Genomic DNA, 57,671 nt, shown 5'->3' with positions numbered 1-57,671 from the left:
AGCAGGCCGCGCTGACCGCCGCGCAGGCCACCTTCGAAGAAACCGATCAGTTGTATCGGCGCCAGTTGAGTCTGGTTGGCCAGCAGTTGGTGGCCAAGTCCACCGTCGATACGCAACGCGCCTTGCGCGATGCGGCGCAGGCGCGCGTGCAGCAGATGCGCGCGGAGATCACCGACCGCGAGGTGCGCGCGCCGTTTTCCGGCGTGCTGGGCATCCGCCAGATCAGTCCGGGGTCGTTGATCACCTCCAGCACCGTGATCGCCACGCTGGACGATGTGGCGCGCATGTACGTGGACTTCCAGGTGCCGGAATCGCAGTTCGGCCTGGTGCAGCTCGGCAATACCGTCAATGGCACCGCTGCGGCGTATCCGGGTGCGCGCTTCGATGGCGTGGTTGCCGCGATCGACTCGCGCATCGACGAGACCACCCGCTCGGTGACGGTGCGTGCGGACTTCCCCAATGACGACCGTCGCCTGCGCCCGGGCATGCTGCTGGATGTGCGGCTGTTGCAGCCGGCGCGGCAGGCGCTGGTGATCCCGGAGATTGCGGTGGTGCAGGTGGGGCGCGAGTCGTACGTGTTCCGGGTCAAATCCGACAGCAGCGTGGAGCGCGCCGATGTGCGCCTGGGCGAGCGGCGCGACGGCAAGGTGGAGGTGCTGGAGGGTGTCAAGGCCGGTGAGCGCATCGTGGTGGACGGCACCGGCAAACTGCGTCCGGGCCTGAAGGTGGTGGACCAGGCCGCGCCCGCGTCGACGCGCCCGCAGGCAGCGGCACAATGAAGCTCTCCGACCTGTCCATTACCCGCCCGGTGATGGCGGTGGTGATGAGCCTGTTGCTGATCGTGCTGGGGGTGATGTCGTTCACCCGCCTTACCCTGCGCGAACTGCCGGCGATCGACCCGCCCATCGTCTCGGTGGACGTGGAGTACACCGGCGCGTCGGCCGCGGTGGTGGAAAGCCGCATCACCCAGGTGCTGGAAGATGCGCTGGCCGGCATCGAGGGCATCGAGACCATCGAGGCGCGCAGCCGTAACGGTTCGTCGGATATCAGCATCGAGTTCGTGCAGTCGCGCGATGTGGAAGCGGCCGCCAACGACGTGCGTGACGCGGTCAGCCGCGTCTCCGACCGCATGCCGGACCAGGCGCGCCCGCCGGAGATTTCCAAGGTCGAAGCCGACGCCGACCCCATCCTGTGGCTCAACATGAGCTCCAGCACGATGGACACGCTGCAGCTGTCCGACTACGCCGAGCGCTACGTGGTGGATCGCTTCTCCAGCCTGGACGGCGTGGCGCAGGTGCGTATCGGCGGGCGCCAGCGCTATGCGATGCGCATCTGGCTGGACCGCGATCAACTGGCCGCGCGCGAGCTCACCGTGGCTGATGTGGAAGCGGCGCTGCAGAACGAGAACGTGGAGTTGCCGGCCGGCAGCATCGAATCGGCGCAGCGCGATTTCACCCTGCGCGTGGAGCGCAGTTATCTCAAGCCCGAGGACTTTGCCAAGCTGCCGTTGAGCAAGGGCGAGGGCGGCTATGTGGTGCGGTTGGGCGATGTGGCCAAGGTGGAGCTGACCTCGGCCGAGCGGCGCGCGTATTTCCAGAGCAACGGCGTGCCCAACGTGGGTCTGGGCATCGTGCGCAACTCCACCGCCAATGCGCTGGACGTCGCACGCGAGGCGCGCGCGCAGGCCGAGGAAGTGCAGAAGTCGCTGCCGCAGGGCACCAACATCTTCGTCGCCTTCGACACCACCACCTTCATCGATGCGGCGGTGGAGCGCGTGTACCACACGCTGGTCGAAGCGGTGGTGCTGGTGCTGGTGGTGATCTGGGTGTTTCTGGGCAGCGCACGCGCGGCCCTGATTCCTGCAGTGACGGTGCCGGTGTGTCTGATTGCCGCATTCATCGCGCTGTACGCGTTCGATTTTTCGATCAATCTGCTCACCTTGCTGGCGCTGGTGCTGTGTATCGGCCTGGTGGTGGACGATGCCATCGTGGTGGTGGAAAACATCCAGCGCCGCATCGATCTGGGCGAGCCGCCGCTGGTGGCTGCCAAGCGCGGTACCGGCCAGGTGGCCTTCGCGGTGATCGCGACCACGGCCGTCTTGGTGGCGGTGTTTTTGCCGGTGGGGTTTCTGGAAGGCAATACCGGGCGTTTGTTCCGCGAGTTGGCGGTGGCACTGGCCGCGGCGGTGGCGATCTCGGCATTCGTGGCGCTGACGCTGACGCCGATGATGTCGTCCAAGCTGCTGCGCTCGCACAGCCAGGCCAAACCCAATCGCTTCCATCGGTGGTTTGACGGGCGCATGCAGGCGGTGTCCGGCGCGTACGGGCGCTCGCTGGAGCGTCACGTGCACCGCACCTGGATCTTCGCGCTGCTCATGCTGCTGGCCTTGGGCGCCAGCGCCTGGTTGATGGGCCGCATTCCCTCCGAACTGGCGCCGGCGGAAGATCGTGGCAATTTCCAGATCATGATCGACGGGCCCGAAGGCGCCGGCTTCGATTACACCGTCGGGCAGATGCATCAGGTCGAAGACATCCTGCGCCCGTACGTGGGGCAGGACAAACCGATCGTGCGTGCCAATCCGCGCGTGCCCGGTGGCTTTGGCAGCAGCGAGGAAATGCACACCGGCCGGGTCAGCGTGTTTTTGCAGGATTGGGAAAAGCGCTCCCGACCGACCACCGAAGTGGCCGACGAACTGCAGCAGAAACTCAACGTGCTCAGCGGCGTGCGTGCGCGCACGCAGGTGAGCGGCGGGCTGGTGCGTAGCCGCGGCCAACCGTTCCAGCTGGTGCTCGGTGGCCCGGACTATGCCGAAATCGCGCAGTGGCGCGACCGCATCCTGCAGCGCATGGAAGCCAATCCCGGCCTGGTCGGCCCGGATTCGGATTACAAGGAAACCCGGCCGCAGATGCGCGTCAACATCGACCGCCTGCGCGCGGCCGATCTGGGGGTGCCGGTGACCGCCATCGGTGGCGCGCTGGAAGCGATGATGGGCTCGCGCCGCGTCACCACGTTCGTGGACAACGGCGAGGAATACGACGTGATGCTGCAGGCCGGGCGCGAAGGCCGCATGGCGCCGGAAGACCTCACTGCCATCCGCGTGCGCTCCACGCGTGGCGAGCTGATTCCGCTGTCCAATCTGGTGAGCTTGAGCGAAGTGGCCGAAGCCGGCACCTTGAACCGCTTCAATCGCCTGCGCGCGATCACCATCACCGCCGGCCTGGCGCCGGGCTACCCATTGGGCGATGCCATCGCCTGGGCGCAGCAGACCGCGCAGGAAGAATTGCCCGAATACGCGCAGCTGGACTGGAAGGGCGAATCGCGCGAATACCAGCAATCCGGCAGCGCGGTGCTGCTGACCTTCGGCATGGCCTTGCTGGTGGTGTACCTGGTGCTGGCCGCGCAGTTCGAAAGCTTCGCCCATCCGCTGGTGATCATGCTCACCGTGCCGCTGGCGGTGCTGGGTGCGCTGGTCGGCTTGTGGGTCACCGGCGGCACGCTCAACCTGTTCAGTCAGATCGGCATCGTGATGCTGGTGGGGCTGGCGGCCAAGAACGGCATCCTGATCGTGGAGTTCGCCAATCAGTTGCGCGACGAAGGCCGCAGCGTGCACCAGGCCATCGTCGAATCGGCATCGGTGCGTTTGCGCCCGATCCTGATGACCTCGATCGCCACGGTGGTCGGTGCCATTCCGCTGGTGGTGGCCGGCGGGCCCGGCTCGGCCAGTCGCGCCACCATCGGTGTGGTGGTGATCTTCGGCGTGTCGCTGTCCACGCTGTTGTCGCTGTACGTGGTGCCGGCGTTCTACAGCCTGATCGCGCCTTTCACCAAGTCGCCCGAAGCGGTGGCGCGCGAGCTGGAAACCCTGGAGGCGCAGACGCCTTCGGTAGGTGGTCACGCCTGAGTGAGACCGGCAGCGGTGCGCTGCTGCCGGTAGTCGACGACGCGAGGATGCTGCGGCACCGGCGTTGATCGCTGCGTTTGCATTTGGCTGCACCGCAAACAAAACCCAAACCTCCGGGCGCAGGCTGTGCCCATCGAGCGCGTCAGTTCCAGGCCAGCGTCATCGATGCGATGACGCGGCGCAGCCCGGTATCGCCTTGCCGGGAGCGTCTTGGCCACTGCCTGCAACGCTGCCGCGTGATCGAGTCAGATGCCGCAATCCAGCCCAGGAGTGCATGTGATGCAGACGCTGCCTTTCATCGATGCCGATCCGTCCACGCTGCGCATGCGGTGTCCGCATTGCGCTGCATCGCGCGCTGGCGATGTCGCTGCACGCTCGGCAGGCGCTACGACGCCGGGCACAGCGCAACCGCCTGATGCCGCTGCGGCACCGCCTGCGCAAACGGGCATGCACCGGCAGCGCTCGATCGAACCAGCACGCGGCGCAGCGCCGCTGCGGTGTCCGATCCTGCGTGCAGCCCTGCTCGGGAGCATTGCGCTGGTGCTGCTGGTGGTGGACATGGTCGTGCTGTGGCCGCTGCCGTAGCGCGCGCTGGCGGGCGGCTGCGCGCCCATCGCTTCGGCCGCGCAATGACTAAGGTCACATGACAGGCATGCCCGGCTATGGTGGACTTCGGCGGTTACCTGACCGGAATTGCCCATGCGTCGTCTTGCCTGCCTGCTTGCTCCTTCTCTCCTTGCGCTGTGCTGCGGTAGCGCACTCGCGCAGACGTCCGGCGAGCCGGTACCCAATGGACGCCTGCCGGGTTGGGCGGTGCCCGAGCGCTACAGCCTGGCGATCAAGGTCGACCCGGAGCAGGCGCAGTTCAGTGGCCGCACCACCATCCGCGTCCAGCTCAAGCAGGCGTCCGACCATCTGTGGCTGCACGGCAAGGAGCTCAAGGTCAGCAAGGCCACGGTCAAGCCGGCCAAGGGCAAGGCGCTCAGCGCACGCTATGTCGATGCCGATGCGCAGACCGGTGTGGTGCGGCTGGATTTCGGCCGCACGCTGCAGCCGCAGACGCTCACCGTGGACATCGTCTACAGCGCGCCGCTCAATCAGCAGCTGCAGGGCCTGTATCAGGTGAAGTACCAGGGCAAGGCGTATGCGATGACGCAGATGGAGCCGATCAGTGCGCGCTACGCGTTCCCGGGTTTCGACGAGCCGGCGTTCAAGACCCCGTTCGACCTCAGCCTGACCGTGCCCGCCGACGACCAGGCGCTGGCCAACACCATCGCCACCTCGACCAAGCCGGCCGGCAAGGGCTGGAAGACGGTGAGCTTCGCCCCGACCGTGCCGCTGCCGACCTATCTGGTCGCCTACGCCGCCGGCCCGTGGGACGTGGTGGACGTGCCGGCCATGCCGGCCACCCCGCAGCGCCCCACCCCGACCCCGCTGCGCGGGATCGCCGCCCAGGGCCAGGGCCCGCGCATTACCCCGGCGCTGGACCAGACCCCGGCGATCATCGCCGCACTGGAGGACTACTACGCCTTCGGTTATCCGTTCGACAAGCTCGATCTGGTCGCTGCCCCGGATTTCAGCGCCGGTGCGATGGAAAACCCCGGTTTTGTGACCTTCCGCGACTGGCTGCTGTTGCTGGACAAGGATTCGCCGGCCGAGAACGTGCAGCGCTCCTTCAACGTCAATGCGCATGAGCTGGCGCACCAGTGGACCGGCGACACCGTCACCATGGAGTGGTGGGACGACCTGTGGCTCAACGAGGCCTTCGCCACCTGGATGCAGCAGAAGATCACCATGCAGCTGCACCCGGAATACCGCGCCAACCTGGACCGCATCGGCGGCGCCCAGCATGCGATGGACAACGACAGCCTGGTCAGCGCGCGCAAGATCCGTCAGCCCATCACCGGCAATGGCGATATCGAAACCGCCTTCGACGGCATCACCTACCAGAAGGGTGCGGCGGTGCTGGCGATGTTCGAAGCCTTCGTCGGCGAAGACGTGTTCCGCGAAGGCATGCGCGCCTATATCGCCAAGCACAAGTTCGGCAGCGCCACCGCCGACGACTTGGTCGATGCGATCGCCGATGCCGCCGGCAAGGGCGAAGACTTCAAGGCGGCATTCCGCAGCTTCCTGAATCAGCCGGGCGTGCCCTACCTGCAGACCCAGGTGGCACGCGAAGGCGGCAAGACCGTGGTCAAGCTGCAGCAGCAGCGGTATTTGCCGCTGGGTTCGACCGGCTCCACTGCACAACAGTGGGGCGTGCCGGTGTGCGTGAAGTACGGCAAGGGCAAGAACCAGGTCGGTACCGCCTGTCAGCTGCTGGAAGACGGCAGCGGCAGCATCGTGCTGGACGGCGCCGGCAAGAACACCTGGGTGTTTCCGAATGCGCGTGGCGCCGGCTATTACCGTTTCAGCCTGCCCAAGAAGCAGCTGGCCGCACTCGGCAAGCAGGTCGCCCAGCTCGACGACAACGAGCAGCTGGCCTATGCCGATGCCATCGATGCGGCCTACCGCCACGGCGATGCCGACAGCGACGCGGTGTTGATGGCGATCGAGCAGCTGGCACCGTCTGCATCGTCCGACGTCTCCACCGCGCTGGTGGATCGCTTCGTGTGGATCTGGCGTTACCAGGCCACTACCGAGGCGCAGCGCGGCGGGTTGCGCAAGGCCGCCGAACAGGCCTATCTGCCGCGTCTGCGCCAGCTGGGTTACACGCGGCGTAGCGGTGAGTCGATCGACGACACCACGCTGCGTTCGTCGCTGGCCGGCCTGTTCGCGCTGCGCCTGCAGAACGCGGAAGTGCGCAAGGCGCTGCTCGCCCAGGGCGATGCGGTGCTGGCCGGTGGCAACGGGGCGCTGGATTTCTCTGCGGCCAACCCGGATCTGCTCGGCACTGTGCTGGCGGTCACCGCGCAGGAACGCGGCGCCCCCGCGGTGCAGACCTTGATCGAGGCCTTGCGCACCCACGCAGACCCTGCGCAGCGCAACGCCATGATCGCCGCACTGGGTGCGGTGCAGGACCCTGGGCTGCTCACCCAGGTGCGCGATTTTGCGTTGACCGACGCGATCAAGGTCGGCGAGATGAAGAGCATGCTGATGCGTGGGAACAGCTACGAGAATTCGCACGCATCGATGTGGCCGTGGTTCACCGCCAACTTCGACCGCATCGTGCAGCGTAGCGGGTCGTTCGACGGCGGCGGTCTGCCGGCGCTCGGCGCATCCGGCGGCTGCAGCGCAGAAGACGCCGACCGCCTGGATGCCTTCTTCCAGCCGCGCTTGGCCAAGCTCAGCGGTGCCGACCGCGGCCTGGCGCAGACCGGCGAAACCATCCGCCTGTGCGCCGCGCTCAAGCAGGCACAGGCCGCCAAGCGCTAAGCGGCCAGCAACGCGACCGCGCCGCCGCGCGGTCGCGAGCGCTGCACGGACTCGGCCTGTGCCACGTGTACAGGTCGGTTTCGGGTGCACCGCCCGCATTCATCGACGATCCCTCGCGACGTGAAGCCGGTCGCGGCCAAGCTTCCGCACGACGCTGGCGTCGCTGCACAGAGCATGCGGCGCGCCCCCCCGATGCCGCATCACGGCGCACACGAGTTGCATATGGACAGCCGGCACATTGGCGCGCGTTGATGGCGCGGCGTGCCCGCACGTCGCATCGTGCGGCGCTTTCGGCCAGAATCGATCCACTCCCCACTAATGCTGGGGTTCACGATCCAGCACTCGGGGAGATTGCGTGGAAGCACTCATCAATGGCATCAACGGCATCGTCTGGAGCAAGGCACTGATCTTCATGTGCCTGGGAGCAGGCGTCTACTTCACCGTCCGCACCCGTTTCATGCAGGTACGCGGGTTCGTGGAAATGATCCGCCTCACCGTGGGCGGGCAGAAGTCCGATGCCGGGGTGTCCTCGTTCCAGGCGCTGGCGATGTCGATGGCCGGGCGTATCGGCATCGGCAACATCGCCGGCGTCGCCACCGCCATCGCTTTCGGTGGGCCGGGCGCAATCTTCTGGATGTGGGTGATGGGGTTTCTCGGTGCGTCCACGTCGTACGTGGAATCGACGCTGGCGCAGATCTACAAGATCAAGGATGCCGACGGCCGCTATCGCGGCGGCCCGGCGTACTACATCGAAAAGGCGATGGGGCTGAAGTGGTACGCGCTCACCTTCGCGGTGGCCACCATCATCGCCACCGGCTTCCTGATGCCGGGCGTACAGGCCAACGCAATCGCCGACAGCGTCATCAACGCCTGCCGGGGCACCAGCCTGTGCGGTGCGATGGACGGGCAGTGGATGGGCCTGCCGATGCGCGATGCGGCCAAGCTGGGTATCGGCATCCTGGTGGCGAGCATGCTGGCGGTGATCATCTTCGGCGGCGTCAAGCGCATCGCCAACTTCGCCGAAATCGTGGTGCCGTTCATGGCGATGGGCTACATCCTGATGGCGCTGGTCATCATGGTGCTCAACGCCGAGCGCGTGCCGGGCATGTTCGCCACCATCTTCAGCAGCGCCTTCGGCAGCCACGCCGCGTTCGGTGCCTTGCTGGGGCTGGCGGTGGAATGGGGCGTCAAACGCGGCATCTACGCCAACGAAGCCGGGCAGGGCACCGGGCCGCATGCCGCTGCAGCGGCAGAGGTGTCGCATCCGGCCAAGCAGGGCTACGTGCAGGCGTTTGCGATCTACTTCGACACCATGATGGTGTGCACCGCCACCGCATTCCTGATCCTCACCACCGGCAAGTACAACGTGTACGCGCCCGACGGCGCCAAGCCCGGCCTGTACGCCGGCCTGAGCGGGGTGGAAGAAGGCCCCGGTTATGCGCAGGCGGCGGTGGAATCGGTGCTGCCGGGCTGGGGCGCGGGCTTCGTTGCGGTGGCGTTGTTCTTCTTCGCCTTCACCACCATCATGGCCTATTACTACATGGCCGAAACCAACCTGAGCTACATCAATGGCAACCGGCGCCGGCCGCTCACCGTGCTGCTGCTGCGCCTGGGCATCCTGGGCATGGTGATCTTCGGCGCGTTCCACAATGCGCAGCTGGCCTGGGCGCTGGGCGATATCGGCGTCGGCGTCATGGCCTGGCTCAACATCATCGCCATCCTGATCCTGCACAAGCCCGCCATGCTGGCCTTGAAGGATTACGAACGGCAAAAGCGCCAGGGGCTGGATCCGGTCTTCGATCCGGTCCGGCTTGGCATCAAGAACGCGGATTTCTGGACACAACGATGAAACAACATGATGGACGTGGCGCCCGGCCGCCACGCGACACCACCGGCAGCGGCGCTGCGCCGCTCAACCCGTGGGGCCGTGCGGCACCACGCGCACCCGCGCCGGCTGCGCCTGCGGCACGCACCGCCGCTGCCGCACCGGCCGCTGCCAACGCCAACACCGCGCGCGAGCTGCGCCTGTACGGTATCAATGCGATCCAGGCGGTGTTCAAGGCGCGCCCGCAGGCGCTGCGCAAGATCTACCTGAGCGAAGCGCGCATCCCGCAGTTCAAGGCCTTGCTGGCCTGGTGCGTGGCGCAGCGTCTGGGTTACCGCGTGGTGGAAGACGCCGACCTCACCAAGCTGGCGTCCAGCACGCATCACGAAGGCATCGTGGCAGAAGTGTTGCGGGTGCCGCCGCAGCCGCTGCAGGAGTGGCTCGCGGCATTGCCGCAAGGCCCGGTGCTGGCGCTGTGGCTGGATGGCGTGGGCAACCCGCATAACTTCGGCGCGATCTTGCGCTCGTCGGCCCACTTCGGTGTGGCGGGCCTGCTGCTGCCGGCTGGCTCCACGCTGGGCTTGTCCGGTGCTGCGGCACGTGTGGCCGAAGGCGGTGCCGAAGCCGTGCCGCTGGTGCAACTGCCGGAGACGGCACTGGCGATGACGCAATTGCGTCAGGCCGGGTTTGCGGTGGCCGCCACGCTGGTCGAGGGTGGGAAGGATGTGTTTGCCGCCGCGTTGCCGCAGCGTCTGGTGTACGTGATGGGCGCCGAAAGCGAAGGCATGGACCGCCAGTTCGCCCGCGATTGCGATCTGCAGCTCTCCATCCACGGCAGCGGCAAGGTCGAAAGCCTCAACGTGGCCTCGGCCACCGCCGTGTTCCAGGCCGCCTGGCGCGCCCGCGTCAACCCCGGAGAACTGTGATGCGCCTGTCTGCCTGTTTGCTTGCCGCCAGCTGCATGCTGAGTGGCAGCGCGTCTGCTGCCGCGGCCACCGTTGCTGCAGCGCCGCCGGAAGTGCGTACCGATCATGGCGTGGTCCGCGGGCAATGGCAGGACGACGGCAGCGCGGTATTCCGTGCCATCCCCTTCGCCGCGCCGCCGCTGGGTGCGTTGCGCTGGCGCCCACCGCAGCCGGCGACCGCATGGACGCAGGTACGCGACGCCACGCAGGCGGCCACGCCGTGCGTGCAGCCCGCGCTGGGCTGGAACGACGCGATGGCCAGGCGCGGCAGCGAAGACTGCCTCTACGTCGAAGTGCAGACACCCACGCTGCAGCCGGCAGCCCCGTTGCCGGTATTTGTGTGGATCCATGGCGGCGCCAATGTGGCTGGCGGTGCCGACGGGCATCTGCCCACCAATCTTGTCGCGCAGAACATGCTGGTGGTGACGCTGCAGTACCGACTGGGCGCGCTGGGCTTCCTGTCGCTGCCGGAACTGCGCGATGGCGACAACGAAGCGGCCGGCAACTACGCATTGCTCGACCAGATCGCCGCATTGCGCTGGGTGCGCGACAACATCGCGCAGTTCGGCGGCGACCCTGCACGGGTCACCATCGCCGGGCAGTCGGCCGGCGGCCAGGATGTGGGCTTGCTGATGCTCAGCCCGCTTGCGCGTGGCCTGTTTTCTGCGGCGATCGAACAAAGCGGTACCGCTGGTTTCGGGCTGCCGGCGCGCAGCCTGGAAGACAATCGCGCCTTGGGCGCTGCCATCGCCAAACGCGCCGGCATAGACGATGCGGCCACCCGTCTGAGCCAGTTGCGCGCGTTGCCGGTGGAGCAGTTGCTCAAGGCCGGGCAGGGTGTGGACGTGCCGGCCCTGGACGACGACGGCTATGTCTGGTTGCAAGCCGTCGTCGATGGGCGCGTGCTGCCGCGCGCACCGGCCCAATTGCTGGCCAGTGGCGCACAGGCCAAGGTGCCGCTGTTGATCGGTTACGTGGTGCAGGAGCTCACCTACGGTGGCGAGAAGGGCGCACAGGCGCGTCTGCGTCGCGACTATCCCGATCGCGCCGAGGCCGTGTTGCAGGCGCAACGCACGCATGCGGCGCAACGGGCCGAGCGCCAGGGCGATGCAGCGATGCAGCTGTCCACCGACCTCACCTTCCGCTGCCCGGCGGTGACTGTCGCGCAGCACCAGGCCGCACTGGGCGTGCCGGTGTGGCATTACGTGTTCGACACCGCCGCGCCGGGTGGGCAAGTGACCCACAGCGCCGAGCTGCCGTTCCTGTTCAAGAACCTGCCTATCGGGCAGCCACCGGTGAGCCTGCAACGGTATTGGGCGGCCTTCGTGCAGCGTGGCAATCCCAATGCCAAGGGCTTGCCCGCGTGGCCGGCATTCGCGCCGAAACATGCCGCGCTACAGTTCGATGCGCGCGGCGTGCAGCAGATCAAGGATGCGCGCCCGGCAGTGTGCGCAGGCGTGGACTTGCCGTAAGCCGGCGCCCATTGCCACGGCTGGCAAGCGGCGTGGTGCGTCCTTGCCGGCTGTGTGAAGCCGGCAAGGACAACCAGAAGACGTGGATGCGCGTGCCGTGGTGAGGCTTTCCATTGGGCATGCCAACAAACCACTGCCTCGCTGGCTGCATGCTGACGGGGTGACTGCAGTGCCGACGTTTCAGCATCTACCGCATAACCGCATGCCGGCCCATGTCGTGGCCGCCAGGCGAATGCGCGCGCTGCAGCGGTGCGCGCGTTCGCAACGACTCAGCGACTCAGCGGGCGCAGCCCGGCCCGCCGAAGTAGATGCCGCCGCTCTGCATCTCCGGCGACAGGCTGGTGCGGGAAACGCCGGCGCCCAGTGCATACGGATAGCCGTAACCGGCGATCGCCAAGGTGTAGCACGACGGCTGCTCCACATTCAGCGATGACAACCGCTGTGCAGGCCGGGTGACCATGGTCGCATCGCGATAAAAGTGATTGGCCTGGAACGCGGCCTGCCGGTAGCCGGCCGATGCGAACCGCCCGCTGCCCATCGGTGCGCTGGGGCGACCATCCCAGGTGGAAATTTCGCCACCGGCCGAGATGAAGATGCTGGCGCTGCCATCGGCGATGTCGCCCGTATAGAGCTCGGCCTTGTAATAGCCGATCCATTCGCCATTCAAGCCGAACCACCAATAGCCGTCGGTATTGCGCTGGAATTCCACATGCAGCATGGCCTGCTTGCCGCCCGCGGTGCTGAAGCCGTCGGCTGGCGCGGCGCCGAGCACATTCGCCGTGCTGGTCTGCACGAAGTCGGCACAATCCAGGTTATGGCAACCGGTGCTGATGTAGCCATCCTGCGTGGAATAGATGAACAGGATCGGCGTGGTGCCCCAGCCTGCGCCAGGTTGGGTTTGCCAACCGGCTTCCAGGGTCTGGATCTGCCCTTGCGGGGTGTATCCCCCCAGCCAGATCTGGCTGATCGACTGCGCATCGTTGGCGCGCACGGACGGTACCCAGGTATTGAGGTCGGCACCGGCGCCGGTCACCGGCGAGCCGGCAGTGTCCAGGTAGATGGTGGAGTAGTAGTGCACCACCGACGCGGCATCCTGTGCGGCCGGTGCCAGTGCGGGGCGGTCAGGTGCGCTCGCACGCGGTGTGGTGCCGCGCAAGAACGCCTGCAGCGTTGCGTGTTGGCTCATCTCGGCCAGGCCGATGCGCTGCAACGGCACGCTGCCCGCGTCGCAGCGCTGCGCTGCGTCGAGTGAAGCGCCAGTGCTGACCCCGGCCGCAATAGTCGGTGGCAGGACAGGCACGCTGCCATCGCGCAACGCAGGCTGCTGCGCAAGCGGGATGCAGTCGAACACCTTGCCGCGCTGATGCACGCTGCGCAGCACGGTCAGGCCGTTGTAGCGATTGAACAGATACCGCTGCATCTGCGCGAAGTCCGCCGGGCCGCCGACCTTGGCGGTCACCGCGCGCGTGGCGTAGCTGAGCTGTGCCTGCGCGTCCAGGAATTGCTTGAACTCCTGCGTGACCGACGGAAATGCGCGCGATACCGCAGCCGCAGTACTGCGCGGCATGCCTGCACGCGGCTCGGGCGCAACACGTGCGGAGGCGGGCGTGTGCAGCAGCGGCGGCATCAGCGCATCGATACGTTGATCATCTGCAGCCGAGGTGGAGGGCGATAGCAGCGTGCCTGCGAAACTGGCGGGTGCTGCGGTGCAAATGGCAAGCGCAGCAACGACGCGGCCGATCGACATCGGTCGCTTTGAACGTAACGTCATGGGAGTGTTTCCTGGCGCCGGAATGAAACGGCCCCGCATGCGGCGAACCATGCAGGCCGCGCCATCACGTCGCAGGTCGAGCCGGAGGACAGCCGGCTCGACCTGCGGTGAAGGTGCGCGCATCCTAAAACGTATGCTTTGCAAAAATATCCGTATGCGTTGATTGCGTGACGCCAGGCACACGGCAAGCGCAATGCGCTAAGCGGATGTCCGCTGCACACGCGCGCCAGGCGATGTGCGGCGCGGTGCCGCTGCGCAACAGTGCGCACGATCACGCCCATGCAGCTGTAGTGTTGCTGAGATGCCGGGCTGCTATCGACCTGCCATTCGACAGGTCAAGCGCGATAGCGGGAGTGATCCTTGCACATCGCCGTCGTATCCCCATCCCCCTCTGCAGATGGCAAAGGGGGCGTCGCGGGCCCAGATCGCCGCGCTTATTTCTTCTGCAGCCGTACCGCCGCGCCGCCGTTTGCAGCCAGTTCCAGTTGCAGGCTGCTCTCACGGGTGAGCTTGCGGGTCTCGATGTGGACCTCGGTGGGCGCCTGGCCGTCGGCGTAGATCGTTGCGGTCCAGCTGCCCTTGCCCAGGAACGATAGCGGCAAGGTCAAGGTGCGTGGCTGCTCGTTGGTCATCGCGCCCACATACCAGTCCTTGCCGCTGCGCCGCGCCAGCGCGATGTGCTCGCCGATGGCGCCTTGCAGTGCACGGGTTTCGTCCCAGCTTGCCGGGACATCGCGCAGGAACTGCGCTGCCGGCACGTTTGCGTATTGTTCGGGGCTGTCGGCCACCACTGCGAACGGGCTCTCGTACACCACGTACATTGCCAGCTGCTGCGCGCGTGTGGTCATCACCTGCGGTGCGATGTGCTGCATCTTGAACTCGGCCGGGCGCACATTGCGGAAGCCGCCCGGTGTGTAGTCCATCGGCCCGAGCAACATCCGCGTGAACGGCAACGTGAGGTTATGCGTGGCGGTGATGCGCGTGGTCCATTTGTTGTATTCGGCGCCGAGCACGCCTTCCTGGGTCAGATAATTGGGATAGGTGCGGGTCAGGCCGGTGGGGTGATACGCACCGTGCAGATCGACCAACAGCTTGTGTTCGGCGGCCTTGCTCAGCAGGCGATGGTAGAAGTCCACCATCTGCTGGTCGTCGCGGTCCATGAAGTCGACCTTGATGCCCTTGATGCCGAGTTGCTGGTACCAGGCGAGCGCTTCGTCCATGTGCGCATCGAGCGCGCGCCAATGCGCCCACAACCACAGCCCGATGTGACGCTGACGGGCGTAGCTGACCAGGCCCGGCAGATCGAGTTGCTCCACCGGCCTGCGGATATCGGCATCGACGTTGTACTGACCATCGCCGGTGCTGCCGAAATACCAGCCGTCGTCGATCAACATGTACTGCAGTTTCAATTGCTGGGCGTGATCGATATAGCGCTGAATCGTGGCGGTATTCATGCCCGGATTGGCCACACCACTGGCCAGCGAGCCGGACCACCAATCCCACGCAGATTTGCCCGCGCGCACCCAGCTCACATTGAAGGCCGGCGGCGGGTTGAGTGCGGAAATCAGGTTGGATTCGATCAGGCTGGCCGGGTTGTCGCCGAGCATGATCACCCGCCACGGGGTGGCGAAATCGCTGCCTTTGGCGTCGAAGCTGACCGCTAGCTTGGGGTTGTCCAAGCGTGGCGACAATTTTGCCGATACGCCCAGGTCGCCATCCTCGCGGCCGGTGAGATACAGGCCGGCGTAATCGCGCAGGTTGGCCTCGGCAATCGCCAGCGTGGTGCCGCTGGCATCGGTCTGGCAGACCAGGGGCAACTCGAGCAGATTGTGCGGGCGCAATCTGGATGCGGGGATCGCATCGTATTCGCCCTCATGGCTGGTTCCGAAGCGGCCCAGGTTCAAGGTCCAGCAGGAATAGTCGCGTGGAAACGCAAAGCTGGTGAGCTCGTTGCGAATCCGCACCTCACCGGCATCGGGCAGCACATAACGCAGTGCAACGCCGTCGTCGTAGGCACGCAATTCCACCGTCAGGCGCCGTTGTTGCGGATCGGACAACTGCACGCGCAATTGGCGGTAGTGGTCGCGTGCCTGACGCGTCTTGCCCACGGCCAAGGCAAACCGGCTGTCATGCGTGTCGGTCGTGCTGCCCTGCAGCGTCATCGCCTTGCCGAGCGTATTGGCGCGGCCCAGATCCAGTCCAAGCGGGGCGTCGTCGAGCACGACTTTGTTGCGATACAGCACACGATAGGTCGGCACGCCGCCGTCGCTTAGCGTCAATTCCACCTGCGTACGTGCATCGGGCGACTGCACCTGCAAACGCTGCGCAGCTGCAGGAAGCGCGATCGCACACAGCAATGCGCACGCCGCCGGTAATGCGGAATGGATCAGGTTTCGCATGAGTCCCTCCTCCTGGGAGCGCCAACCCTAACGCAGAACGGTTGTTGTCGGTATCCACCTGGGGTAACGTTACCTCGCACCATGGCCGCTGAAACAGGGGCGGCAGCCACGGGCGGCATCATTCGAAAGCAAGCGACACCACGACTGCGAGTCGTCTGTCGGTTGCGTGCGAGTGGTGTGCACCGTTGCTTGGCAGTAGAGCTTGGGAGAGGCCTCTAATGCTGATGGTTCGCAAGGCGTTCCGCCGTGGAGCGCTGTGGGTGGTGTGTGGTTGCATGGCCTGGGCTGCAGTGGAGGCTGCGCCCGCCGATGTGCAGTCGCCCGGTCCATACGATGTCCGCGTGCTGGCGGGCGGGATGGGGCTGGCAAAGAAGCTAGCCGCCGATGCGCCAGGATTGGCTGCCGACGCGGACTGGAGCATCTCAGGCTGGGTGCGTCCCTCGCGTGCGAATGCCGGCCCGGCATTGATCGCCGGTCTGGGCGATCCGAAATCGGCCGGGCGTTACTTCGCAATCGACAACGGCAGGCTCGCTTTCGTGCAGGGCGCAGATACGGTGTTGCGCAGCAAGCAGGCGCTGCCTGCGGGGGCCTGGACGCAGCTGGCTGCAGTGGCGAAAGGCGGGCGGTTGACGCTTTACGCCAATGGCCGTCAGGTCGCCAGTGGCGCAGTCCGCCAGAGTGCGGTCGCGCCCGTGCTGATGTTCGGTCCGCGCGAGCAGCCCGCCGCCTATACGCAGCACTTCGGTGGCGAGATTGCCGGCTTTCTTGCGCATTCCGCTGCACTGGATGCGCCGGCCATCGTGCAGCTTGCGGCCAAGGTGCCGGATCAGGCCCCGCAGCGTTTCGAAGACGCCTCGCCGGCCTGGCAGGTCCAGGTCAGGCAGATGGCTGGCCAGGTCGCACCGCAGGCGCCCGCAACGCTGCCGCGCAGTGCGGCGGCCTTCTCTGCGCCGGTGGCCAAGCCGGTACAACCGACGCCCGCGCTGCAGCCGCTGGATGCTGCGGCATGGCGGGTCGGTGCGTGGCAACTGGCTGCGGCACCGGATCTGGGGCAGGCCACTGGCGCCATCCTGTCGCGCGGTGATGACCACGGCGGCGCGGCCTGGCACGTGGCCACGGTGCCAGGCACGGTGCTCACCACGCTGGTCGATCGGGGCGTGTATCCGGACCCGGACATCGGTCTCAACAACATGGCCATTCCCGAGTCGCTGAGCCGGCAGGACTGGTGGTACCGCAGCCATTTCGATCTGCCTGCTGCAGCGCAGGGCAAGCGGCTGGAACTGCTGTTCAACGGCATCAACTATGCGGGCGAGGTCTGGGTCAACGGCACCCAGGTCGGGCGTACGCGCGGTGCGTTCGCACGCGGCCGCTTCGATGTCAGCAAGCAGCTCAAGGCTGGCCGCAACATCATCGCAGTGCGTGTCTCGCCGCCGCCGCATCCCGGCATCGCGCACGAGCAATCGATGACCGCAGGCGTGGGCGAGAATGGCGGTGTGCAGGCGCTGGATGGGCCGACCTTCATCGCCAGCGAAGGCTGGGACTGGATTCCGGCGGTACGCGATCGCAACGCCGGCCTGTGGCAGGACGTGCAGTTACATGCCACCGGGCCGTTGGCGCTTGGCGACACCCGGGTGGTGACGACGCGGCTGGCTCCGGATCACCGGCGTGCCGAGCTCGAAATCAGCGTGCCATTGCGCAACGACAGTGCCGCGGCGGTGCAGGGCACCCTGCAACTGGGCATCGGCGAGGTGCGCATCCGGCGGCAGGTCAATGTGCCGGCCGGTGGTACAACGCTCACGCTCGGCGCCGCCGACACGCCGGAACTGGCGATTGCCAATCCGCGCCTGTGGTGGCCCAACGGCTATGGCGAGCCTGCGCTATATACCTTGCAGGCCAGCGTCGAAGTGGCCGGTACGCCATCGGACACGCAGCAGCTGCGCTTCGGCATCCGCGAGGTCAGTTACGAGCTGTCGCTGTTCGACCAGGACGGTGCGCTGCGCCGCGTGCTGGTGGATTTCAACAAGGCACGTCAGCGTGGCGAACGCATTGTCGATGCCCGCCACAGTGCGATCCGCCCCGTGCCCGGCGGCGATGCGCAATCGTTCTATCCCGGCGCGCAGGCATCGCCGGCAGTCACGCCGCTCAGCGATGACGCGCTGGCGCCTTACCTGGCCATCCGCATCAATGGCGTGCGCATTGCCGTCAAGGGCGGCAACTGGGGCATGGACGACTGGCGCAAGCGCGTCTCGCGCGAGCGGCTGGAGCCGTACTTCTGCCTGCAACGCGATGCGCATTTCAACGTGGTGCGCAACTGGGTGGGGCAGAACACCGAAGCCAGCTTCTTCGATCTGGCCGACGAATACGGCATGCTGGTCTTCAACGACTTCTGGCAGTCCACCCAGAACTACAACATGGAGCCGGCCGATGCGGCGCTGTTCCTGGACAACGCCTCCGAGGTGATCAAGCGCTTCCGCAACCACCCGTCCATCGTGCTGTGGTTCGGCCGCAACGAAGGCGTGCCCGCGCCCATCCTCAACGAAGGCCTGGATGCGCTGGTCGCCGAACTGGACGGCACGCGCTGGTACACCGGCAGTTCCAACCAGGTCAATCTGCAAGGCAGCGGCCCGTACAACTACCGCGAGCCGGTGGCCTACTTCAATGCGTTGGCGCAGGGCTTTTCGGTGGAGGTGGGCACGCCGTCGTTCTCCACGCTGGAGTCATTCAAGGCTTCGATACCTGCTGCTGGCGATCAGTGGCCGATCGGCGATGCCTGGGCCTATCACGACTGGCACCAGTCCGGTAACGGCGACACCGCCAGCTTCATGCGTTCGCTCACCGACAAGCTGGGTGTGCCCACCAGCCTGGAAGATTTCGAGCGCAAGGCGCAGTTGCTCAACTACGACACCCATCGCGCCATCTTCGAAGGCTTCAACGCGCAGCTGTGGACCAAGAACAGCGGGCGCCTGCTGTGGATGAGCCATCCGGCCTGGCCCAGCAACATGTGGCAGATCTACAGCCACGACTACGACACCCACGCGGCCTACTACGGCGTGCGCAACGCGGCAGAGATGCTGCATGTGCAGATGAACCTGCCCGGCCATGAAGTGGTGGTAGTCAACAATGCCAGCGACCCGGTGCGCGGCCTGCGTGTGCGTGCAGAGATCTACGGCACCGACGGTACGTTGCTGCAGCAACGCGAACAGGCGGTGGACGCCGCGCCCGTTGCGGTCTCGGCACCGGTACTGCAACTGGCGCCGCTGCTCAAGGACACCAACGGGCTGGGCTTTGTACGCCTGCAATTGCTCGATCGCGATGCGGTGGTGCGCTCGCGCAATTTCTACTGGGTGGCACGCGATGCGGCGGCCATGCGCGGCCTGGATGCGCTGGCGGCAGTGCCGGTGCAGCTCGGCACGCAGCTGCAAGACGGTGCGGAACCGGTGCTACGCGCGACCGTGCGCAACGCCTCGCAACAGGTGGCGCTCAACACCAAGCTGACTCTGGTGGACGCGCAAGGCCAACGCATCCTGCCGGCGTACTACAGCGACAACTATCTGAGCCTGGTGCCGGGCGAGCAGCGCGAGGTGGAAATCCGTGGCCCGTCTGCGGACACCCTGCGCAACGCCACGCTGCAAGTGCGCGGCTGGAATGTCGAACCATCAACTGGCGCTGCCAACGGGCTTCCGTAGCGGCACCAGCAAGTTGCCACGTCGTGCGCTTGCACGGCGTCTGCACTGACGCACCGATCGGCGCGTCAGCCATTACTGCATTGCCCCCCGGCATTGCCATTCGAAACGGTCGTGGATTGTCGTCATCCCTGGGAGGGGACCATGAACAAGCTGCATCGCAGTACCCGTCACACCCCGCTGGCCGCCGCGCTGGCGGCTGCACTCACACTGGTCGCGGCAACTGCCGCAGCGCAGGAAGCCGGCAGCACGGCCGGCGTCACCGATCTGGACAAGGTCATGGTCAAGGGCGTGCGCGGCGCGCAGGCCGAGGCCATCGAGAACAAGCGCACTGCCGCGCAGATCATCGACTCGATCTCCGCCGAAGACATCGGCAAGCTGCCCGACGTCACCATCACCGATTCGCTGCAGCGCGTGCCCGGCGTGCAGATCCGGCGCTCTGCGGGCGAGGGCTCGCAGCTCAATATCCGCGGCATGCCGCAGGTGCAGACCACGATGAACGGCGAGTTGTATCTGAGCGCTGGTGGCGGCGATCAGTTCGGCCAACCCAACATCGGACGTGCGCAACCGGACTTCGTCGACATTCCGCCGACGCTGTTCAGCGGCGTGGACGTGATCAAGTCGCCCACCGCCGCCGACCTGGATGGCGGCATCAGCGGCACGGTGTCGCTCAAGACGCGTCGCCCGTTCGATCTGCCCGAAGGCTGGACCTTCAGCGGCCAGGCCGAAGGCTCCTACGGCGACCGAGTGCAGGAACTCAACGAGTTGTACTCGGGCCTTGCCAGCTTCCGCACCGAGCGCTGGGGCGCGTTGCTGGCTGTGTCGTACTCCGATGCCACGCTGGAGAACAAGCACCCCAGCGTGTATTCCAACGGTGCGCAGAAATCCACCGAGCAGAACGTGGGCTTCGATTTCAACGGCGATGGCCGCATCGGCAGCAATACCGATCCGTCCAACCTGCCGCGCGACTATTTCTACAACTGGGTCGCCACCGAACTGGATAACCGCAGCACCGACCGCCAGCGCACCGGCGTCAACGGCTCGTTCCAGTTCAACATCAATGATTCGTGGACGGTATTGGCCGATGCGGCCTATACCAAGCTCGAAGACCACGACACCTCGGTGGCCGCACAGCTGCACACCGGTTGGGCGACCAATCAGTTGCAGCCAGGATCGGTGGTCGATTCCAACGGTGTGCTCGAATACGGCCAGTTCCGCTACAACCGCTTCCAGGCGCATTCGATGGCCGGCGTGGCCGATTCGGATTCGCTCAATACCAACCTGGAACTGCGCTTCGATGACGGCGGTCCGTTCCGTGCGTCGTTCCGTTGGGTGCATGGCGATGCGCAGCGTACCTACGACGAAGCGCGCGCCGATGCGGTGGTGACACGCGGCGACCAGATCACGCGCGCCGGCGGCGTCACGCAATGGGCCAATGCCAACGGACTGCCGACGGTCGATGCCTCGGTGGATTTCCGCGGCACCTATCCGGCGGTCAACCTGGGCACCGATGTGTCCAACCCGGACAACTGGCAGCTGATGTCCACGTGGGCACAGGGCAACAAGATCGAAGCGACGATGGACGCGTTCCGCGCCGACGGCACCTTCGAGTTCGATGAGGGCGTGGTGCGCGGGTTCCAGTTCGGCATTCGCTACGGCGAGCGTGAGGTCAAGCTGGATACCTATCGCTACCTGTCGCCGGTGTCGACCACATGCGCAGATCCCAATCGCTCGCTGTACTACTTCAAGGACCCGTTGATCGTCGACACCTGCAGCGGCGTCTCCGAAGCGCGTCTGCTGCCGTTCAACTCCATCCCCGGCTATTGGGCGTACTTCAACGACTTCGATCCGCTCAAGGTCACCGGCCTGGGCAGCCAGGGCTTGCCGGCGATCAACCCGCAGGTCATGAAGGACCCGGTGGGCTATCTCAACAGCCTGTACCCGGGCAACGTGGCCTACCAGCAGGCGGCAGACTCGTACAAGGTCACCGAAAAGAGCACCGCAGCGTACTTCCTTGCGAACCTGGAAGGCGGTACCGGCAGTGCGGTGCCGTGGACGGCCAACATCGGCGCGCGCATCGTGCAGACCAAGCTGGCGATCGATCAGTACCTGAGCAGCGGCAACGTGTTCATCGGCAACGTGGAATGGAACGGCGTCAGCCCGGCGATCGGCACCAATCGCCTGAACCGCCAGTACACCGATGTACTGCCTACCGCCAACCTGTCGCTGGATATCACCGACGCGCAGAAGCTGCGCTTTGCCTACAACAAGGCGGTGGCACGCCAGGACCTGCCCGATCTCGGCCGCGGCCTGGTGAGCTTTTACGCTGTCAATGGCACGCCGCCGCGCAACCCCGCGCTGCCGTCGGATGCAGTGCTGTTTCTCAACGGACGCTCCGGTAACCCGGATCTGGATCCGTACCGCGCCACCAACTACAACGCCTCGTGGGAGTGGTATTTCTCCGATGCGTCGTTGATCAGCGTGGGCGCGTTCCTGATCGATGTGAAGTCGTTCCCCACCACGGTGACCAACATCGAGCCGCAGCCCGATGCCGACGGCGTGGTGCGGCTGGGTGGACCGGTGGAACGCATCGTCAACGGCGGTGGCGGCAAGATCAAGGGCTTTGAAATCGGCTATCAGCAGGCCTTCGATTTCCTGCCGGGCTGGCTGAGCGGTTTCGGTACCAACATCAACTACACCTTCTCCGATGCCGATACCGACAACACCGACATCGAAGGCAACTCGCTTCCGATCGGTGACAACTCCAAGCATCAGGCCAATGCGGTGCTGTGGTATCAAAAGGACAAGTTGCAGGCGCGCGTGGCCTACAACTGGCGCAGCAAGCGTTTCAGTCAGGTCAACAGCGGTGCCTGGGGCGATGAGCTGGCGATCTGGAACGACGATGTCGGCTATCTGGATGCCTCCTTCAGCTACGACGTCAACGATCATCTGACGCTGTACGCCCAGGCCACCAACCTCACCGGTGAAAGCGAGCGGCGTTACGCGCAGTGGACCAATCACTACTACGACCAGAACATCTTCGAGCGTCGTTATTACGCGGGCCTGCGTCTGCGCTTTTGATGTGATGTTCCGATGTGCGACACGGCGCACCCCTGCCTCGTGTCGCACATGATCTTCTGTTGTCCCTCTCCAAGCGGTCATTTCGCTTTCTTCCCGTCACCGGCGTGCCGGTGCTGTAAGACGCCCGACGGCAACGTTGGGCACCCTCCCATTCGGCTGCATCGTCGGGAAGCGATGCGGCCGTTTTTTTGTGCGTAATGGCACATCCATTTGTGCAGTAATGCCTGCAGTTGAAATGTCGCTATGGACAGTCGTTGGATCTGTGCCCAAACGCAATGTTTGACGATTGCTTATGCCGGTTATGCGGCGTAGTTTCCGCATGGCGAACTTACCACCCCGTTCGCAGGCACAGCATTCCATGCTGATCGCTCAAACGCTCCCTGGAGATACTCCGCATATCACGGTGGCAATCGTCGCGACGATAACGTCGGCGCGGCCGCATTCGCCTCCAATGAATCTGAGGTCTTAGGTGATGTCTCGGGACACAAACAGGCCATTGGCCTGCGTGTCGGTGCGGACATTGTCGATGTTATGCCATGCGAATGCTCTTCGGCGGGACGCCGACGGAGCGCGTTCGGTTGGCTCCGGACATCTCTGATGGGTGCCCTGAAGAGGAACAAGGCAGGCCACGAGGCAGCGCTTCTTGGATTTTTAATAAACACCATTCGATTAAAAACAAGGTGAATCCAATGAAATTCAGTAAGGGTATCGGTCATAACCTCCGGCGCTCGATGGCGTTATCGCTATTGGCATTGAATCCGTTATTCGTCGCCGGCGTCTGCGCGCAGGTGCACGTCGACAACCCCTTCGTGGGGGCAAGCGGTTATGTGAATCCCGATTACGCCAAGAAAGTCGATGCATCGATTGCGAAGGTCAAGGGGGTGCCGTTGAAGGCCAAGATGGGCGTGGTGAAGACCTTTCCCACCGCAGTCTGGCTGGATCGCATCGCCGCGATTTCCGGTGGGTCGCAGAATGCCGGGCGGCTTGGGTTGAGGGGGCATCTGGATGCCGCGTTGGCGCAGAAAAAAGCCAATACGCCGATTACCGCCAGTTTCGTCATCTACGATCTGCCTGGTCGCGATTGTCACGCGTTGGCGTCCAATGGCGAATTGCCGCTGACCCCGGCGGCGCTGGAGCGCTACAAGAAAGAATATATCGACGTCATTGCAGCGATATTTGCGGATCCGAAATACAAGGATATCCGCATCGTCAATGTGATCGAGCCCGATAGCCTGCCAAACCTCGTCACCAACTTGAATGACATGCGATGCGCGCTGGCCAATTCCACGGGAATTTACGAGGAAGGCATCAAGTACGCGCTCAATAAACTGCACGCCATTCCCAATACCTACAACTACCTGGATATCGGTCACTCCGGTTGGTTGGGCTGGGATAGCAATCGCGGTCCGTCGATTTCGCTGTATACACGTGTGGTCCAGGGAACAAACGCGGGTCTGGCAAGCGTTGACGGCTTTGTCACCAACACCGCCAACACCACGCCGTTGAACGAACCCAATCTGCCCAATCCCGAGTTGAGCGTGAGCGGGCAGCCGATCAAGTCGTCGAAATACTACGAATGGAATCCCTATTTCGACGAGACCGATTTTACCCAGGCCCTCTACAGCGGGTTCGTTAGCGCGGGCTGGCCCAGCACGATCGGCTTTATCATCGATACCGGCCGCAACGGATGGGGCGGGCCGAATCGTCCGGCCGGCGCGTCCGGCAGCGACATCAATACCTACGTCAATAGCGGCCGCATCGACCGTCGCCTGCATCGTGGCAACTGGTGCAATCAGAGCGGGGCAGGGATTGGTGCGCTCCCCACCGCAGCACCGGGTCCGCATCTGGATGCATATGCGTGGGTCAAGCCGCCGGGCGAGTCCGATGGCTCCAGCACCCTCATTTCCAATAACGAGGGCAAGGGCTTCGATCGGATGTGCGATCCGACCTACACCACGGCCGATGGCGTGTTGACCGGCGCACTGGCCGGCGCGCCGATCTCCGGAGCCTGGTTCCATAACCAGTTCGTCGAGCTGGTGAACAACGCGTACCCGGCGATCGCAACCGCCAGCACCGCGGTCGCCGCCCCCGCAACGATCGCGGCGCCGAGCGCAACACGCGGTCTCACTGCCACGGTCGGCGATCGTCAGGTCAGGCTGAGCTGGTCGCCGGTAGCGGGAGCAACCAGCTACACGGTGCAGCGTCGTGCAGGTGCCGCAACTGCGTTTACGACGGTTGGTTCCAACGTCGCAACGGCGTCGTATGTCGATCGGTCCGTCAGCAATGGTGCGGACTACGACTACGTGGTCACGGCAAACAGCGGTGCCGGGACCAGCGCGTCATCGGCCGTGGTGCGTGCCAAGCCGGTCAAGTGATGCCGTCGTATGGACACCGGTGACGCTGGTGTCCATCCGTCGTGGGCGGCGCATGTGGCCGCCACGACGGCATTGCGACGATGACCGGTCGGTGTGTTGAGCCTATGGCGGCCAGCCGGCCGCCATGGGCGTTTATCCGGAGCGCGAAGTTGTGTGCGTCAAAGCGCGTATTGCGGCAATGCGATTGCTACAGGGTGACGAATCTGTGCGCACACGCAATGTTCCCGGGTGATCGCTGGGCGTAGCTTGGCGTGGCGAGCGCGACCATGTCCGCTCGCATCACGCATAACCGCTTATGCGAACGCCCATCAGGGCAACTCACCGCTCCCCAAATAGGATGTCGCTCATGAAGATGCTGTTCTCGCTGAAGAATCTGCTGGCCTCCAAGAAAAGTCTGAAGTCCTACTCCTGGTACATCTGGTACTGAGCACGCTGGCAAGCGCGGCAAAAACCGCCTTGCGTGTCGTGTGATGTTGGTTATGCCCGCCCGCGCGAGGCAGGCACTGCCGGACGCGGGCTTCAACAAGCGCAGAGCGATCCTCATGTCCCTATCCACCAGCGCTGATTTGGGCCGGGCGACGGTCTTTGCGCCGCGTTTGCAGGCGCTGCTGCGCGAGCACATGGGCAAGGATCTGTTTCGGCTGGATGGGGAGACCGTTGGCGTTGCCGGCTCCTCGGTTACGGATCGATTGCTCGCTGCACGTCCGGCAACCGAAGCCGAGCGGCCGACCTTCAAACCGCTACAGGGGCGATCGATTGCGCGCGTGCAGGCGTCCAAGCTGATGCAGGCAATCGGACGCGATGTGCGCGAGGCATTGAAGCGCCCCATCGCGGCGGACGTTGATCTATCCGGCCCTTGGCCGCATGTGGGGCACGTGTATTTGCGGGATCTGCTGCTGGGTGGCGACCCCCTGCGTTTACGCATGTTGATGGATCGCACCCTGGAGCTGACGCCCAAGCTGACTTGGGCACTTATCGCCGTCGGTGCATTGAGGCCGCTCGCGCTGCAAGCCAACGCGTCGGCACTTGCGACAGTGACCGCCGTCGCGGACGGTTACGATGCGCGGCGCTTTGCCATGGGGTTGTATCGACGAACTGCGGCGCCGGTGTGTTTCACCATCTCCACCCTGGTCGCAAACGCACTGTGGCTTGGATCGCCTTTCGATCCGGACATTTCCAGCCGCACTATCGTCTACGAGTCGCTGCGTCTGTTGCCGCCGTCCTGGAACATCTTGCGCAATGCATCGCCGGAGTATGCGCTGCTCGATGCCCGTATCGGCGCGCAGGACGATGTGTTGGTGTTGCCGCTGCTGAGCCATCGCGACCCCGCATTGTGGGAGGCGCCGGATGAATTTCGCCCGCAGCGTTGGAACCAGCTGGATCCGGATCATCAGCCTGGCTATTTCCCGTTCGGTCACGCGTCAGAGCGCTGTTGGGGCAGGCACATGGTGATGCCCCTTGCGGAGCAGTTGCTGGACATCCTGCGCAGTCAGGGGTTGGTCGTCAGTCCGCGGCAGCGCCAGGCACAGGTTCCGCTGGCAGGTTTGCTCGGGGTATCTCGGTTCGACGTCGTGCGTGGCTAGGGCATGCGGCTCTTTGAGCGCGGATGCAGCGGCAACTGGGGTGGATCGGCGCAGCGAGACGACGCGAAGGACGTTGCTGCCAGATCGCAGACGCGCGCGCTCCCAACTGCAGCCTCGAGCTATTTGCTGCACGCTCACGCCTCAACGCGTCAGTCCTCGGGGGGGCCGGCGGTCGAGCCGCGCTTGACCAGGGTGTACTTCATCACCTGATGCACGCCCTGCGCGGCATCCCCCTTGCGGCGTTGGCGAATGGCATCTGCCAGCAACGACACTGCCGCGCGTCCCATCGCCGTCACCGGTTGATGCACGGTGGTGAGTTCGGGCCAGATGGTGGTGGCGACCGGCGTGTCGTCGAAGCCGGCCACCGAGACATCTTCGGGCACGCGCAGGCCCAGTCCGTGTGCAACCGCAACCGCGGCCGCCGCCATGTCGTCGTTGCTGCAGAAAATAGCGGTCGGTGGTCTGGGTTGGGCCAGCAGGCTGCGCGCAGCGAGCAGCCCGGAGTGATAGGTGAACAGTCCTTCGGCGATCAGGTTCTCTGCAATCTCCACTCCCGCAGCCTGCAGGCTGTCGAGATAGCCGTTGGCGCGCAGCGCGCTCGGTGTGTGTTTGGGGTCGCCCTTGATCAGCGCGATGCGTCGGTGTCCGAGTTCGATCAGGTGCGCGACGATGGCGCGTGCGGCCTGATAGTCATCGATGCGTACCGAGCTGATTTGCGCCATCGGTGCGCCGCTCGCCACCGCCACCACCGGGATGCTGCGCGCATCCAGTTCATTGATGGTCTGACGCGAATCGCACAACGGCGGCGGCAGGATCACGCCATCCACGCCGGCCGCCAGTAAGCGCTCGGTGGCTGCGCGCTGGCTGCGGATGGCGCCGCACTTTTCCACCAGCACCTGGCTGCCGTTGAGGCTGCTCTGTTCCAGCAGCCCGAGCATGAATTGATTGAGGTAGGCGGCGCTGGGGTTGCTGTACAACACGCCGATGCGCAACAGGCCGCTGGTGCGCAGCGAGCGGCCGGCGAGATTGGGCCGGTAGCCCAAGGCTTGCACCGATGCTTCCACGCGCACCCGCATGTCCTGTCCGACATGCGGGTGCCGATTGATGACGCGCGAGGCGGTCATCGGCGAGACGCCGGCATGCTTGGCGACGTCCAGCAACGTGGCCGCGGTATTCGCACTGCGTTGCCGCTTGACCGCCATCGTATGTGCTCGTCCTGGAGTAAAAACGCGTTCGCAGCGCTGCGTTGCCAGATTACTCGTTCGGCGGTTGCACGGTCTTGGCACGGCTGCCGAAATCGCCATCGGCTTCGGCCGCCAGATACGCAAATACCGTGTAGGCGGCAACATTCTGCGCGAGCGCCTTGGGGTCGATCTTGTCCAGCGTGTCGTCGGCGGTGTGGTGCAGATCGAAGTAGTCGGTGCCGTCCTGCGCCAGCCACGCCCACGCGCCACCCTTGGCGGAAATCGGCCCCACATCGGGGCCGGGCCCGCCCTTGCTCGGCGCGTATTCGATGCCCAGCGGTGCCAGCACCTCGGCAATCTGCCTGGTTGCCGCGCGCGAGTCGTCCGGCGCTGCGGACCCGGTGTTGAACGCATAGATGCGCCCGGCACCGAAGTCGCTTTCTGCGCCAATCTGATGCAAGGCCATGTCCTTGGCATCCTTGCCATGTGCGGCTGCATAGGCCTTGCCGCCGTAGAGCCCTTGCTCTTCATTGGCGAAAGCCACCACACGGATCGTACGCCTGGGCGCCTGCTTGAGCTGGCCGATCAGATGCCCGGCGGCCATCGTGATGGCCACGCCCGCGCCATCGTCGATCGCACCGGTGCCCAGATCCCACGAATCCAGATGCCCGCCGATCACCACCACTTCCTTGGGCTTGCTGCGCCCGGTGATCTCGCCGATCACGTTGTACGAGGTCGCGGTGCCGTCCCAACCGCAATCCAGCGCCAGCCGGATGCGCGTGGCGCCCAACGCAGCAAGACGTGCCAGCTGGTTGGCATCGGGCACCGACAACGCGGCGGCGGGTACCGGCGTCAGGCCTTCGTCGAACCGGGTGATGCCGGTATGCGGTACGCGATGCGAATCGGTGCCGGCCGAGCGCATCACAAAGCCGATCGCGCCCTTGCGGATCGCCTCGGACGGGCCCTTGCTGCGCACCGCGCCGCCGTTGCCGTAATCCTTGCCGTCGCGCGCCTTGACCATCTGGTAATCGACGAAGGCGATCTTGCCGGTGAGCGAGCCGGCAGGCGCGGCCTGCAGGGCGGCCAGGTTCTCGAAGCGCACCACCTCGCCTTCGACGCTGCCGCCCGGGCTGCCGCCCAAGGCAGTCACGGTCAACGGTTGCGCGTGCGCGCCAAGTACCGCGGCGTGTTCGCTACGACGTTCCCACTTGGGAAAGGTCACCGGCTCGGTCCACACCTTGTCGAAGCCCAGCGACTGGAATTTGGCTTTGGCCCAGGCCACTGCGCGCGGATCGGCGTCGCCACCGGCAATGCGCGGGCCCACTTCGGTGGTGAGCGATTCCACCACGGCAAAGCTGGTGGTGTCGGCCAGGGCCTGCTCGCGCAGCTGCGCGGCGGTGCGCAGCGCGCTATCGGCAAGGGTGGTCTGTGCAGCGAGCGCGGAGGAGGTGGCGAGCAGGGCGGAGATGGCAACGGCGAGGCGACGCATGCAGGGCGGCTCCAACGACAAGGGGGTCCCCGAGCTTATCAGCGCGAGGTCCCCCGTCTGCGTGCGAAAAGTCATCCCCATGCGCGAAGCGCGCAGTGGATGTGTCCGCTTACAGCGCGCCTGGCGGCTTGAGCGTGTCGTTCTTCAGCGAGTCGCGAATCTCGCGCAGCAACAGCACTTCTTCGCTCGGGCCCTTGGGCGCATCCGGCTTGCGATTGCTCAGACGGTTGATCAGCTTGACCACCAGGAAGATTGCGAAGGCGATAATCACGAACTGCACGACGGTATTGATGAAATCGCCGTAGCCGATCACCACGGCCGGAATCTCCTTGCCGGCGGCGTCGACCTCTGCAGGCTTGAGCACCCAGGCCAGTTTGGAAAAATCAACGTTGCCGATGGCCCAGCCGATCGGCGGCATGATGATCTTTTCCACCAGTGCAGTGACGATCTTGCCGAACGCTGCACCGATGACGACACCGACCGCCAGGTCGATGACGTTGCCACGCATTGCGAATTGCTTGAATTCGCTGACCATTCCCATAGTGCACTCCAGCTGCGGACGCGGACCGACTGCCGCTGTGCCGATCGTAGCCCGGCCGATGTCAGCCGGCGATGATGCCGTGGCGCTCGGCCACGTTCTCCAGGCGCGCACTGAACCGATCGCCCGGCAGCAACGGGCCGACGCCGGCCGGTGTGCCCATGAAAATCAGGTCGCCTGCGCGCAGTGCATACAGCTTGGACAGCTCATGCAGGATTTCCGGCACGTTCCAAATCATCTGATCCAGCAGCGATTGCTGGCGCACCTGTCCGTTGACTTCCAGCGACAGGTTCAGCGCATCCAGTGCGCCCACTTCACCGGCGTGCACCAGCTCGCTGATCGGCGCGGAGTGATCGAAGCCCTTGGCGATGTCCCACGGCAGGCCCTTGGCCTTGGCCGCAGCCTGCAGGTCGCGACGGGTCAGGTCGAGGCCCACGCCGTAGCCGTAGATCAGCCCTTCGGCTTGCTCCAGCGGCAACTCGCCGGCCGGCGCATCGCTGCCCAACGCCACCACCAGTTCCACTTCGTGATGCAGCTCGTTGGTGCCAGGCGGGTAGGGGATCTGGTCGCCGTGGCCGACCACGATGGCATCGGCAGGCTTCATGAAGAAGGTGGGCTGGCCACGCTCGGCCTTGGAGGCCGGTGCGGTGGCGCCCATCTCGCGCGCGTGATCGGCAAAGTTGCGGCCCACGCAGTAGATGCGGTGCACCGGAAAGCTGCCGCCACCCACCACCGGAATGCGCGGAACATCGGTAGCGGGAATCACATCGTGGGTCATGCACGCATCCTCGGAACGGGACGGGTGAGTCTAGCCGCTTGGCCGTGTACGACGGAACCTTCGCTAGTGAAGTGTGCGGCAGCTCATTCGCTCGCACGGCAGGCAGGTCGACCGATCAGCCATCAAAACGCGAGTCGGCATGCCTGCAGACATGCCGATTCAAGGAGTCGACGATGTGGAACCCGGCGCGGGGCGCGTCGGGTGCGCGAGACGCTCAGTGCGACATCGGCAGCGCGGGCTTGCGCACCACACGGTATTCGGCCTCGACCACACGCGCCTGCTGCGGCGTGCGGCGGTTCGACTTGCTCAACACTTTCCAGGCGACGCCGCCCAGAATCATCGCCGCGCCGACGAACACGCTGAAGAAGATCAGCACCGCAAGAATCGCCAGGCCGGCGAGACCTGCGGCAACGCGCACCAACGGGTGACGCGGCTTGCGTGGCGCAAACAGGTGGTGAAGGTTGCCGAATTGGAAGATGCGTGCAGGCATGGCGGTGGGCTGCCGGGCAGGAAACAAGCGCGCAGTATCGTTGCGGTTTCATGTCATTGAGTGAAAACTTCGTTAATTCGAGCGCCGTTTTGTTAAATGCATCACGCTGTGTGTGCTGACCGGGGGTCTGCCGCAGCCTCTGGATGAGCGGTGGTTCCAGGTGATCTCGCACGTGGCGCCGGCAGCGACGCGGCGTCGCGCTACGCAGAGACGATGCCGGCACATGCCACAATCGGCGACCGTTCTTCGCAAGCGTTGCTCATGTCATCGTCCTCACCGACCGCGCTCGCCACCCTGGCGCAGATTCCCGATGCCGGATTTCTGGAAGTGGAAGCGAGCTGGGACGACGGCCCGGAGTCGCTGGTGCTGTATCGCGATGGTGCGCAGGTACGCGCATGGTTGAACGTCTGCCCGCATGCCGGACGCAGGCTGGATTGGGCGCCCGGCCAGTTCCTCAAGACCAAGGACGGCCATCTGGTCTGCGCTGCGCACGGTGCCGCCTTCGAACTCGTTGCGGGCGCATGCATCAGTGGCCCGTGTCGCGGTCAATCGCTGGTGGCAGTGCCGGTACGCGTCGACGGCGAGCACGTGGTGCTCGGCTAAAGGCCGATCACATTTGCGCGCTGCAACCCGATAGCGAATGCAGTCCGGCGCTTGATGCGTGGAGATCGACGATGCGACGTCGCAGGCAGGTTGCGCAGTGCGCGTGAGCTGATGCGGTGACGGCGCATGCCGATCGAGCGCCAACCCGCAACTCACCAGCCTTCAGCGTGCCGCCCACCAGAACATCAGGTTGATCATCGACACCATCACCACGATGTAGATCAGCGACAGCGGTGCGCCCACGCGCCACAGCTCGCGCGGCTGATAATTGGCCGGGCCGGCCACCATCGAGATCACCGGGTTGGAGGCGGTCATCAGATTGTTGGACGCCGACAACGCCACGATCAGCGCGAACGCGGTCGGGTTGCCGTTGGCCGCCAGCGCCAGGTTGACCGCAATCGGCACCATCACGATGGTGGCGCCCACATGGCTGATCACCAGCGAAAACGCAGTGGTCAACAATGCCAGGCTGATTTCCAGCGCCCATACCGGAATGCCTTCGGGCAGGCGGTCGATGGTGTGGCCTGCCACCCAGGCCGCAGTGCCGCTGCTGTCCATCGCCCAGCCCAGCGGAATCAGGCCGGCCATCATGAAGATGGTCTTCCAGTTGATCGAGGCATAGGCCTCGTCCATGCGCAGCACGCCGCTGACCAGCATGCAGGCCACGCCGGTCATCAAGGTCAGCGCCACCGGCAGGCGCGAGGTCAATGCGATCAGGATGGTGAAGGCGAAGATCGCCATCGCGATCTTGAACTTGTGCGGGCGCTGCTCGCCCTTGGGGAAGTCGGTCACCGGCACGAAGTCGCGGCTTTCCGCTGCCTGCGCCAGGTCCTGCCAGATGCTATGGAACACCAGCATGTCGCCGGCGCGCAGCGGCACGTTGCGTACATCTTCGCGGATCACCTGCTTGTCGCGGTTGATCGCCAGCAGGCTGATGCCGGCCTGCTTGCGCAGGCGCAGTTCGCCGGCGCTCTTGCCGATCAGCCGTGAGTTGGGCGGAATCACCGCTTCGGAAATGCCCGCAAGGCTGGGGTTGAACAGGTCGCCCAGGTTGCGCAGCCGCGAGGACATGCGCAGGAAGTGGTTCTGCGCAAAGTCTGTCACCTCCTGGCGCTTGCCCATCGCACCCAGCACGCTGCCGACCCAGATGCGCATGTCCGCCGGCGGTGCAAGGCGGGTGTCGTTGCCCGTCTTCAGGGCCAGCAGCAGCGGCGCGTCGTGAATGGCTTCGGCTTCGCCCAGGGTCATGCCGACCAGCGGGCTCTCGGCGGTCACGGTGAGCTCGAACACATCGCCGTCGATGCCGTAGGTCTTGGCGAAATAGCTTTCGGTACGCGATGGCGTGACGCCTTCGTTGATCAAGCTTTCCTCTTCGATCAGCTTGCGGTCGCCGTAGAAGCGGAAGTACAGCAGTGCGGCGATCAGCAAGGCCACGCCGATCGGCAGCGGCGCGAACATCGTCAACGGCTCGATGCTGGCCATGCCCGAGGGCAGGTTGTTGTTGGCCGACACCAGCAGGTCGTTGAGCAGGATCAGCGGCGAATTGCCCACCATGGTGAGCGCGCCGCCCATCACGATGGCCGCGGCGATCGGCAACAACATGCGCTGCAAGGTGAGCCCGGTGCGCGCGGCCAGCCGCGAGGCGACCGGCAGGTACAAGGCCATCACCGACGGGTTTTGCATGAACGAGGAGTTCAAGCCGGAGATGGCCAGCGTCATCATCATCAGGCGTTGCTCGCTGCCGTGCGAACGCCGCAGCAGCCAGGTGGCCAGGCGGTTCAACGCACCGGTGCGCTCCAGCCCCGCCCCCAGGATGGTGGTGGCGATGATGCTCATCACCGCGTTACCGGAAAAACCACCAAACAATTCTTCCGGCGCCACCAGGCCGGTGACACCCAGTACCACCAGCACGATCAAGGCCACCACATCGGCGCGGATGCGCTCGAACAGGAACATCGCCATCGTGAAACCGACCAGCCCGAGGACGAGCTTCATATCGTTGGTCAGCGTCAGCGCGGTATCCATTGGGGGCCGGGATTCGGGATTCGGGAGTGGGGATTGGTCAAGCGACTGCGGCGTCGAGTATGCGGGGAAGCGCTGTTACAAATCCCCAATCCCCACTCCCGAATCCCGGTCGTACAGCAGATCCCACACGCCGTGGCCGAGTTTCTGGCCGCGGGTTTCGAAGTGGGTCTGCGGGCGCCAGGCAGGGCGTTCGACGTGACCGCGCGCACCGGCGCGATTGGCCAGGCCCGGTGTGGCGTCGAGCACGTCCCACATCTGTTCGGCGTAATCGGCCCAGTCGGTGGCCGCGTGCAGGCGGCCGCCATCGCGCAGCTTGCGCACCACCAGCGCCGCAAACGCCGGCTGGATCAGCCGGCGCTTGTTGTGGCGCTTCTTGTGCCACGGATCGGGGAAGTAGATACGCACCTCGTCCAGCGCACCATCGGCGATCTCGTGTTCGAGTACTTCCACTGCATCGTGGTGATACAGGCGCACATGCGTGCTGCCATCATCGTCCAGCGCATTGAGCAGGCGACCGACGCCCGGCGCATGTACCTCGATGCCGATGTAGTCGCGGCTGGGGTCCTGCTGCGCTGCAAAGCGCAGCGCGGCGCCATTGCCGAAGCCGATTTCCAGCACCTTGGGCGCGTCGCGCCCGAATGCGGCATCCAGATCGCGCGGCGCGCCGGTGTAATCCAGCCCGAACCGCGGCCACAGTTCGTCGAAGGCGCGCTGTTGCGCGGGGGTGAAACGGCCCTGGCGCAACACGAAGCTGCGCACCTGGCGGCGGCCCTCTTCGATGGTGAAGGGTTTGGGCGGCATCTTGGCGCCGTCGCTGGTGAAAGGATCGGTCATGAGTCAAGTCACATCAGAAAACAAAGCCCCTCTCCCTTTGGGAGAGGGGTTGGGGTGTGAGGGTACGGGGTGAGGAGGCACTCGCAGCAACGCGCGATCTGGCAACGGCAACATCCGGCCCGCCACACGGCCAATCATTGCGCATCGACCGCACTGTCAACGCAGCATATCCACTCATCCAATCACGCCATCCACCGGACTCGACGCCGACGCATACCGCTTGCGTGGAATCCGCCCGGCCAGAAACGCCTCACGCCCCGCCTCGATCGCCTTGCGCATCGCGCTGGCCATCAGGATCGGATCGCGCGCGCCGGCAATGGCGGTATTCATCAACACGCCGTCGCAGCCCAGCTCCATCGCAATCGCCGCGTCCGATGCCGTGCCCACGCCGGCATCGACAATGATCGGCACCTTGGCGTTCTCGATGATTTCCAGCAGGTTGTACTTGTTCTGGATGCCCAGGCCCGAGCCGATCGGCGCGGCCAGCGGCATCACCGCCACGCAGCCGATCTCTTCCAGGCGCTTGGCCAGGATTGGATCGTCGGAGGTATAGACCATGACGTCGAAGCCATCGGCCACCAGTTGTTCGGCGGCCTTGAGCGTCTGCACCACGTCCGGGTACAGCGTGCGCTCATCGCCGAGCACTTCCAGCTTGGTCAGGTTGTGGCCGTCCAGCAGTTCGCGCGCCAGCCGGCAGGTGCGGACCGCATCTTCAGCGGTGTAGCAGCCGGCGGTGTTGGGTAGCAGCGTGTAGCGATCCGGCGGCAGCACATCGAGCAGGCTGGGCGCGTTCGGGTCCTGGCCGATGTTCACGCGGCGGATCGCCACGGTCACGATTTCGGCGGCAGCGGCCTCGGTGGCCAGGCGGGTTTCGTCCAGATCCTTGAACTTGCCGGTGCCTGTGAGCAGGCGCGAACGGTAGCGTTTGCCGGCGATCAGCAACGCATCGGAGGGGATGGGAGTCGTCATGGGGCAATTATCACCCATCATGCGCAAGCACGCCGGCTAGCACGTGCGCGAGTTGTCAGGCTCAAGCGACATCGACGGTGCATGAACACACAAGCTCGACGTAACTTCCGGCGCTCCCCGCGGTTGCGGCCCAGACGTTCGTGAGCCCCTGCATCGGCACGAACAGAACAAGGTCCGCCGCGCTGATATCGGGCGCCAGTGTCCCGAAGGCGCTCTCACGGATCGACGGGTACACCCTGTCGAGAAACTGCACGACCCCCGCCTGGGCATTCGGCGCAGCGAGCTGCGTCGAGAACCAGCTGCATTCGTGGCGGACGGAGAGCGTGAACAGTGGCATTGCGAAAGCGTCCAATCCGGCGATCAACCGCCGCCGAGCGCGTGCACGATCTCCACCACATCGCCCTCGCACAACGCATGCTCGGCATGCCGCCCGCGCGACACGATTTCGCCGTTGACCTCCACTGCCACACGTCGCTGTGCCAGCCCTTCCTGTTCGAGCAGGGCCGCCAGCGGCAGGTTGTCGGGAAGCGTGCGCGGGCTGCCGTTGAGTTGAATGTTCATGTCATCATTGTTGCATCGCGCGCCGCCAGGGCGCGCGTTTTTGCGTTATGCGGCGGTGCAGCGTGAGCGCGGGCGGCGAGGGTGAAACCATTGCCATTCGCCGGCGTACGTATGCAGCCCGGTCCGGTCCCATCCACTTCAAGCAGGCACTCCCATGGCTTCAACATTTCGCCCGATCCGCTCCCTGATGGCAGTTGCCATCGCCATCGCGGCCGCACCGGCCATGGCCGAGTCGGCCTTCGACCAGACCGTCTTCTTCGGCGACAGCCTCACCGACAGCGGCTACTACAACCCGCTGCTGCCGGCTGCCTCGCGCGCAGTCACCGGCAAGTTCACCACCAATCCGGGTTGGGTGTGGGCCGAATATGTCGGCGACCACTTCGGCACCAACGCCGCGACCAACGGCAATGGCCAGACCGGCGACAACTACGCCGCTGGCGGCGCGCGCATCCAGGCCAGCTCGGTCAGCGCACTGGGCGCCGCACCGTCGGTGACCAGCCAGATCAACACCTACCTCACCGCCAATGGCGGCCGCGCCAACCCGAACGCGCTCTACACCGTGTGGGGTGGTGCCAACGACCTGCTCGCCGCAGCCACCGTGCCGGCACAGGCGCAGGCCATCATCGGCAGCGCGGTCACCGCCCAGGTCGGTGCGGTCGGCGCATTGCAGGCTGCCGGCGCGCGCTACGTGATGGTGCCGACCATTCCGGACGTGGGCATCACCCCGCGCTTCCGTGCCGGCGGTGCTGCTGCGATGGCGCAGGGCACTGCAGCGGCCACCGCCTACAACACCGCCTTGTTCAACGGCTTGCGTTCGGCCGGGCTGCGCGTGATCCCGGTGGACACCTTCCACATCCTGCAGGAAGTGGTTGCCGATCCGGGTACCTACGGCTTCAGCAACGTCACCAGCACCGCCTGCAACCCGGCGGTGCCGCTGCCGGCGTGCAACCCGACCAGCCTGGTCGCGGCCAACGCGCAAAACACCTATGTGTTCGCCGACGGCATCCACCCCACCACCGCCACCCACCAGATCCTGGGCCAGTACGCCATCTCGCTGCTGGAAGCGCCGCGTCTGCAGCAGGTGCTGACGCATTCGGCGCAGGCCATCGGCCGCGCGCGCGCCGATCAGGTGGCCTGGCATCTGGACGGCAAGCCCGACGCCGATGGTCTGCGTTGGTGGGGCAGCGTGCGTGGCGACATGCAGCGCTACGACCACGCCGACCTGTACGACGGCATGGCCCCGGCCGGCCTGTTCGGCGTGGACTGGACTGCCGGCGATCTGGTGTTCGGCGGCTTTGCCGGCTTCGGCAGCATGGACGCCGACTTCGGCAACCGCAACGGCAGCTTCAAGCAGGACGACACCACCCTGGGCGGCTTCTTCGGCTGGTACACCGGCCCGGTCTGGGTCAACGCCCAGGTCAGCTACAGCTGGCTGAGCTACGACGTCGACCGCGAAGTGCAGCTTGGGCCAGCCACGCGCGTGCACAGCGGCTCCCCGGACGGCAGCAACCTCACTGCCGCCGTCAATGCCGGTTATTCGCTGGGCGAAGGCAACGTCAAGTACGGCCCGGTGGTCGGCCTGACCTGGCAGAAGCTCAAGCTCGACGGCTACACCGAAAGCAATGAAAGCTCCACCGCGCTCGGTTACACCGACCAGGACATCGACTCGCTGGTCGGCCGCATCGGCTTCCAGGTGCGCCTGGACGGTGCGGCGGTCAAACCGTACCTGCAGGCGACCTACGACCACGAGTTCAAGGATGGCACCGAAGCCAGCGCCTGGCTGCAGTCGATGCCGGACGTGGGCATGTACACCGTCCCGGGCCAGAACTTCGACCGCAACTACGCCACCGTGGTGCTGGGGGCGCGCACCGGCCTGTGGGGTCTGCAGAGCAATGTGGGCCTGAGCACCACCACCGCCCAGCGCAGCGCCCGCGATGCCACCTTGTTCGTGAACTTCAGCGGCAACTTCTGATCGCGCCGAGTGACTTTGCAGGAATTGGGTAACACACGAGGGCCGGGCAACCGGCCCTCGTCACGTCTGCGCATTGCGCCGGACACCTGCACCCGCCTACACTCTCCCCACGACGCGCGGGCGTAGCTCAATGGTAGAGCTGTAGCTTCCCAAGCTACTGACGTGGGTTCGATTCCCATCGCCCGCTCCAGTCTTGCGAAGTTTAGCGCTAAGCTTTTGATTTTGCTGACTATTTCGCTTGGTTGAAGACCGCCTCGAACGACCTCCCAAGGTATCGTTTGAGGTATCGTTTTGCCAAAGCCCCTCTTGCTGCATCGGCCGTCAGGCCTCTACGTGCGCTTCTTGGTTCCTGTTGATTTGCGGGGACAGGTCGGCTCGCGTTTTCTGGTTCGTCCTCTCCATCTTCGCCCCGGCGATACTGCGCGTCTGGTGTCTGCCTACATGGGGATGGCACTATCGAACGCGTTCCAAGCGTTGAGGCAGGGGAAGCCGGTGGATCTGGACGAAGTGTTGCGGCGCATCCGAGAACAAGGACTGCGCGAACTCACATTGACCGATGTGACGCTGCCTAATGGCACGCGTCTGGGTAAGGCCCAGATCGACACGCCCGAGGACGCAGCGCTGTTTGCTGAGTTGTTGCGTGAGCCTGCCACTGAGCTTGCCGCACCTGCCAAGCCAAGCGGTTGGCGCACCGGGAAGGCCAAGGCGTCTGGTCCGCTGCTGTCCAAAGCGATTGCGGATCACTTGGGGGACTTGGGTCGCGCGAAGCTCCACAGCAAGACAGTGCTTGAAAGCCGCCACTCATTGCGTTTGTTTGCTGGTGCGGTGGGGCAAGACTTGGCAGTGTCCGAGTTGACGGCAGACCATGTGCGGGCATTTTTCGATGTCGTGAGGTGGTGGCCGTCGAATGCGACCAAGCGCGCACCCTACAAGGGCCTTGCGGTCATGGATGTAGTGGCGCTTGCCCGAGCCCATCAAGTTCCGGAGCCTGCCGCCTGGACCGTTGCCAAGCACCGGCAGCGCTTGTCGGTGTTTTTGGTATCGCTTGTGTCGGCAGGGCTTTTGTCGAGCAATCCGTTGGCGGGTATCCGGGCGATTTCGACGCCTGACGCAGACGACACGGGTGAGCCCTTCACCGATGACCAGTTGAAGGCTATCTTCGATCCGGTGGCCTTTCCTGCGTGGGCCAAGAAGTATCCGCACAGGTGGTTTGGTCCGATGCTTGGGCTTTACTCAGGGGCGCGAGTGAACGAGATTGCGCAGCTTCGGGTGGAGGACATCGACACGATCGATGGAGTGCCAGGGTTCTTCGTGCGACAAGGCGGGAAGGGGCAGAGCGTCAAGAACAAGAACAGCCGCCGTTTTGTGCCGTTGGCGCAACCAGTGATCAATGCCGGCTTTCTGGTCTACATCGACGAGGTCCGCCAAGCGGGACACACGCAAATCTTCCCGCATCTACCCAATAGCACCGGACTGGGCTTTGGTCGACAGTTGAGTCGCCAGTTTTCGGTCTACATTAAACGTCAAGGGATCATGGCGAAGGGGCAGGGCTTCCATGGCTTCCGACACACCATTGCTTCGCGTTTGGATGAGGCCGGCGTATCGGCCTCGGCTATTGCGGCAATCACAGGTCACGCGCGGGGACAGGGGGTATTAGAGAAGTTCTACATTGATCGACGGACACTTCCTGACCGTGTGGCGACCTTGGCGCGCTTCAAACCGCCGGTTGTGCTTCCTGATTTTAAGTAAAGAAGTTCCTCCTTTTATTTTATTCCTATGGTGAAGCTGAGCGATGGTTGATAAGAATGATTCCGTAAAGGTGGTTATTGCCGAGCTTGTATTCCACGATCATGAAGGGAATGAAACTGGTGAGGTGAAATTCGGTTACACAACGCTGAAATACAAGCCCAAGCTCGTTGGCGAGCTTCGCGCTAGTTGTGCCGAACTTGTTCAGCCTCCTGGTGGATTTTCCCTTTCTTCGAGCAGTAATGGGGATTTTTGGGATTCTACATTATCAGAAAAGTCTGGCGACGCGATCGAGTATGAAACTCAAGAGCTTGTATCAGGTGATAGCGTACAAAGTATCTCTATAGTGGAACTTGTTGTCTGGGAGAGGCCTAGCGGCGGTGAGGTGCGGCGTGCTCCAAAGACGCAAAATTATCGATTTTGGGTGATGCAAAAGTCGGTCGGGGTCCTTGAAACATTTCAAAACATTCGCGAGGCCAGTGATTTTGTATCACATATTTCGAGTAAAGCTAATCTTACTCGAGATGCTGGTTCAGGTTTTGAGCTCTAATTGTCACCAAGGATCATTTTTATTCGTATTTGGAACCAAAGATAATTTTTGATCTTTCCATGCGACTAGATACTCTGGCGCCCAATTTCTTGATTGGCTTTGCCAGTGGCCGATACATAATTCGGTAGCCTTGTCGGCTTCTGCCTTTGCTTCGTCAGCAGGTAGGCGGGTGAGCGCTGCAAGAAAGGCTTTATTCCAAAATTGTTCAACTTTCATATGGGTGTTATCGATTAGGGTGGCTTGCTTTTTTTAATCGAATAATGGAGATTGTCAAGCGGTTGGCTCTATGTCCAGGCGGCGACGGACATGCAATGTCATCTCGCCTAGAAAAAGCGTCAAGCGGCGTAAGACTTGCGTAACAATTTCAGTTATCGAGAACGCAAGTTGAGCTTGGTGATCGGAAAAGTAGGGCTTTACTGGGTTCGACTTTTTGCGAATAATTTACTAATCAATTGACTGGATCAATTTCGAATGAGAACCGCGTCTCTGAGTGCCCTTGCCGCTGCCAAGGAAAAATTGGCAGCAGAAATTCGGAAGTTGGAAGAGCAGGAAGCTCAGCTACGCCAGCAGCAATCATCTGAAGCCTATTCAGAGATCGTCAAGTTGCTCGACCAATACACCGAGCATTTCAGTGCAAAGCAGAAGTCGGAGATTGCGGCTCTGATCGGTGCTGGCGTGACCAAGCCGAAGAAAGCTGCTTCCACAAAGAAAGAAGTAGCGCCGAAGTATTGGCTGCCACACAACCAAGAAACGTGGTCAGGGCGTGGCCGTCCGCCCAAAGCCTTCACCATCTGGCAGGGCAGTGCGTCTTACAAGGAGTGGAAAGCCAAACACCCGGATGAGAAGTTCCCGGCTTTCCCTGGCTGAGGCTTGCGAATGCGAGGCAACGAGTGCCCGAAGTCTCTTCGGGCACTCGTTTTCTACGTCTGCGGATTGTCGTCTATTAGCTCAGATCACAACCACTCGGCTGCGGCCAGGTGGTTGCCGGCAGCATCGCTTTGACGTCGGCAGGTGCTGAGATGCCAATCGTGCTGGCGCCAAAGGTGTCTTCCAGCTCATTGATGCTGACGATGTAGCTGTCCAGCGATCCGAGCGTGGCGCTGTTTGGAATGAGCCAACTGATGGCCCGAGAGCCGCCACTTGGATTGGCCGTGATGATGGTCTTCCAGAAAAAATCCGGCGTGCGGATGCCATGACTGGTGAGAAAGTAATCGTTGGTCGTGTCGCTGTAAATGACGCCCCCATAGACTTGGACGCTTGCGATAACACTCAGCCACTTCTTCGGCACGGACCCAGATGCCTTGATTGAAGCTAGCCACCTGCGGAACGATGTTAGACATCAAGTTCGCGCGGCGGATGTAGGTTGTGTTGTAGTCCATGTGGTTGGAGGTCACCAAGTGCCCCCGGTCATAGCCCGAACGCACACTGGCATAGGAAGCACTGGACGTTTGGCCTGCGCAGCCACTGGGTAATTCGGTATCCAAGTTGAAGCTTGAAGGGCGCGCTGCCGAGCCGGTGTCGGCTTGCAAGACATACTCGTAGCGCAGCGCGGTGCGGTTGGTGCAGTCATAGCTCAACGTGTAGCCACCCTTGTTGAGCGTGACCACCTGGGCCTGGGCCGCAGCACTGAACGTGGTGATCAACGACACGGCGAGGAAGATTCGGAATCGCATAACAGCACATCTCCTTGTGTTTTCTGGGGTCGCACAAGCTCAGCAAGCACGGAACAAGGCCGTTGCCAGTTGAGGAACGCATGAGTTGACGGAGTTGAAGCAGGCAGCCCAACTAGGCGAGTGACGGGGTTGCGCCGCGCCCCTGTTGCCATGATGTGGCACGCGGTCGTCACTTGTATCTAACAAACGAGCTCTAGCTTCAATCCCTAATTCTTAAAGTTGTGACCCCGCTCCAACGACCTGAGGCGCCAGCAAATGGGTGGTTCCATAGCGTGGCGCAGGCGGTGCGACTTACTCCCTAGAAAGCTTGAGCAGGATCATGCCGGTCGCTTTGAAACGCAGACATAAAAAAGGCCGCCTTAGACGGCGGCCTTACTCAACGTGTGGCTGTAGGGTCAGCCCACCGTAACGGTACACCTCGGGCATCCGGTAGCCGGGGGAGGAGTCCATCCACCACCACCAGAGCCGCCACCACCGCCACCACCGCCACCGCCACCGCCGCCAGTTCCTGCGCCACTTCCAGGACCTACCTGAGTGCCTGGCAGAGGCGTCACGCAAACTGATCCGGCAAAGCACATGACCTGGCCTTGTTCTTTACTGCCGTTCTGGTATGTCACGGCAATAACGTCGCCGATGGCTACGCTTCCAAGACCATAGGTTGTCCGATACATGCCAGTTAGCGCCGTAAGTGCAGCGATGCGGACTTCGGCGATATCGCCAACTCCGACGCCTTGTGCGGCCGGGACGCCTAGGAAAACGCCGGATCCAGCGTTAATGCTGATGGTTTTTGCGACTGCAACGAATGAAATTGCAATTAAACCAAGCGCCATTAAGCGCTTTTTCAATGATTTTCTTTCCATGAAACCTATCCTTAGGGTTTAGATAAAATACTTTTGATTTCCTTGACTTTGCCATCAAGCAAGGCTTTATCGCCCGCACTAACCAAGTTGTTACGCACGAACGATTCGAAATTGGAGCTCGAACACCCACCGGTGTTGAGGCACACAGAGTTCATTAAGTCAGATCCAGCGTTGCAATTTAGACCCATCTGACATGCCGCTATACTCCATGCATAGCCAGATACCGGGCCTGAGGCGACATCGCTGTAACTGCCAAGAGACGTGACATCTGAATTGCCTGCCAACAACTGACCTAATTCGAAGACCGCTAATGGATCTCCTCCAGTGGCCACTTTGTCAACAAAACCACGTAAGTCTTCGCCTTTTAAACGATTGGGGGACGCCATCTGCAACCGAGCTTGTGCTGCGAGATCGCCTCCCTTCGCGGCTTGTTCAAGCCACAAGTTCCGTGCTTCTAGTGGGACAACAGCTCCGTTGTCCACCACAGCACATTCCTCTGCATACGAACGAGCTGCCAGTAGCATGCCTTTTGCATTGTTTGGCGACTTGGATTGTTTGGCGATTGCTTCATACGAAGAGAGGAATTTCTGAGGATTTCCGCTCACTGCAATACACCTACCATAAGCTTCTGCAAGGTCTCGCTGAGCAGCAGCGTCACCCTGGTTAGCCCTAGACTTCAGGTCTAGGAATCTTTTGAGTGCATCGTCTGAGTTGTTGCGAGCGTCTCCGCCAGTCCGATCTCCGCCAGCCTGAGTCCGATCCTTAGAGCGATCAGCATGTTCCTCTGCAATCGATAAGGTATTGCTCATCTGACTAGGCGTAGTTGATGCAGTTGGAGCTGCTGCTGTTCGGAGCATTCCTGGCAAAAAGAAAGCAAGCCCTGCTGCAATCGCGATACCGCCAAGCCACATCAAATGCTTAGATTTCATGGTTCCCTGCATCAGTCCGTTGATGCCCAGTAGTAGCTTCTGGGCTCCCCAAGCACCGGAGTATGGCAGCTGATCTCTCAAGCGCCAATAGATGGGCCGAATATTTTTGCCTCGGGGCACGTGGGTATGGAGTGCCCGTCCTACCTGCGTCATAGCGACCGGATGTTGATCGCCATGCAGTGTCTCAAGCAGCAAGACAGCCATACCGATACTTGCTCAGCATGGACAGAGCCGAGCTGCGTATCCACCTTGACCACTTGGACGATGCCGTGCCAACTCTGCGGGCGTCGAGTCTCGACCGTTGTCATTTCTTGCGCGCCTTCACGGGGATGGTGCAGGTCATTGAGGCAAAGGCTCTGAATTCTAAAGATGCCGAATTCGTGAGGCGACGGGTTGATGAGATTTTGGCTTGGCATGGCCTTAAGAACACGGAAGGCGAAGGCTGAGGTCAGCGTTTATTGGGCCGCGCTTACCGATCCCGTGCTCGAAACATAGCAGGAAGCCATCCATTGTTTGGCGCGGTCATACGCAGCACTTCGATCAGGGAAGGCAATGCTGGAGGCTGGGTGGCGGTGAAGCGTGATGCCCTCATGCTTGGAAATCAGGAGCTCCGGCAGGAACCTCCCGTCAGCCGGGGTGATATGAGCCGTGAGCAAGTAGTCGCCGAAGTGCCGAATAGCGGTAACGCGCAAGACTGATCCTCCTTGATGGTGCTATACGCCTCTGGTTGCCTGACACCATCGTCAGGGCAACCTGCCGTCAGGGCCCATCCTGGTGGCAGGTTGTCATGGCGGAAAAGGGTTCAAAACCCTGTCGGGGACGGGCCGAATGGACTGTAGGTATTTTCCTAGTAGATCGGCACGCACAACTCCATTAGGTCGGTCTGTGCAGTATGCCTGAGCGGGCCCGATCTCAGATCCACTTCATTCATCAGTGCGGGTAGAAGTCCCTTCACGAGTGTTGTGGATATAAAAGGCTGATGTCCTCGGCGAGCTGCGCATACGCTTCGATTGCGTCTGATGGAGCATCACTTCACAGTGATGCTTGCGCGCGAGCGCCAGCATTGCGGTCTCAAACTCCAAGCTCTCAGCGGGTAAACCCACCACCTCGAAGGCGGCGGCCAGGGCTCGATGGAACCGTTGCTCGTCGAGCGGATGAAAGATGTGCCACGTCTCCACACGCATCCACGGGTCCAGGGCGGCCTTCAGTCGGTCATTTCTCATGTCTCGGTGCCAGTCCGGAGATGCCCTGAGTGGCCCACAGCGTGAAGATCAGCATGGAGACCCCCTTGGCTATTCAACCAACGGCATGGGGGCGCGCATCACCACGCTCTCCACCAGCGCTGGGCCTCTGAGAGGGACCTTAGCTTCGCTGTCCCGACCGCAAGGGCAGGCCTCCTTCTCGATGCTGGCGCTTTGTTGCGGCCCTTCGCTGTGCGCCGCTTGCACGGTGCTCACTCCCGGGTGCGGTAGGGCTGGACGCTTCGCCTGTCGGTTCCACGAGGCGCACAACGCGCTGGTGGAGAAGAACCGATGAAGCGCACACAAGACCTGAAGGCTCAATACCAACTCCAGATGGACGAGGAGGGCATCTTGCTCGCAGCAGCCACCATTCTGGAACAGCGCCTTCAACGGCAAGGCCGCATCCACAGCCCCGAGCAAGCCGGTGACTACTTGATTGCCCGCTGCGCTCACCTGCCGCACGAAGTCTTCGGGGTCATCTTCTTGGATATCAAGCACCAGATCTTGGCAACCGAGCACCTCTTCTTCGGCACCATCGACGGCTGCGAGGTGCACCCTCGGGTGGTCGCCAAGCGCGCCCTGGACTTGAACGCCGCTGCCGTTATCCTTTTCCACAACCACCCAAGCGGCAACCCAGAGCCAAGCGAAGCCGACCGGAAGGTCACCGAGCGCCTGCAGCAGGCTCTGGGCCTTCTCGACATCCGGGTGCTGGACCACCTGGTGATCGGCGGGCGTCAGCACACCAGCCTTGCCGCAAGAGGGTGGGCCTAGCCCCCTCTCTTTCATCAGTTGTTGGCAGAGGGCCATCAGTGCGCCTGCTCTTCCAAAAGGCATCGCGCAGCGCTTGATACCGATAATCAAGCTTCTTTCGCTGCTTACGCCATTACGGCAAGATCCAAATGGGAAATCGAAGGAGGGAGTCATTGATGCGCCAGGATGCGATCCAACTGTTTCAATGCTTGGGGAAGCATGATGTCTGAGCGGGTTGAGAAGCTCTTTGATGGGTCCGACGCGCTGTTAGAGGCCTTGGGGCCGATCACAGCGGCTCCGCCGTTTGATCAAAGTGATCGACTGCAAGTCTGCCGCGCGCTTTGCCTGCTTTCAATTGAGCACGCTGTTGCGACTCGCTGCTTACTCACAATCGGCGCTGAGTCATCCATGTTGGTCGTTCATCGAGCGCAGTTCGAAGCGCTGGTGCGCGCCGTGTGGGTCCTTTATTGCGCAAGCGATACCGAGGTGGCCTGCTTACAAGAAGAACTGACGCCGACCAGTGAGTCCGTGGCTGCTCGTTTGCCCATGGCATCCAAGATGCTGCTCGCTCTTGAAGCGGTGACGCAGGCAGCTGACCCATTGCACGCGTTTGTGGAATTTAAGAAATATTCTTGGGCGGCGCTCAACTCGTTTGTCCACGCGGGCGCACATGCGCTTCATCGGTTGCGAACGGGCTTCCCGCTTGAACTTGTTGAAGTTGTGGTCAAACAAAGCAACGCGCTGGTCGTGATGACTCATATGCAACTCGCGATCACCACAGGTAGCCAGGACGCCGTACACTGGGTCGCTACGACGGCGGATGGCTTTTCCGATGTGCTTCCTTCGCGAACACGTTAGGCTTCGCTCCATAGAATCGGCCACGAGCTTTCAAGCTGGTGAGTGGCAAAGCTTGCAGTGCAAGTTGCTTGCAGTGAGACTTGAACGAAGGATGGTTTGGATGACCAATATCAGCAAGGCGGAAAGCTTCGAAGAAGGATTTCTCCGCGCAGCACTTGAAGTCATCGCTAAGCGCGATGAGCGCAATGCTATCATTGATGCACGAGACTTCCTCAGTCTGCGCAAGATGCTCGATCAATCCCCGGGCACGACGCACTTCACGCAAGCCATGGCGGAGTTCTACCTCGGCATCCCGAGACGCCAATTCGACCAATTCAAGCGTGAGCACGGCAATCCGTTTCTGATCAGCAAGAGCACGCCACGCTCGATTGCTAAAGTAGAACTCTTGACGTGGTATGCCCAAGTCACCAAAGCCCGAGAGCAGATCCAAGAGCCGATCTCGGGCAACTTCGGTCGAACGGGGAAGGGCATCCCCTTCATTGTGATCCGCGCGTCGGCCGGCAAGATCAAGAGCGTGATCTCACATGCGGGCATCACGGGGCTCGACATGAGTGTGATCGAAGAAGCATTTCAGCAGGGAGCAACGATCCTGGCTCTGACCATCGATCAAGCCTTGGCGCTGCCTTGGCAGTCAAATGCTGAGAAAAAGCATTGGCGAAATGCCTACCGCTCTCATCTGATGACGGTCCATGACGCCAAGATGGCGTTGCTGGATCGCCAAGAATTAGACGAAGACACCAAGCCCGCCCAAAGCGACCAGCGCACTAGGAGATAGCTTGATCTTGCCGCTGCCTTGCGACGAGCGGATGAATGGTTGTTCAGCGATCGCGGCGATCTAGTCCTGTAGCGATGCGGCTGTGATGCATAGATTGCGTTCCGAAGCTTGGCGGGTCGCCAAGCACGGAGAGCAAGATGAAATACACCATCGAGATTAATGCGACTGCCCACCTGGTCCACTGGGCAACGATTGAGGCGACCTCGCCCGAGGAAGCCCTTTCCAAATGTGATATCGACGCGATCTCTTATAGCGACTACGAGTTCGAAGAATGGCACAGCGCACCCGAGATCCATCGTATCGAAGATGAAACCGGCACGCTCATTGCGTGTGACTACGAGGACGAGGTTCCTGACATCGGCGATCTGTAAGTCACGTTTCGGCTTGTCCATCCGACTGATGCTGTCACGTTGCCATCTTGACGAAAGGCGTGATGGCGTTAAGTTGAAGGGGAGGAGAGAAAATGGACCAGGCACTTAAAAGAAAGATTAGACAGGCAGTGAAGCAGGGAAGCGAGGCATATGTGCGGTCGCTTTGTCAGGCTCAAGGTGATATTGATGCTGCGGCACGCTATGCCATTGATGTGGCGATCAGCGGTGGTAAGGAGAGCTTGGTTGATCAAATGGTGCCACTGTTATCGAAATCATTTGAGGTCTATCCGCTTGATGTGGCTGCTAAGGCAGGATCACTGCGGGTGGTCGAGCAGCTCATGGCGTTTTGCAATGCTGAGGATGACGAGGCATTGGTGCTTGCTGCGAGGCACGGGCACACGGAGTGCGTCAAACGACTGCTCAAAGAGTGCAGCCCTCTGCAACACGACTCACTTGCGTTGTATGAGGCCGCGCGCCGTGGTCATGCAGATGTCGTCTTTCAATTGGTCCTGTTCTCAGATGCCAAGGCGCAGGGAAGTCGCGCGCTGATCGCTGCTTGTCGGGAAGGCCACTTGGAAGTGGTCAAGCATCTGTTGCCTTTCTCATCGAAGATCCAATGTGCGCAGCACGGCTTTGCGGCGGCGGCCGAGAACAGCCATGTCGACGTCGTTGAGTTTTTGCTAGAAGCTGGCCTTCCAGATCCGGAAGACACTTTTGCGGCGGGCCTCAATGTTGCAGCTAAAAAGGGACATGAGCAGCTCGTGCGAAGCCTGCTCTGGGCGATCGTCAGAACAGGGCATGCGCCGCGCGACTTTGGTCAAGAAGCCATGCTCACTGCGGCAACCAATGGCAATGCATCAATCATCAAGTCGGTTTTGGAGTTCGCCCATAAGACCGCTTATCCGGAGGCAGGCTTGCTTGCTACACTCCAAAATGGCCATGATGAAGTGGCGGATGTTCTGGTTCGCCGAGTGAACTTAGATCACGTGCGCGAATCGATCTCGGACGAAGAGATCGAAGTCAAGCTTGATGAAGCTATTGCCAGAGTTGATACCGCCAAGCAGCTCAGGGAGCTTCAATACAACGAGCGCAAAAGGGTGGCGCAGAGCGATACGGCAGGGCCTGTGACAATGAATCCATCTCGTGGCGTGCGCTTGTAAGCAAATGTTGCCGAGATAAGACCAGATGTCGCCAGCATCCTCACACCTCTGCTTCTAAGGACTTACTCTTCGTATTTCCCAATCGCCACGCGAGAGTGTTCGGACCTGATGGAGGTCGGTGTCGTAGATGGCGATCAGGTCAGAACTGCTGGCAATAATGTGGCCTCGGATCTTTCGCTCACCCTTTTCCCAGAGTTCTGAATCGCCTCGCGATACCGGACCAAGGAGTCGACCCTTTTCTGTGTTTGCATCATCTTTACCAGCATGCTCGCCAAGCAAACCCGGCAGGGTCGCCACCAACAGGCCGACGAGAAATAGTGTCAGTGCGAGATAAACCCCCGAGGCAGCAATACCGGCCGATGAGGAAATAAGCTTAATCCATGGATGTCGCAGGAAAAATTCCTTAATTCGACCTTCGCCAACTGGTCGAGTGGGCAACCGGTAGATCAAAACTGCGATCCACACAAAAACAAAGGCTGTTGCTACGGAAAACCAGGGGAACGAGCGAAACATTCCAAGCCCTTGCAGCACGATGGCATAGTAGCCGCGAACAACCTTCCAGTCGGCCGATTGGGGAAATAGGTCGGATTGAACGCCCCAGGCTTTGAGATAGCTGGTGTAGGCGACATGCCCGCATCCGTGAAGAACGATTCCAGCTAGTGTTGTCACGGCAGCCAGACTACCGACGAAGCGGGTGATGGACCACGACCTCTTGGAAGATGCACTGTTCGCGTCTTCTGGTGACGGGGTGGAACGCTTCGATCGGACAATTTCGATATGGCGCATAGTTTTCGTAGATCAACTTCGAGATGGGAAGGAGCTGCGTAGCCAACCCATCGCCTCATCAAGGTCTAGGTTAGAGCTGGCATAAGACACTTGAAGCAAGTGGGGCGAAAGCAAACTGTCCCACTTTTGGCTGGCCAGATTTTTCGCACCTGCCAATAGCACTTCAATTGATGGGGTTGGTGTAGCGGCAATCGCTCTGAGCGCTGTCTGGATGTTCTCAAGGGCATTCGGACCCCGCGTGATCTCGACCCCCAGGCGGCTACCCTGCGCTTTGAAGTTCCTGGCACTGAGTAAGCAAGCGATTGCATCGTTGGCCGCATCGCCCAGCCAAGTGAGAAGCAGGATGTCGCTTCCCCTATCCAGAAAGAATTGATCATCCAAGCCGTGTTGGTGGTAGCTGGTCCGTCCTTCGTCGATGAAGCGCTGCGCACACGCATCCACAAACGTTGGCGTCAGTGTTCCCTGATAGATCGCGCGCATCGTCTGACGCACTTCGGTGTGCACGCGTCCGCCGCCGCCGCTGAACAATGGTGGCGCGCCACTCTTGGTGGCAGACACATAGATCGTCTTCTGGGCTTCGTCGATTTGCTCGACAAGCCAAGTGCGTCCACCAAACAAGATACGCTGGCCGGTCGTGAGCATCTGGGAAATGGGCAGGGTGCCAAGCGGTTTGCCAGCAGCGACAATCCGGAATTCCTCGTCGACCGTGAACGCTGCATAGAACGAGTAGTGGTTGACGATCCGATCACCGACAGGCCCGTGTAGCAAAAGTCCGGATCCGTCTTGGATCAAGATGTCTTGCTGCCCCAAATGGCGCAGTAGCTCGACAAACGCATCACGAGACACCTGATTAAAAGGAGCATCAGGCGCGCATAGCAATTGAAACGCCTGGGCTGCGGTTAGGCCGCCATACTGTGCGATGACTGAAAGGAGCTGCTGGATGAAGGTGGAAAGATGCGCACCTTTAACAACGGGCGGCTCATACCATTTTTCGGTAAGCAGTATGACCACGGCCAAAGTCTGAAACGTATCGAGCCTCAGGCGTGTTCGAAGATCCGCCTGCGAGTCAATGGCATCTTCAATCACATAGCCGCGCAAGATCGCAGCTTCACCTTTGCGTCTTCCGGATCTGCCCATGCGTTGACGAAGACTGGCAATGGTAGGGGGCGTGCCAATCTGGGCAACGCTCTTGACCGCTCCGATATCGATGCCGAGTTCCAATGTGTTGGTGCAGACGGCAGTCGCTGGCTGATCCTTTTGTTTGAGCGCAGCCTCAGTGTCGTAGCGAATTTCTTTGGAAAGACTGCCATGGTGCGGCCAGAACTCGCGCGCCACACCACTTTTTTCGCAAAGCTCATTGAGCAGGTGGGTATAGCGCTCGACCTCACGGCGGCTGTTGGGAAAGACCAGATTGTTGCTGCCGCGAAGGGTTTTGAACAAATGCTCGGCCACAGCCAATGGTGCTAACTCTTGCTTCTCCTTCTTGTCATCAGCTTCGCCCTTCTGAGGCACAGGTTCTTCAAAGCCCTTGATGATAAGGAGAAGTTCTGACGCATCGGAAGGGGCGTCGACAATCGCGGCGGTCCCCGCTGGACGCAGAAAGCGCGCCGCAGCCTGCATGTCACCCAATGTTGCCGATAGCCCAATGCGAGGCACTTTGCGACCAACGACGGTATCGATCCGGTGCAGCAAGGATTGAAGTTGTTTGCCGCGCTCGCTGCCGATGAAGGCATGTAGCTCGTCGATCACAAAGTAGGCCAGGTGCTTGAAGATGCCGGCAACCGAGGTGCCTCGATTGCATAGCATCGCTTCCAGCGACTCTGGTGTGATCAGAACGACGCCATGTGGTTTCTTGAAGAAGCGTTGTTTGCTTGTGCTGCTGATGTCGCCATGCCACGGCCACACCGGAATGTCGAGGTCTTCGCACAGTCGCTCCAATCGACCGAATTGATCATTGATCAAGGCCTTCAAGGGGCTGATGTAAACGATCAAGCCTGCTGGGGTCTGCTGTTCAAGATAGGTCAGCGCCGGCAGGAAAGCAGCTTCCGTCTTGCCCGAGGCGGTGCTAGCAGCCACGATCACATCTTGATCGGCAGGCAGGATCAGTGGGATGGCCATTTCCTGCACATCCCGCAAGGCTTCCCATTGCTCTGCCCACAAGTAGCGCTGGATGCCTGGCGAAAGAAGCGAGAAGGCGCTTGACTGGCTCATCGATCAGAGCTTGAACGAAGCCAGTTCGTCATCCGCTTGGACCGTTAGGTCTTCGTCGCCGCCATGGTCTTCTTTAACCTCAACCTCGCCGATCAACGTTTGCCAGGCCGTGCCAGGGTTTTGCTCCAAGACTGCCAAGAGATTGATGAACGCGGTGATCGTGGTGCGAGGCGTGCGGAAGAAGCTGTCACCAATCCGATTGGCGCAGTGTTCCATGAATTGCTGGATCGCTTCGTCAGGCAGCAGATATTTTTCCACATCACCGCTTGCATAGACGTAGCGGATCTTGGTCAAAAGCACATAGAAGTCTTCCGCAGTGAGGCTCGAAAGGCGCACGACAGGCCCAGAGAAGTCGACCAGCCCTTCCTTGGCAAAGGTGTTTTGGGCCAAGCGGCTTTGGAGGGCTTGGTAGCTGTAAACGCCGCGACGAGGATCCATCAAGAATTCCGGCGTGCCACCCAGCACGAAGCCAAGACCGACCGCCGTTCCTTGGAAAGAGTCATTGAGCATGCGCAAGATCTGCTCGTAGTTCGAGTTGCGCGCCTGGGCGTTGGCAAGCTTGTAGAGATTAACGAGCTCGTCCAGGCAAACCAGAAGCCCGCTAAAGCCGGCCAGTCGCACGAAGCGTCCCATCAGTTTGAGCTGATCGTAGACCGAGGCATCATCAACAATCGAGCGCACACCCAGCGCAGCTTTGGCGTCGGTCTTGGTGGAGAACTCGCCACGCAACCAGCGAATGGCATCGGATTTCAGTTGCTCATTGCCTTGTTCAAAGCCCTTGCAGTAAGCCGCAATGACATCGGCAAAGTCATAGCCATTAACGAGTTCCGTCAGCTGTTCAAGCTTGGCGCGGATGACTTGCTCGGTGGGAACATCCTTTGCTTTGGCTTCGGTCTTGGCGGTCGCGATGAATTTCTCAACGACTCCTGGCAGCGCGCCACCGTCCGGCTTGGTGCGCGTGGCCAAGTTGCGCATCAGCTCTGCATAAAGCGAACGGGCTTGGCCACCGGAGGCATGCAAACGCCGATCGGGATTGAGGTCCGCGCTTGCCACGACGAGCTTGCGCTCCATCGCGATGGCGCGCACCAGGTTGAGGAAGAAGGTCTTGCCGGCACCGTATTCACCAACGACCAGTCGGAACGAGGAGCCGCCATCGGCCAAGCGATCAATGTCGCTGACCAGCGTTTCGACTTCGCGAATGCGCCCAACCTGGATCAGGTGCTGACCCGCACGAGGCACAACACCTGCACGCAATGACTGGATGACCGCATCACGATCCTTGGCACGAATAGGGTTGCTCATTGCTCTATTTTCTCGATGAACTCTGGGTTGATCTCCACCGGATCGTCTCCTTCAGAGAATGGGATGTCATAAGCATCAAACGATGCATCATTGATGTGTTCAAGTGCGCCGTCGAGCATCAGCTCCAGATCCGAAGCGCCATCTTCCAGTTCGGAGCGCGTCCAGTTGGGTCGGGAGAGCATGAGGCGCAGCAGTGCGCTATGCGCTTCATCCAAACCCAACAGGCCAGGAGTAGAAGCAGCTTTTTGACTGGGGAGCGGCAGTGCTTGGTGCTCGATGATGGGCTCAGGCACATCCTCGGTAAAGATGCCAGCCAAGAGGGCAGAGACCTTGGCGGTATCGTGTTGGAGTTCGGCAATACGTTTGGGGTCCAGGCGAAACTGCTTGGCTGGCTCTACCTTGGTGGTGCTTCTTCCCGCGCTCACGGCATGGACGTCACTAAAGACACGCTTGGTCTCCACGCCGAGCGTCTTGTAGACCTTCTCCAAGAAGCGCATTTCGTCTGGCGAGACGGTGCCGTCACTTTGTGCAAGGCTTGCCATTGAGGCCGCGATTGTTTCCTTGGTGGTTTGATCCAATGGATCAAGCTTTTTCTTGAGCGAGGCCAGGGTGATGGGTGCTTGGCTCAGCCACACAAGATGCGCACGAAGGCGCTTGTGGTCGGCGGGACTGAGGTGACTCCATGCATCAATCTCTCGGCCAAGATATTCGATTTCGTGTGCACTGAAATCGCCATCGGCCTGGGCAACGGTTGAAGCAAGTTGCAAGGTCAACAGTGCAATTTGATACGCACTGCTCTGGGCTTGATGGGTTTGGCCGGGCAGCAACGCGAAGAGGACCACAGGATCAGTATCGCCAGGCGCCCGCGCGCCTTCGAGCACATTGGGCTCCATGCCGATGTGAGCCGCTTCAAGCGTCCTGGCAAGGTCTCGGATCTTTTCTCGGTTGAGCGGCGCACCACCATTGCCGAAGCGATCGGCAAGCTGAGTCAGGGGCAGGGTGATCGCACGACCTTGAACCTCGTCCACCAGCAATTGGAGTGCTGCTTTACGCGGGGCAGGCCAAATGCTGGTAGGCAGGTGTAGCAAGCCATCCAGCGTATTCCGAGCTTCGGGGTTCTTGTTGATAAGGCGACTCAGCGGGCCGAGTTCATCCGTGCATTGCTGGACGATTTCGTTGAGCTTCTTGATGGGCCCGGTGAGCGCGGTGACATCAGGTGTCTCGCCAAAGGTCTTGGGCTTGAAGCTGTTGCCATAAAAGGCCGGGGAAAATGTTTGTCTCGAAAATTTCAGCTTGGTGCGGTTCTTGGGCAGGACCAACCCCGCGTCAAAAAGCTCCCGGTAGCGCTCAACGAAGAGTTGATTGAACTCTTCAGCGCAGCGCACGGTGGGCGTGCGCATGGAGACTTCTGGGCTGAGGCGCACCCAGGCAAGGGCCAGGTGTGCGGGAACCGGGGCACGATCCAATGAGCATTGACCCAAAGCTAGACGTAGGTAGAACGGAAGCTCATGGGTGCGCTGGAAGCCCGGAAGCGGCTTGGTGTAAAGCTTGTCCTCGATGACATCAAGTTCCATCCAGTCGAGCAAGCTGTTGATCTGGAATCGGATAACGGTGTAGATCTTTCCGTAGGCAGCTTCTAGCTGTCGCAGTGCTGCTTTGATGGCCGGCCAACCTTGCTTTGACTCTGGCTCATCGACCCCATCGATCAAAACCCGCCGTTCAAGGCCATACAAGAACAACATCACGTATCGGTAGTTGCATTCGGGATCGGATCGATCAGAAGCGAGCCAATTGATGTAGGCACGACGTTCGGTTGCAGATAGGTCAGCGTAGTTATCTTGATAGCCGACTGGGTCGCGGTAGTTGCCAGTTGGTGCAACGGCGAGAACGCCATTGACCAAGCTGGGTTCATTCCCACCCCTTGGTGTGGCGAGCTTGACCCCTGAGTAGAACAGTCCGCCTGAGATTTTTACGCAACGAATTTCAATGATCTCGCCCGGCTGCACCCAGCGTGTTTTCTCCCATCCCTCAGGAGGCTTGGGCACAGAGAATTCTTTGGCGGGTGCGCTGCCGGCGATGCTGGTGCGATGAAGCTCGTCCATGGCGTTCGCCGGTTCCGTGCGGGAGGCCGCAGGCAACGGTGGCGGGGTTGATGGCACCTGTGTCTCGCTCGTCGGAATGGGAGTAGGCGGCAATGCAGGTGGCAGTGTTGGGATCGTCTCAACTCTTTCAGCAGTTGGCGTTGGCGCGATCACGCGTTGACTTTCAAGTGTGGGGTCGGAAGCCGTTTGGGCGGGTGGAGGCATCGCAGCTCTAGCAACGACCGCACGCATAGCGTCGAGAAGATTACTGTTCAGTTGCTGCGGCGATGACGGGGCTTCCGTAGGTGCCGAGGCGATGGTTTGCGCGTCTGGTGTCTTGGTTGTTCCTAGATCGCTTGGACTAGGCGAAGCAGTTGGGCGTGGGCGGCTCGGGGTGGGCACGATGATGCGCGGAGCGTCTGATGCGGCATCAATGGCAGAGTTCGCTTGCCGACTGATTGATGGTTGCTCAGCCACAGCGCGCATTGCTTCAAGCAAATTGCCGTTGGGCTGCTGAGGGACGGGACGATCTTGAGGATTTCCGGTGGCGCTCGGTTCCAGTGCGGCACGTGTGCCTGACAGAATGATCAGAGACATTTCCGCCTGCCCGGGAGGGGCAGGAGTCTGTGGTGCTACTGGTGTCGTCGGGCCGTGCTCGGCAATGTGCGCCATCGCGGTCCGCAAGTTCCCCGGTCGGTCGGTTGCAACCCGAGCTGGGTTCTGTGGAGGTGCCGCCTGGGGAGCATGGGGAGCTGATTGGCTCAACGCTGCAGTCGTTTCCGCAACGCGCTCGCTGGCAACCCGGTTGCTCTGCGAGGGCGATGGAGCGATCGGTGGTTGAGCGGCCTCTAGCATGGAAGACAGGATCTTCCGGTTGGCACTGGCGGGAGCAGGCGCTGTAGAGCTGCGAGGGTTGCTTGGAGCTGACTTCAATCCAGTAAGTTCGGCGAGCGTCGGTTCACGCACAATGGGGGCAAGCGGCTTCTTTTGGGCCTGCCACTTCACGAAGAGGTAGAGCCCGAAAGCGACCACAGCAGTAATGCCGAGGGCAATCCATACCTGTCTCGGCACCATCGCGATGATCGCCAATGCGATCACGATCACGGCGAGACCTGAGCCTTGCTTCTTCCTGCGCTGCGCCACGTGGCCCCCTGCCTACGGCGTATTCCTAACCCATTGTAGTGCGAAAAAAATGATGGGTTCGCTTGGCATATCATCCTTGCGCCTAGGGCAACGCAGACACGCACCAGGTATACCAGATGAGAGCCGATGCCCGACCGCGATGAAAAGGTTTGGCAAGCTGTAGCAATTTCAAGGATATTAGCCATGCTGGGATACGCCTGCTTGTCCATGCGTTACCCGGCTCATCTCCAAACCGCAGGGACGCTGTAGTGACCTCCAATTCGAAAACGCCAGCTCACGTCTTCTCTTGTTTTTCGCCGGAAAACGAAAATCCTATCGCGCTCGTGGTGGTGCCAACAAATTCAGCCGATGCGGAAGTTTTTGATCCGACGAAATCCAGCGTAAAGAAAATTAGGAGGACGTTTTCCTTCTTGCAAGACGACTGGGAGGAGGCTCGGAAAGCCCTTGAAAACATACCGCCAACGGCAACGATGTTTCACAATAGCATTGTTGCTTTCTTTGATGTCGCATCGGGCGCGAAGGTAATCGAGTTCTATTGGATTAATGGTTCAAAGAAAAGAAATCTTCTTACCTATCAAGTATGGATGCAGGGAAATTTCGTCAATTTTCAAAAAACACAAAATATTATATCAGCTACTGGCGTTGCTCAGGCCTTAGGCGCTGAGATAGTCAACGAGAGGTCACGGGTTGACGCTTCGGTTTCTGTTTCACGGAAGTCTTCACTACCGGATCCTTTTGGGAAAAAGCGCTGAGGGGAATTTTTGCGATGGTCTTTGGTACGCCGCTGATGGGTTGAGCCTGCCAAAGTGTGAAGCGGGGATCGGAAATGCGATGGGCGTGTCCTTGCCAGTGCGCGATGCAGATCTCTGTTGCTTCGTTTGCATCGACTTCGGCTTGCTGAGGTGGCACACGACTAAGGGCTGCTAGATAGGCTTGGTTCCAAAATTCTTCGATAGTCATGGTAGGAGTTGAGTGAGAAGGATGTCTTAGAGCTAACGGAAATTTTTATCCTGTCAATACCTTGGCTTGTATTTGCCAGCGCACTGATTATCATCCAAGCTTAGCTTCAGCTCCACCCGCATCAACTGTGACTAACAAAGAATGATGTTAGATCGTCAAGTTCTACAAATTGATCCTTCCCCTGAGCGGGGAAGTGAAGTGACCCTGTTTAGCGCTCATGCAAGCGTTCAAAATCTCGTTGTCTTAGGCGATCCAGGCTCTGGAAAAAGTTCGCTATTCAAGGCTTCTTCCGCTAAAGAGGGCGGATTGAGCTACCCCCGATTTCTCGGACAGGTTAATTAGGGAACAACAACCATCTTTTCGAACTCGGCCGGCGAGCGGTAGCCCAGCGCACTGTGCAAC

General features: G+C 62.0%; 44 protein-coding genes, 1 tRNA gene and 1 pseudogene (1 of these 46 running past the window's edge). 25 read left to right on the top strand and 21 right to left on the bottom strand.

Annotated features, from left to right (window positions below; translation table 11 throughout):
- The 7 genes from FHY18_RS13805 to FHY18_RS13775 all read left to right on the top strand — a co-directional run.
- Positions 1-779 carry the 3' portion of an efflux RND transporter periplasmic adaptor subunit gene (locus FHY18_RS13805; RefSeq protein WP_259156052.1) on the top strand. It extends 292 nt beyond the left edge of the window, so the window shows 779 of its 1,071 coding nt (coding positions 293-1,071); its start codon lies beyond the left edge, outside the window; the stop codon is at positions 777-779.
- Entirely contained in the window at positions 776-3,901 is a 3,126-nt protein-coding gene (locus FHY18_RS13800; protein ID WP_259156051.1) for an efflux RND transporter permease subunit, read from the top strand. Before FHY18_RS13805 ends, FHY18_RS13800 begins: the two co-directional genes overlap by 4 nt.
- 279 nt (positions 3,902-4,180) lie before the next feature.
- Entirely contained in the window at positions 4,181-4,486 is a 306-nt protein-coding gene (locus tag FHY18_RS13795; protein WP_259156050.1) for a hypothetical protein, read from the top strand.
- 114 nt (positions 4,487-4,600) lie between these two features.
- The gene (locus FHY18_RS13790; protein WP_259156049.1) at positions 4,601-7,276 is read left to right on the top strand and encodes a M1 family metallopeptidase; all 2,676 of its coding nucleotides are present in this window, start codon (positions 4,601-4,603) and stop codon (positions 7,274-7,276) included.
- Positions 7,277-7,631: 355 nt separating this feature from the next.
- Positions 7,632-9,125, top strand: a complete 1,494-nt coding sequence (locus tag FHY18_RS13785; protein ID WP_259156048.1) for an alanine/glycine:cation symporter family protein — start codon at positions 7,632-7,634, stop codon at positions 9,123-9,125.
- A complete protein-coding gene (locus FHY18_RS13780) occupies positions 9,122-10,027 on the top strand; it encodes a TrmH family RNA methyltransferase (protein WP_259156047.1) in 906 nt (301 codons plus the stop codon). Before FHY18_RS13785 ends, FHY18_RS13780 begins: the two co-directional genes overlap by 4 nt.
- Positions 10,024-11,538 (top strand): carboxylesterase family protein, encoded by a 1,515-nt coding sequence (locus FHY18_RS13775; RefSeq protein WP_259156046.1) that lies wholly within the window; start codon positions 10,024-10,026, stop codon positions 11,536-11,538. The genes FHY18_RS13780 and FHY18_RS13775 overlap by 4 nt, the downstream gene beginning before the upstream one ends.
- A 277-nt stretch (positions 11,539-11,815) precedes the next feature.
- Here FHY18_RS13775 and FHY18_RS13770 read toward each other — a convergent pair whose 3' ends face one another.
- Positions 11,816-13,309, bottom strand: a complete 1,494-nt coding sequence (locus tag FHY18_RS13770) for a neprosin family prolyl endopeptidase (protein WP_259156044.1) — start codon at positions 13,307-13,309, stop codon at positions 11,816-11,818.
- A gap of 434 nt (positions 13,310-13,743) precedes the next feature.
- Positions 13,744-15,708 (bottom strand): glycoside hydrolase family 97 protein, encoded by a 1,965-nt coding sequence (locus FHY18_RS13765; RefSeq protein WP_259156043.1) that lies wholly within the window; start codon positions 15,706-15,708, stop codon positions 13,744-13,746.
- Between the two features lie 218 nt (positions 15,709-15,926).
- Between FHY18_RS13765 and FHY18_RS13760 the strand changes: the two genes are divergently transcribed.
- The 5 genes from FHY18_RS13760 (at position 15,927) to FHY18_RS13740 (ending at position 26,430) form a co-directional block, all read left to right on the top strand.
- A complete protein-coding gene (locus tag FHY18_RS13760; protein ID WP_259156042.1) occupies positions 15,927-19,394 on the top strand; it encodes a LamG-like jellyroll fold domain-containing protein in 3,468 nt (1,155 codons plus the stop codon).
- A gap of 141 nt (positions 19,395-19,535) precedes the next feature.
- Positions 19,536-22,472 carry a TonB-dependent receptor gene (locus tag FHY18_RS13755; protein ID WP_259156039.1) on the top strand — a complete coding sequence of 979 codons (2,937 nt, stop codon included), beginning with the start codon at positions 19,536-19,538 and terminating at the stop codon, positions 22,470-22,472.
- A gap of 731 nt (positions 22,473-23,203) precedes the next feature.
- Complete coding sequence (locus FHY18_RS13750) at positions 23,204-24,847, top strand: glycoside hydrolase family 6 protein (protein WP_259156948.1); 1,644 nt, start codon at positions 23,204-23,206, stop codon at positions 24,845-24,847.
- Positions 24,848-25,184: 337 nt separating this feature from the next.
- Entirely contained in the window at positions 25,185-25,274 is a 90-nt protein-coding gene (locus tag FHY18_RS13745) for a tryptorubin family RiPP precursor (RefSeq protein WP_016851134.1), read from the top strand.
- 115 nt (positions 25,275-25,389) lie between these two features.
- Entirely contained in the window at positions 25,390-26,430 is a 1,041-nt protein-coding gene (locus FHY18_RS13740) for a cytochrome P450 (RefSeq protein WP_259156032.1), read from the top strand.
- Positions 26,431-26,579: 149 nt separating this feature from the next.
- Here FHY18_RS13740 and FHY18_RS13735 read toward each other — a convergent pair whose 3' ends face one another.
- The 5 genes from FHY18_RS13735 to FHY18_RS13715 form a co-directional block, all read right to left on the bottom strand.
- On the bottom strand, positions 26,580-27,632 hold the full coding sequence (locus tag FHY18_RS13735) for a LacI family DNA-binding transcriptional regulator (RefSeq protein ID WP_259156029.1): 1,053 nt from the start codon (positions 27,630-27,632) through the stop codon (positions 26,580-26,582).
- Between the two features lie 52 nt (positions 27,633-27,684).
- Positions 27,685-29,103, bottom strand: a complete 1,419-nt coding sequence (locus tag FHY18_RS13730) for a M28 family peptidase (protein WP_259156028.1) — start codon at positions 29,101-29,103, stop codon at positions 27,685-27,687.
- Positions 29,104-29,212: 109 nt separating this feature from the next.
- Entirely contained in the window at positions 29,213-29,644 is a 432-nt protein-coding gene (gene mscL, locus FHY18_RS13725; RefSeq protein WP_259156027.1) for a large-conductance mechanosensitive channel protein MscL, read from the bottom strand.
- A 61-nt stretch (positions 29,645-29,705) separates the two neighbouring features.
- Positions 29,706-30,419, bottom strand: a complete 714-nt coding sequence (locus FHY18_RS13720; protein ID WP_259156026.1) for a fumarylacetoacetate hydrolase family protein — start codon at positions 30,417-30,419, stop codon at positions 29,706-29,708.
- 214 nt (positions 30,420-30,633) lie between these two features.
- Positions 30,634-30,909, bottom strand: coding sequence for a hypothetical protein (locus FHY18_RS13715; RefSeq protein ID WP_259156025.1), 276 nt, complete (start codon positions 30,907-30,909; stop codon positions 30,634-30,636).
- A gap of 261 nt (positions 30,910-31,170) precedes the next feature.
- Here FHY18_RS13715 and FHY18_RS13710 point away from each other — a divergent pair, with 261 nt between their 5' ends.
- Positions 31,171-31,512 carry a Rieske (2Fe-2S) protein gene (locus tag FHY18_RS13710; protein WP_259156024.1) on the top strand — a complete coding sequence of 114 codons (342 nt, stop codon included), beginning with the start codon at positions 31,171-31,173 and terminating at the stop codon, positions 31,510-31,512.
- A gap of 162 nt (positions 31,513-31,674) precedes the next feature.
- Here the strand turns inward: FHY18_RS13710 and FHY18_RS13705 are convergent, their stop codons facing one another.
- The 5 genes from FHY18_RS13705 to thiS form a co-directional block, all read right to left on the bottom strand.
- Positions 31,675-33,537 (bottom strand): SLC13 family permease, encoded by a 1,863-nt coding sequence (locus tag FHY18_RS13705; protein ID WP_259156023.1) that lies wholly within the window; start codon positions 33,535-33,537, stop codon positions 31,675-31,677.
- 75 nt (positions 33,538-33,612) lie between these two features.
- Entirely contained in the window at positions 33,613-34,371 is a 759-nt protein-coding gene (gene trmB / locus FHY18_RS13700; RefSeq protein ID WP_259156022.1) for a tRNA (guanosine(46)-N7)-methyltransferase TrmB, read from the bottom strand.
- A 174-nt stretch (positions 34,372-34,545) separates the two neighbouring features.
- A complete protein-coding gene (locus FHY18_RS13695) occupies positions 34,546-35,340 on the bottom strand; it encodes a thiazole synthase (RefSeq protein WP_259156020.1) in 795 nt (264 codons plus the stop codon).
- A gap of 61 nt (positions 35,341-35,401) precedes the next feature.
- Positions 35,402-35,677 (bottom strand): hypothetical protein, encoded by a 276-nt coding sequence (locus FHY18_RS13690; RefSeq protein ID WP_259156018.1) that lies wholly within the window; start codon positions 35,675-35,677, stop codon positions 35,402-35,404.
- Between the two features lie 23 nt (positions 35,678-35,700).
- Positions 35,701-35,901, bottom strand: coding sequence for a sulfur carrier protein ThiS (thiS, locus tag FHY18_RS13685; protein WP_104612060.1), 201 nt, complete (start codon positions 35,899-35,901; stop codon positions 35,701-35,703).
- A 187-nt stretch (positions 35,902-36,088) separates the two neighbouring features.
- Here thiS and FHY18_RS13680 point away from each other — a divergent pair, with 187 nt between their 5' ends.
- The 4 genes from FHY18_RS13680 to FHY18_RS13665 all read left to right on the top strand — a co-directional run bounded on the left by FHY18_RS13680 (position 36,089) and on the right by FHY18_RS13665 (position 40,169).
- Positions 36,089-37,873, top strand: coding sequence for an autotransporter domain-containing protein (locus FHY18_RS13680; protein ID WP_259156946.1), 1,785 nt, complete (start codon positions 36,089-36,091; stop codon positions 37,871-37,873).
- A gap of 116 nt (positions 37,874-37,989) precedes the next feature.
- Positions 37,990-38,063, top strand: a tRNA-Gly gene (locus FHY18_RS13675).
- Between the two features lie 251 nt (positions 38,064-38,314).
- Entirely contained in the window at positions 38,315-39,622 is a 1,308-nt protein-coding gene (locus FHY18_RS13670) for a site-specific integrase (protein ID WP_326521216.1), read from the top strand.
- Positions 39,623-39,665: 43 nt separating this feature from the next.
- Positions 39,666-40,169, top strand: a complete 504-nt coding sequence (locus tag FHY18_RS13665; protein WP_259156016.1) for a hypothetical protein — start codon at positions 39,666-39,668, stop codon at positions 40,167-40,169.
- A gap of 3 nt (positions 40,170-40,172) precedes the next feature.
- On the opposite strand, the gene FHY18_RS13660 is transcribed toward FHY18_RS13665, so the two are convergent.
- Positions 40,173-40,385, bottom strand: coding sequence for a hypothetical protein (locus FHY18_RS13660; protein WP_259156015.1), 213 nt, complete (start codon positions 40,383-40,385; stop codon positions 40,173-40,175).
- A 255-nt stretch (positions 40,386-40,640) separates the two neighbouring features.
- Here FHY18_RS13660 and FHY18_RS13655 point away from each other — a divergent pair, with 255 nt between their 5' ends.
- Entirely contained in the window at positions 40,641-41,036 is a 396-nt protein-coding gene (locus tag FHY18_RS13655; RefSeq protein ID WP_259156013.1) for an H-NS family nucleoid-associated regulatory protein, read from the top strand.
- A 76-nt stretch (positions 41,037-41,112) separates the two neighbouring features.
- Here the strand turns inward: FHY18_RS13655 and FHY18_RS13650 are convergent.
- The 3 genes and pseudogenes from FHY18_RS13650 to FHY18_RS13640 form a co-directional block, all read right to left on the bottom strand.
- Positions 41,113-41,842: pseudogene (locus FHY18_RS13650) on the bottom strand (DNA/RNA non-specific endonuclease).
- 395 nt (positions 41,843-42,237) lie between these two features.
- Positions 42,238-42,702 (bottom strand): hypothetical protein, encoded by a 465-nt coding sequence (locus tag FHY18_RS13645; RefSeq protein ID WP_259156011.1) that lies wholly within the window; start codon positions 42,700-42,702, stop codon positions 42,238-42,240.
- 11 nt (positions 42,703-42,713) lie between these two features.
- Complete coding sequence (locus FHY18_RS13640) at positions 42,714-43,631, bottom strand: hypothetical protein (RefSeq protein ID WP_259156009.1); 918 nt, start codon at positions 43,629-43,631, stop codon at positions 42,714-42,716.
- 221 nt (positions 43,632-43,852) lie between these two features.
- On the opposite strand from FHY18_RS13640, the gene FHY18_RS13635 reads away from it, so the two are divergent.
- Positions 43,853-44,077 carry a hypothetical protein gene (locus tag FHY18_RS13635; RefSeq protein WP_259156008.1) on the top strand — a complete coding sequence of 75 codons (225 nt, stop codon included), beginning with the start codon at positions 43,853-43,855 and terminating at the stop codon, positions 44,075-44,077.
- 477 nt (positions 44,078-44,554) lie between these two features.
- On the opposite strand, the gene FHY18_RS13630 is transcribed toward FHY18_RS13635, so the two are convergent.
- A complete protein-coding gene (locus FHY18_RS13630) occupies positions 44,555-44,854 on the bottom strand; it encodes a hypothetical protein (RefSeq protein ID WP_259156007.1) in 300 nt (99 codons plus the stop codon).
- Positions 44,855-45,163: 309 nt separating this feature from the next.
- On the opposite strand from FHY18_RS13630, the gene radC reads away from it, so the two are divergent.
- The 5 genes from radC (at position 45,164) to FHY18_RS13605 (ending at position 48,786) form a co-directional block, all read left to right on the top strand.
- The gene (radC, locus tag FHY18_RS13625; RefSeq protein ID WP_259156006.1) at positions 45,164-45,643 is read left to right on the top strand and encodes a DNA repair protein RadC; all 480 of its coding nucleotides are present in this window, start codon (positions 45,164-45,166) and stop codon (positions 45,641-45,643) included.
- 198 nt (positions 45,644-45,841) lie between these two features.
- Positions 45,842-46,480 carry a hypothetical protein gene (locus FHY18_RS13620; RefSeq protein WP_017172662.1) on the top strand — a complete coding sequence of 213 codons (639 nt, stop codon included), beginning with the start codon at positions 45,842-45,844 and terminating at the stop codon, positions 46,478-46,480.
- A 100-nt stretch (positions 46,481-46,580) separates the two neighbouring features.
- The gene (locus FHY18_RS13615) at positions 46,581-47,255 is read left to right on the top strand and encodes a hypothetical protein (protein WP_025988694.1); all 675 of its coding nucleotides are present in this window, start codon (positions 46,581-46,583) and stop codon (positions 47,253-47,255) included.
- 137 nt (positions 47,256-47,392) lie between these two features.
- Entirely contained in the window at positions 47,393-47,626 is a 234-nt protein-coding gene (locus FHY18_RS13610; RefSeq protein WP_236533114.1) for a hypothetical protein, read from the top strand.
- A 92-nt stretch (positions 47,627-47,718) separates the two neighbouring features.
- Positions 47,719-48,786 carry an ankyrin repeat domain-containing protein gene (locus tag FHY18_RS13605; RefSeq protein WP_259156001.1) on the top strand — a complete coding sequence of 356 codons (1,068 nt, stop codon included), beginning with the start codon at positions 47,719-47,721 and terminating at the stop codon, positions 48,784-48,786.
- A gap of 54 nt (positions 48,787-48,840) precedes the next feature.
- Here the strand turns inward: FHY18_RS13605 and FHY18_RS13600 are convergent, their stop codons facing one another.
- Genes FHY18_RS13600 through FHY18_RS13585 form a run of 4 tightly spaced genes read right to left on the bottom strand, consistent with a single transcriptional unit; the run spans position 48,841 to position 56,240 of the window.
- Positions 48,841-49,572, bottom strand: coding sequence for a hypothetical protein (locus FHY18_RS13600; protein ID WP_259156000.1), 732 nt, complete (start codon positions 49,570-49,572; stop codon positions 48,841-48,843).
- Positions 49,573-49,584: 12 nt separating this feature from the next.
- Entirely contained in the window at positions 49,585-51,783 is a 2,199-nt protein-coding gene (locus FHY18_RS13595; protein WP_259155999.1) for a DEAD/DEAH box helicase, read from the bottom strand.
- 3 nt (positions 51,784-51,786) lie between these two features.
- Entirely contained in the window at positions 51,787-53,085 is a 1,299-nt protein-coding gene (locus FHY18_RS13590) for an ATP-binding protein (protein ID WP_017165096.1), read from the bottom strand.
- The gene (locus FHY18_RS13585; RefSeq protein ID WP_259156945.1) at positions 53,082-56,240 is read right to left on the bottom strand and encodes a TerB N-terminal domain-containing protein; all 3,159 of its coding nucleotides are present in this window, start codon (positions 56,238-56,240) and stop codon (positions 53,082-53,084) included. The genes FHY18_RS13590 and FHY18_RS13585 overlap by 4 nt, the downstream gene beginning before the upstream one ends.
- A 317-nt stretch (positions 56,241-56,557) precedes the next feature.
- On the opposite strand from FHY18_RS13585, the gene FHY18_RS13580 reads away from it, so the two are divergent.
- Entirely contained in the window at positions 56,558-57,061 is a 504-nt protein-coding gene (locus FHY18_RS13580; protein WP_155292837.1) for a hypothetical protein, read from the top strand.
- The last annotated feature ends 610 nt before the right edge of the window (positions 57,062-57,671 follow it).

Source organism: Xanthomonas sp. 3793, assembly GCF_024806835.1.
GTDB lineage: Bacteria > Pseudomonadota > Gammaproteobacteria > Xanthomonadales > Xanthomonadaceae > Xanthomonas > Xanthomonas arboricola_F.
Note: the sequence above shows the minus strand (reverse complement) of the source record. Positions and strands in the feature narration are given on the sequence as shown.

What these genes read in the sequence shown, in the direction of transcription:
- FHY18_RS13620 (WP_017172662.1), top strand. Translation starts at nt 45,842, where the DNA reads ATGATGTCTGAGCGGGTTGAGAAGCTCTTTGATGGGTCCGACGCGCTG.
- FHY18_RS13705 (WP_259156023.1), bottom strand. Translation starts at nt 33,537, where the DNA reads ATGGATACCGCGCTGACGCTGACCAACGATATGAAGCTCGTCCTCGGG.
- FHY18_RS13800 (WP_259156051.1), top strand. Translation starts at nt 776, where the DNA reads ATGAAGCTCTCCGACCTGTCCATTACCCGCCCGGTGATGGCGGTGGTG.
- FHY18_RS13745 (WP_016851134.1), top strand. Translation starts at nt 25,185, where the DNA reads ATGTCGCTCATGAAGATGCTGTTCTCGCTGAAGAATCTGCTGGCCTCC.
- FHY18_RS13605 (WP_259156001.1), top strand. Translation starts at nt 47,719, where the DNA reads ATGGACCAGGCACTTAAAAGAAAGATTAGACAGGCAGTGAAGCAGGGA.
- FHY18_RS13660 (WP_259156015.1), bottom strand. Translation starts at nt 40,385, where the DNA reads ATGAAAGTTGAACAATTTTGGAATAAAGCCTTTCTTGCAGCGCTCACC.
- FHY18_RS13720 (WP_259156026.1), bottom strand. Translation starts at nt 30,419, where the DNA reads ATGACCCACGATGTGATTCCCGCTACCGATGTTCCGCGCATTCCGGTG.
- FHY18_RS13670 (WP_326521216.1), top strand. Translation starts at nt 38,315, where the DNA reads ATGGGGATGGCACTATCGAACGCGTTCCAAGCGTTGAGGCAGGGGAAG.
- FHY18_RS13615 (WP_025988694.1), top strand. Translation starts at nt 46,581, where the DNA reads ATGACCAATATCAGCAAGGCGGAAAGCTTCGAAGAAGGATTTCTCCGC.
- FHY18_RS13755 (WP_259156039.1), top strand. Translation starts at nt 19,536, where the DNA reads ATGAACAAGCTGCATCGCAGTACCCGTCACACCCCGCTGGCCGCCGCG.
- FHY18_RS13590 (WP_017165096.1), bottom strand. Translation starts at nt 53,085, where the DNA reads ATGAGCAACCCTATTCGTGCCAAGGATCGTGATGCGGTCATCCAGTCA.
- radC (WP_259156006.1), top strand. Translation starts at nt 45,164, where the DNA reads ATGAAGCGCACACAAGACCTGAAGGCTCAATACCAACTCCAGATGGAC.
- FHY18_RS13710 (WP_259156024.1), top strand. Translation starts at nt 31,171, where the DNA reads ATGTCATCGTCCTCACCGACCGCGCTCGCCACCCTGGCGCAGATTCCC.
- FHY18_RS13770 (WP_259156044.1), bottom strand. Translation starts at nt 13,309, where the DNA reads ATGACGTTACGTTCAAAGCGACCGATGTCGATCGGCCGCGTCGTTGCT.
- FHY18_RS13795 (WP_259156050.1), top strand. Translation starts at nt 4,181, where the DNA reads ATGCAGACGCTGCCTTTCATCGATGCCGATCCGTCCACGCTGCGCATG.
- FHY18_RS13765 (WP_259156043.1), bottom strand. Translation starts at nt 15,708, where the DNA reads ATGCGAAACCTGATCCATTCCGCATTACCGGCGGCGTGCGCATTGCTG.
- FHY18_RS13690 (WP_259156018.1), bottom strand. Translation starts at nt 35,677, where the DNA reads ATGCCACTGTTCACGCTCTCCGTCCGCCACGAATGCAGCTGGTTCTCG.
- FHY18_RS13630 (WP_259156007.1), bottom strand. Translation starts at nt 44,854, where the DNA reads ATGAGAAATGACCGACTGAAGGCCGCCCTGGACCCGTGGATGCGTGTG.
- FHY18_RS13735 (WP_259156029.1), bottom strand. Translation starts at nt 27,632, where the DNA reads ATGGCGGTCAAGCGGCAACGCAGTGCGAATACCGCGGCCACGTTGCTG.
- thiS (WP_104612060.1), bottom strand. Translation starts at nt 35,901, where the DNA reads ATGAACATTCAACTCAACGGCAGCCCGCGCACGCTTCCCGACAACCTG.
- mscL (WP_259156027.1), bottom strand. Translation starts at nt 29,644, where the DNA reads ATGGGAATGGTCAGCGAATTCAAGCAATTCGCAATGCGTGGCAACGTC.
- FHY18_RS13645 (WP_259156011.1), bottom strand. Translation starts at nt 42,702, where the DNA reads ATGGAAAGAAAATCATTGAAAAAGCGCTTAATGGCGCTTGGTTTAATT.
- FHY18_RS13740 (WP_259156032.1), top strand. Translation starts at nt 25,390, where the DNA reads ATGTCCCTATCCACCAGCGCTGATTTGGGCCGGGCGACGGTCTTTGCG.
- FHY18_RS13790 (WP_259156049.1), top strand. Translation starts at nt 4,601, where the DNA reads ATGCGTCGTCTTGCCTGCCTGCTTGCTCCTTCTCTCCTTGCGCTGTGC.
- FHY18_RS13655 (WP_259156013.1), top strand. Translation starts at nt 40,641, where the DNA reads ATGAGAACCGCGTCTCTGAGTGCCCTTGCCGCTGCCAAGGAAAAATTG.
- FHY18_RS13760 (WP_259156042.1), top strand. Translation starts at nt 15,927, where the DNA reads ATGCTGATGGTTCGCAAGGCGTTCCGCCGTGGAGCGCTGTGGGTGGTG.
- FHY18_RS13665 (WP_259156016.1), top strand. Translation starts at nt 39,666, where the DNA reads ATGGTTGATAAGAATGATTCCGTAAAGGTGGTTATTGCCGAGCTTGTA.
- FHY18_RS13695 (WP_259156020.1), bottom strand. Translation starts at nt 35,340, where the DNA reads ATGACGACTCCCATCCCCTCCGATGCGTTGCTGATCGCCGGCAAACGC.
- FHY18_RS13715 (WP_259156025.1), bottom strand. Translation starts at nt 30,909, where the DNA reads ATGCCTGCACGCATCTTCCAATTCGGCAACCTTCACCACCTGTTTGCG.
- FHY18_RS13610 (WP_236533114.1), top strand. Translation starts at nt 47,393, where the DNA reads ATGAAATACACCATCGAGATTAATGCGACTGCCCACCTGGTCCACTGG.
- FHY18_RS13730 (WP_259156028.1), bottom strand. Translation starts at nt 29,103, where the DNA reads ATGCGTCGCCTCGCCGTTGCCATCTCCGCCCTGCTCGCCACCTCCTCC.
- FHY18_RS13595 (WP_259155999.1), bottom strand. Translation starts at nt 51,783, where the DNA reads ATGAGCCAGTCAAGCGCCTTCTCGCTTCTTTCGCCAGGCATCCAGCGC.
- FHY18_RS13635 (WP_259156008.1), top strand. Translation starts at nt 43,853, where the DNA reads ATGGACAGAGCCGAGCTGCGTATCCACCTTGACCACTTGGACGATGCC.
- FHY18_RS13780 (WP_259156047.1), top strand. Translation starts at nt 9,122, where the DNA reads ATGAAACAACATGATGGACGTGGCGCCCGGCCGCCACGCGACACCACC.
- FHY18_RS13680 (WP_259156946.1), top strand. Translation starts at nt 36,089, where the DNA reads ATGGCAGTTGCCATCGCCATCGCGGCCGCACCGGCCATGGCCGAGTCG.
- FHY18_RS13640 (WP_259156009.1), bottom strand. Translation starts at nt 43,631, where the DNA reads ATGAAATCTAAGCATTTGATGTGGCTTGGCGGTATCGCGATTGCAGCA.
- FHY18_RS13600 (WP_259156000.1), bottom strand. Translation starts at nt 49,572, where the DNA reads ATGCGCCATATCGAAATTGTCCGATCGAAGCGTTCCACCCCGTCACCA.
- FHY18_RS13750 (WP_259156948.1), top strand. Translation starts at nt 23,204, where the DNA reads ATGGCGTTATCGCTATTGGCATTGAATCCGTTATTCGTCGCCGGCGTC.
- FHY18_RS13585 (WP_259156945.1), bottom strand. Translation starts at nt 56,240, where the DNA reads ATGGTGCCGAGACAGGTATGGATTGCCCTCGGCATTACTGCTGTGGTC.
- trmB (WP_259156022.1), bottom strand. Translation starts at nt 34,371, where the DNA reads ATGACCGATCCTTTCACCAGCGACGGCGCCAAGATGCCGCCCAAACCC.